General features: G+C 42.6%; 38 protein-coding genes and 1 pseudogene (1 of these 39 running past the window's edge). 10 read left to right on the forward strand and 29 right to left on the reverse strand.

All coding sequences use genetic code 11. The features are described from left to right. Positions 1-598: 598 nt before the first annotated feature. Positions 599-1,557 (forward strand): annotated as a pseudogene (locus tag BFS30_RS02720) (PDDEXK nuclease domain-containing protein). 61 nt (positions 1,558-1,618) lie between these two features. On the opposite strand, the gene BFS30_RS02725 reads toward BFS30_RS02720, so the two are convergent. The 5 genes from BFS30_RS02725 to BFS30_RS02745 all read right to left on the reverse strand — a co-directional run bounded on the left by BFS30_RS02725 (position 1,619) and on the right by BFS30_RS02745 (position 4,999). Next, a complete protein-coding gene (locus BFS30_RS02725; RefSeq protein WP_069377869.1) occupies positions 1,619-2,050 on the reverse strand; it encodes a DoxX family protein in 432 nt (143 codons plus the stop codon). 62 nt (positions 2,051-2,112) lie between these two features. Beyond that, complete coding sequence (locus BFS30_RS02730) at positions 2,113-2,718, reverse strand: TetR/AcrR family transcriptional regulator (protein WP_069377870.1); 606 nt, start codon at positions 2,716-2,718, stop codon at positions 2,113-2,115. Between the two features lie 134 nt (positions 2,719-2,852). Further along, positions 2,853-3,446, reverse strand: coding sequence for an alpha-ketoglutarate-dependent dioxygenase AlkB family protein (locus BFS30_RS02735; RefSeq protein WP_069377871.1), 594 nt, complete (start codon positions 3,444-3,446; stop codon positions 2,853-2,855). A gap of 159 nt (positions 3,447-3,605) precedes the next feature. Continuing rightward, positions 3,606-4,196, reverse strand: a complete 591-nt coding sequence (locus BFS30_RS02740; protein WP_167353119.1) for an insulinase family protein — start codon at positions 4,194-4,196, stop codon at positions 3,606-3,608. 347 nt (positions 4,197-4,543) lie between these two features. Continuing rightward, positions 4,544-4,999 (reverse strand): hypothetical protein, encoded by a 456-nt coding sequence (locus tag BFS30_RS02745; protein ID WP_069377873.1) that lies wholly within the window; start codon positions 4,997-4,999, stop codon positions 4,544-4,546. 183 nt (positions 5,000-5,182) lie between these two features. Between BFS30_RS02745 and BFS30_RS02750 the strand changes: the two genes are divergently transcribed. Together BFS30_RS02750 and BFS30_RS02755 are read left to right on the forward strand one after the other, a co-directional pair. Continuing rightward, on the forward strand, positions 5,183-5,878 hold the full coding sequence (locus tag BFS30_RS02750; RefSeq protein WP_069377874.1) for a LytR/AlgR family response regulator transcription factor: 696 nt from the start codon (positions 5,183-5,185) through the stop codon (positions 5,876-5,878). An 83-nt stretch (positions 5,879-5,961) separates the two neighbouring features. Further along, a complete protein-coding gene (locus BFS30_RS02755) occupies positions 5,962-6,333 on the forward strand; it encodes an Hpt domain-containing protein (RefSeq protein ID WP_069377875.1) in 372 nt (123 codons plus the stop codon). Between the two features lie 4 nt (positions 6,334-6,337). On the opposite strand, the gene BFS30_RS02760 is transcribed toward BFS30_RS02755, so the two are convergent. Together BFS30_RS02760 and BFS30_RS02765 are read right to left on the reverse strand one after the other, a co-directional pair. Next, positions 6,338-6,871, reverse strand: a complete 534-nt coding sequence (locus BFS30_RS02760) for a DinB family protein (protein WP_069377876.1) — start codon at positions 6,869-6,871, stop codon at positions 6,338-6,340. A 101-nt stretch (positions 6,872-6,972) separates the two neighbouring features. Then, positions 6,973-10,407, reverse strand: coding sequence for a pyruvate carboxylase (locus tag BFS30_RS02765; RefSeq protein WP_069382256.1), 3,435 nt, complete (start codon positions 10,405-10,407; stop codon positions 6,973-6,975). Between the two features lie 189 nt (positions 10,408-10,596). On the opposite strand from BFS30_RS02765, the gene BFS30_RS02770 reads away from it, so the two are divergent. Next, entirely contained in the window at positions 10,597-11,727 is a 1,131-nt protein-coding gene (locus BFS30_RS02770; RefSeq protein ID WP_157262864.1) for a M23 family metallopeptidase, read from the forward strand. 45 nt (positions 11,728-11,772) lie between these two features. Here BFS30_RS02770 and BFS30_RS02775 read toward each other — a convergent pair whose 3' ends face one another. The 4 genes from BFS30_RS02775 to BFS30_RS02790 are packed head-to-tail and all read right to left on the reverse strand — an operon-like array spanning position 11,773 to position 17,545. Further along, positions 11,773-12,471 (reverse strand): ABC transporter ATP-binding protein, encoded by a 699-nt coding sequence (locus tag BFS30_RS02775; protein ID WP_069377878.1) that lies wholly within the window; start codon positions 12,469-12,471, stop codon positions 11,773-11,775. Positions 12,472-12,480: 9 nt separating this feature from the next. Beyond that, positions 12,481-14,661 (reverse strand): TonB-dependent siderophore receptor, encoded by a 2,181-nt coding sequence (locus tag BFS30_RS02780; protein WP_069377879.1) that lies wholly within the window; start codon positions 14,659-14,661, stop codon positions 12,481-12,483. 16 nt (positions 14,662-14,677) lie between these two features. Then, positions 14,678-16,114 carry a DUF3526 domain-containing protein gene (locus BFS30_RS02785; protein WP_069377880.1) on the reverse strand — a complete coding sequence of 479 codons (1,437 nt, stop codon included), beginning with the start codon at positions 16,112-16,114 and terminating at the stop codon, positions 14,678-14,680. Between the two features lie 3 nt (positions 16,115-16,117). Next, complete coding sequence (locus tag BFS30_RS02790) at positions 16,118-17,545, reverse strand: DUF3526 domain-containing protein (protein ID WP_069377881.1); 1,428 nt, start codon at positions 17,543-17,545, stop codon at positions 16,118-16,120. 79 nt (positions 17,546-17,624) lie between these two features. On the opposite strand from BFS30_RS02790, the gene BFS30_RS02795 reads away from it, so the two are divergent. Genes BFS30_RS02795 through BFS30_RS02810 form a run of 4 tightly spaced genes read left to right on the forward strand, consistent with a single transcriptional unit; the run spans position 17,625 to position 25,532 of the window. Next, on the forward strand, positions 17,625-19,826 hold the full coding sequence (locus tag BFS30_RS02795) for a peptidase domain-containing ABC transporter (protein WP_069377882.1): 2,202 nt from the start codon (positions 17,625-17,627) through the stop codon (positions 19,824-19,826). Positions 19,827-19,853: 27 nt separating this feature from the next. Continuing rightward, complete coding sequence (locus BFS30_RS02800) at positions 19,854-22,625, forward strand: lantibiotic dehydratase (RefSeq protein ID WP_069377883.1); 2,772 nt, start codon at positions 19,854-19,856, stop codon at positions 22,623-22,625. 40 nt (positions 22,626-22,665) lie between these two features. Continuing rightward, positions 22,666-23,562, forward strand: coding sequence for a thiopeptide-type bacteriocin biosynthesis protein (locus BFS30_RS02805; RefSeq protein ID WP_167353120.1), 897 nt, complete (start codon positions 22,666-22,668; stop codon positions 23,560-23,562). After that, positions 23,559-25,532, forward strand: a complete 1,974-nt coding sequence (locus BFS30_RS02810) for a lanthionine synthetase LanC family protein (protein ID WP_069377885.1) — start codon at positions 23,559-23,561, stop codon at positions 25,530-25,532. Before BFS30_RS02805 ends, BFS30_RS02810 begins: the two co-directional genes overlap by 4 nt. A 102-nt stretch (positions 25,533-25,634) precedes the next feature. Here BFS30_RS02810 and BFS30_RS28015 read toward each other — a convergent pair whose 3' ends face one another. The 5 genes from BFS30_RS28015 to BFS30_RS02835 form a co-directional block, all read right to left on the reverse strand. Next, positions 25,635-26,945 carry a hypothetical protein gene (locus BFS30_RS28015; RefSeq protein ID WP_069377886.1) on the reverse strand — a complete coding sequence of 437 codons (1,311 nt, stop codon included), beginning with the start codon at positions 26,943-26,945 and terminating at the stop codon, positions 25,635-25,637. A 107-nt stretch (positions 26,946-27,052) separates the two neighbouring features. After that, entirely contained in the window at positions 27,053-27,652 is a 600-nt protein-coding gene (locus BFS30_RS02820) for a hypothetical protein (protein WP_083251922.1), read from the reverse strand. Between the two features lie 5 nt (positions 27,653-27,657). Next, positions 27,658-30,378: a GH116 family glycosyl hydrolase gene (locus tag BFS30_RS02825; protein ID WP_069377887.1), complete on the reverse strand. Its 2,721-nt coding sequence runs from the start codon at positions 30,376-30,378 to the stop codon at positions 27,658-27,660. 445 nt (positions 30,379-30,823) lie between these two features. Continuing rightward, a complete protein-coding gene (locus BFS30_RS02830; RefSeq protein ID WP_069377888.1) occupies positions 30,824-31,015 on the reverse strand; it encodes a pinensin family lanthipeptide in 192 nt (63 codons plus the stop codon). A 200-nt stretch (positions 31,016-31,215) separates the two neighbouring features. Beyond that, positions 31,216-32,331 carry a glycoside hydrolase family protein gene (locus BFS30_RS02835; protein ID WP_208603023.1) on the reverse strand — a complete coding sequence of 372 codons (1,116 nt, stop codon included), beginning with the start codon at positions 32,329-32,331 and terminating at the stop codon, positions 31,216-31,218. 336 nt (positions 32,332-32,667) lie between these two features. On the opposite strand from BFS30_RS02835, the gene BFS30_RS02840 reads away from it, so the two are divergent. Continuing rightward, positions 32,668-33,510: a DUF6266 family protein gene (locus tag BFS30_RS02840; protein WP_069377889.1), complete on the forward strand. Its 843-nt coding sequence runs from the start codon at positions 32,668-32,670 to the stop codon at positions 33,508-33,510. On the opposite strand, the gene BFS30_RS02845 is transcribed toward BFS30_RS02840, so the two are convergent. The 10 genes from BFS30_RS02845 to BFS30_RS02890 all read right to left on the reverse strand — a co-directional run bounded on the left by BFS30_RS02845 (position 33,488) and on the right by BFS30_RS02890 (position 52,816). Further along, positions 33,488-34,420: an MBL fold metallo-hydrolase gene (locus tag BFS30_RS02845; protein ID WP_069377890.1), complete on the reverse strand. Its 933-nt coding sequence runs from the start codon at positions 34,418-34,420 to the stop codon at positions 33,488-33,490. The genes BFS30_RS02840 and BFS30_RS02845 overlap by 23 nt on opposite strands. An 8-nt stretch (positions 34,421-34,428) precedes the next feature. After that, the gene (locus tag BFS30_RS02850) at positions 34,429-36,567 is read right to left on the reverse strand and encodes a carboxy terminal-processing peptidase (protein ID WP_083252275.1); all 2,139 of its coding nucleotides are present in this window, start codon (positions 36,565-36,567) and stop codon (positions 34,429-34,431) included. A 224-nt stretch (positions 36,568-36,791) separates the two neighbouring features. After that, complete coding sequence (locus BFS30_RS02855) at positions 36,792-38,522, reverse strand: hypothetical protein (RefSeq protein ID WP_208603024.1); 1,731 nt, start codon at positions 38,520-38,522, stop codon at positions 36,792-36,794. Between the two features lie 53 nt (positions 38,523-38,575). Beyond that, positions 38,576-39,865 (reverse strand): MFS transporter, encoded by a 1,290-nt coding sequence (locus tag BFS30_RS02860; RefSeq protein ID WP_069377892.1) that lies wholly within the window; start codon positions 39,863-39,865, stop codon positions 38,576-38,578. Next, positions 39,858-40,913, reverse strand: a complete 1,056-nt coding sequence (locus BFS30_RS02865) for a glycoside hydrolase family 130 protein (RefSeq protein ID WP_069377893.1) — start codon at positions 40,911-40,913, stop codon at positions 39,858-39,860. The genes BFS30_RS02860 and BFS30_RS02865 overlap by 8 nt, the downstream gene beginning before the upstream one ends. 5 nt (positions 40,914-40,918) lie before the next feature. Beyond that, the gene (locus tag BFS30_RS02870) at positions 40,919-42,406 is read right to left on the reverse strand and encodes a RagB/SusD family nutrient uptake outer membrane protein (RefSeq protein WP_069377894.1); all 1,488 of its coding nucleotides are present in this window, start codon (positions 42,404-42,406) and stop codon (positions 40,919-40,921) included. A gap of 11 nt (positions 42,407-42,417) precedes the next feature. Then, a complete protein-coding gene (locus BFS30_RS02875; RefSeq protein ID WP_069377895.1) occupies positions 42,418-45,495 on the reverse strand; it encodes a SusC/RagA family TonB-linked outer membrane protein in 3,078 nt (1,025 codons plus the stop codon). A gap of 108 nt (positions 45,496-45,603) precedes the next feature. Next, positions 45,604-47,187 (reverse strand): membrane dipeptidase, encoded by a 1,584-nt coding sequence (locus BFS30_RS02880; protein WP_069377896.1) that lies wholly within the window; start codon positions 47,185-47,187, stop codon positions 45,604-45,606. Between the two features lie 98 nt (positions 47,188-47,285). Beyond that, the gene (locus tag BFS30_RS02885) at positions 47,286-51,392 is read right to left on the reverse strand and encodes a two-component regulator propeller domain-containing protein (RefSeq protein ID WP_069377897.1); all 4,107 of its coding nucleotides are present in this window, start codon (positions 51,390-51,392) and stop codon (positions 47,286-47,288) included. Positions 51,393-51,589: 197 nt separating this feature from the next. Next, entirely contained in the window at positions 51,590-52,816 is a 1,227-nt protein-coding gene (locus tag BFS30_RS02890) for a thioredoxin family protein (RefSeq protein ID WP_069377898.1), read from the reverse strand. A 208-nt stretch (positions 52,817-53,024) separates the two neighbouring features. Between BFS30_RS02890 and BFS30_RS02895 the strand changes: the two genes are divergently transcribed. Next, positions 53,025-54,104 (forward strand): PDDEXK nuclease domain-containing protein, encoded by a 1,080-nt coding sequence (locus BFS30_RS02895; protein WP_069377899.1) that lies wholly within the window; start codon positions 53,025-53,027, stop codon positions 54,102-54,104. A gap of 2 nt (positions 54,105-54,106) precedes the next feature. Here the strand turns inward: BFS30_RS02895 and BFS30_RS02900 are convergent, their stop codons facing one another. The 3 genes in view from BFS30_RS02900 to BFS30_RS02910 are tightly spaced (at most 29 nt apart) and all read right to left on the reverse strand, a layout consistent with a single transcriptional unit that may run on beyond the window. Continuing rightward, positions 54,107-55,714, reverse strand: a complete 1,608-nt coding sequence (locus BFS30_RS02900) for an endonuclease/exonuclease/phosphatase family protein (protein WP_167353121.1) — start codon at positions 55,712-55,714, stop codon at positions 54,107-54,109. Between the two features lie 29 nt (positions 55,715-55,743). Further along, positions 55,744-56,829 (reverse strand): alkaline phosphatase family protein, encoded by a 1,086-nt coding sequence (locus BFS30_RS02905; RefSeq protein WP_069377901.1) that lies wholly within the window; start codon positions 56,827-56,829, stop codon positions 55,744-55,746. Positions 56,830-56,832: 3 nt separating this feature from the next. After that, on the reverse strand, positions 56,833-57,671 hold the 3' portion of the coding sequence (locus BFS30_RS02910; protein WP_069377902.1) for a DUF5690 family protein. Its footprint extends 472 nt past the window's final position; 839 of the gene's 1,311 nt are visible here — the last part of the coding sequence; the start codon falls outside the window, past its right edge; its stop codon occupies positions 56,833-56,835.

Here is a 57,671-nt window from a genome sequence, read left to right on the forward strand (position 1 = left end):
GGTTAATTAATCAAATCATGCTGATTAGGCAATGCAAGTTTAGTCCTAAAACACCTCCCGGTGGTTAAAAAGATCTACTCACATCTACTCAAATGCAATAATTAAGCACTTTCCTACGATTCGGGAAACTAAAGTCCCCTGATAAACTCCGGTTTTATAAAACATCCTGTTGAAAGGCTACAGGTTTGAAGCTCCTCCACAGACAAACAAGCGTAATAAGAGTCATAGTCAGGTCAATAGCTGCACTGCCCCAGTACACACTGCCAATACCGAAAAACAGAGGCAACAGCTACATCAGAGGAAGATAAAATATGGCCTGACGGGAAATAAGATAAGTCCATCACAATGACCGGTAAGAATGGCAATACCGACATATAAACCTGCAGCTGATCTGAAATGACGATATTAGACATGATTACCCTCAGCACCTGATGCGGAAATCCGATGCCAATCAACCAGCCGGCCCTAAAAACCGTAATTGTTATTATTAAAGTATAATTAATTTAAAAACTATTAAGATAATTTAAACTATTATAAAGAAATTAGGCAAGAGGATTTATAAGATATTAAAGGAATCCCTAAACCTAATTCAGTAAAAATGAAAGATCCGGAAAAACAAAATCAGCTTTACTCAGAAATTTTCACAGTGGTCAGTCAGGCTAAGCAAAGGGTTTACCAGAGTAGCAATAAGATCTTATTACAAATGTACTGGCAGATTGGAAAACTGATTGTAGAAGATGAACAGAAAGGTAACGTCAAGGCAATGTATGGTAAAGCAACCTTAAAAAATCTTGCTAAATTACTCACTATTGAATTTGGAAAGGGTTTTGATGAAAGTAATCTTCGAAATATCCGGCAGTTTTACCTTTCTTTCCAGAAACGTGACTCACTGCGTCACGAATTAAGCTGGACACATTATCGAATATTAAGCAGATTAGAGACAGAACCTTTAAGGAACAGGTATACCCAACATTGTATCGAAGGCAATTGGGATACCCGTACCCTGCAAAGAAACATCAAGACCCAATACATCGGAAGGATACTCGAAGAAGAGCAACCCGAGATACCTGCAGCAAAACAGCTCATCAAAGATCCTTACATTTTCGAGTTCCTTGGGATTACCAAGGATTTTCCTGCTTCTGAGAATAATATTGAAACGGCTTTAATTAATCACATTCAGCATTTTTTAATGGAATTGGGAAAGGGTTTTGCTTTTGTAGCCAGACAACAACACATCGTAACCGATACTTCCGATTTCTTTATAGACCTGGTATTCTACAACTATTATCTGAAGTGTTTCATTCTGATTGATCTCAAAACCAGGAAACTCAGCCATGAAGCCATTGGTCAGATGGATATGTATGTAAGGATCAACCTACCCTGGGTATGATCCTATGTACAGAAAAGGATGAAACGCTGGTTAAATATTCTGTATTGGCCGAAAACGAAAAACTATTTGCCAGTAAATACCGGTTATACCTTCCTGGTGAATTGGAACTGAAACAATTGATTGAGCAGGACCGGCTGAGACTGGAGCTGGATCAGCTGAATGAATAAATAAAAACACGCTTTACAGTATTAAATTTAATACTGTAAAGCGTGTTTTTCGAAATGCAGATTAACGTCTGCGTTTGCTCAGGTTGTTACTGATGATCTGATCAACACTATACTTACCACTTCCGGAAACAAAAAGGAAAGCATAAACAACCAGATAATGTAAAGCCAGTTCTTTTTTATCAAAACCATCAGGCCCATGGATGACAACAATCGCAACCAGCATCGTAATGATTAAAGGAATTACTGCCAATCGCGTACCCAATCCGATCAGGACTAAAATCGAACAAAGAAACTCTGCAAAAACAGCTAATGCCAAAGATGCCGGTTCTCCAACACCGATCGGATCTCCAAACTGTATTGGTTCTCCTGAAGTCAGCATTTGTAACTTTCCGTAACCATGAACCAACATAAAAACAGCAATACTAATGCGTAGGACAAGCAGCATAAAGTGTATGCCTTCATGGTTAAAATTGGTGTTGAATATTTTTTTCATTGATGTAGATTGGGGTGAATTTTAATAGTTTATGATTATTGATGTAAATTAAATTTAAGAAATTATTTGCTGGTAATGGAAATAATAAAACCTGAAATCGCATCCTGAAGAATCATTTTCTTTGATGCATCCGGCTTCCCTTCTTTCTGAATCATCTGAATGGAGACCAATCCATGGAGAATAGACAGGTAAGTGTGGTACTTGAGGAAATAATCAGCTTCCGGCCTGGGGCTTCTTGCAATTGCTTCCTTAATGGTAGAGATCATGATGCCAGTGGCTGTCTTCATTTCTATCACCTGACTTACCCGGTCACATGCCGGAATTCCCAGACCAAACATGAGCTGGTAATATTCATTATGATCAAAGGCAAAATCCCAGTAAGCATGTGCCATAGCCTCCAATTGTTCTGCCGGCTCCTCATACTGATCCTTAACCTCCTGCAGTGTCTCTGAAAGCTTCTGAAATCCTTCTTTTGTAAACTCTAACAAAATCGCTTCCTTATTTTCAAAGTGGTTGTAAATAACCGGAATGCTGTATTCTATCGCATCTGCAATTTTGCGGATCGACAAGGATTGCCAGCCATCAGAAATGACCTGCTGCCAGGCTGCCTCAAGAATACTCGCCCTAAATTCCTCCCTCTGCCTTATTTTTCGTTCTGCAATTCCCATGTACTATGAATTTTTGTTAACACCGTTAACAAAAGTAATGGGTAAATTATATTTTAAAAACTCTTTGCGGAATTCTGACTTAAATACAACAAATAAGCGGGCTTATCTCACTTTTTATCAAAAAAACCAGACATTTAATCAATAATCAAACGAAAGGTCAGGTTAATTCTGACAGAACTGGCCTTTACCGTTTTTGGTAAACGGTGTTCCCAATAATGCTGTGTCTCTCCTTTCATCACCAGTACGCTCCCATGGCTCAGGTCAACGGAGATAATAGGAATCTTTTCTACATATCGCCTGAACTGGAAAATCCGGTGTGCACCAAAACTTACAGAGGCAATCAATGGGTATTTACCAAGATTCTTTTCGTTGTCCCTATGCCAGCCCATACTGTCAGCCCCATCCCGGTAATGGTTCAGCAGACATGCATTAAACCGGGCATTGTACTTCTGTTCGATCCTGGTCTTAATTTGCATCATCGTATCTGTCCAGGGCAGTGCCTTCATCGTAATCCCGGAATAGCTATAACTGATTTTCTCATCTCCATAAAAGGCGGTGAGCCTGGGCTGCATCACTGTCTTGCCAAAAATTTTTATCGGTTCCTGCTTCCAGACCGTTGCTGTTGTCAGCTCCTTTAAATATTCATCGCTTTCCTCCGGATTAAAAAATCCGGGAAGGAATAAGGCCTCTCCCTGAACCGGAAGAAGATTTACATGGTCTCCGTACATCGAATGACTATTAAAATAGTTTTGTATAAAGATAAATCAATTTTCAGTATTAAACCGCTTATCCTTTATCATCTGACATAAAACAAAAAAGCAGATGGAAATTCTTCCATCTGCCATCATCCCCCTACGTCTCCCCTGTTATTTATTCTGTGCTATTGCTTATTTTGCAATGGCTGTCTCCTGGTTTTCTTTCCATTCACCAAATGCTTTCTTAGTCAGCGCTTTTGCCTCTGCAAGAGTGATGTCACCCGCAATGGTAATGTAAGTCCTGGATGGTTTAATCTGTTGGTTATAAAATGTTTTTAATTCATCGAATGAGATGGAATGTTCCGCATTTTTATTTGCCTTATCCACTGCTTCTTTATCCATTTCCGGCTTTTGTATGGCGGATGACAAGACTAAAAATGCGTTTTCAAAATCTTCAGCATCTGCTGCCACGTTCCCCTCTTCAGCGTTAATATTAACTTTAGGCGCGATATCTTTTCCGTTATTAGCAAAAGCAACTTTACTTTTATGAATAGCCCCTTCTGTCAGAAGGTTGGTTAACACGTCAGATACAGCAGCATTGGTTGATACAGGTTCCCCATCGATTTTAACGGATGCAAATACTTTGCCCATTCCACTATTTTCAGCCACGACAACTTCTATCCCGTTTTTCAGTTTAAAACTTACCGGATCTTTCATTGTTCCCTGCGCCTGAATATTGTTAAAAGCGAATACACCTATAATCATTATTAATATTTTTTTCATTGTTATCATTTTAATTTTTTTCTTCAAGTTGATAGATTGGATTGATTTATTGAGTCAAAGGTAGACCGGTTTTAAAGCCTGAAAAAGACAGGATCGACAGAAAGGCAAAAATGCTCGGTGAAAGGATATAGTATAGATGCACATCACCCAAAGGGTTATATGTGTTATTGGGCAACTTTTCCAAGTGGTGGCAGTTGTTGGAGATGTGTTGTCCCTGAACTAAAGTAAGCTGGGGAATGCGGTTAACTAAATACCCCGAAAACAAAAAAGCAGATGGAAATTCTTCCATCTGCAATCCTCCCCCTACTTATCTCTGTTTCTTTTATGTCTTGGGCTGCGGGTATTACTTACTTCGCAAGCTCAGTATCCGTATTTTCTTTCCATTCGCCAAATGCTTTCTTTACCAGTGCTTTTGCCTGTGCAAGCGTAATGTCGCCGGCAATGGTAATGTATGATGGTGTTGAATTTCCTGCATTCACTGCCGGTTTTAAGGTAGCAGCCATTGTTAAAAAGGTTTTTTCGAAATCTGCTATATCCGCAGCTACATTCACCTCATCAGCACTGTAGTTTACTTTAGGACCAAAATCTTCTCCATTATCTGCACTAGCTACACTGCTTTTTGCATCCAGTTGTGCACCTTCGATTTTCACTGAAGCCAATACTTTTCCCATTCCAGCATTCTCAGCAACGATAATCTCTACCCCATTTTTTAGTTTAAAGCTCACAGGATCTTTCATAATCCCTTGTGCCTGAATGTTGCTGAAAGTGAATAAACCGATGATAATGAATAATAAGTTTTTCATAATGTTTTTTTAATTTATGTTTTCTAGGTTGTTTTTTAATTGATGGCTCAAAGGTATACCCCTTCTAACAGGTCAGAAAGAAGGAATAGACAGAAAGGATAAAATGAACGGTGAACAAGGCTTTTCACTCTTTCATTTTTTAATCTATTATGATTACTTTAGGATAGGTTAACGAACATCCCGATGAATTGCTTAATTGTTGACGACAATAAAATTGCCCGTACTACGCTCAAACAACTAATTGGCCTCGATTCCTCTTTAGTATTGGTTGATGAATGCACAAATGCAACCGAGGCTTATGTTAAAATCCTTGAACATTCTATCGAGCTGTTGTTTCTGGACATTGAGATGCCTGGGATGACCGGAATGGAATTGGCCAAAAGCCTGGGACAAAAACGGCCACTCATTATTTTTACCACGTCAAATAGAGATTATGCTGCAGATGCCTTTGACTTAGACGTCATTGATTTTATTATCAAGCCGGTTACGCCCGTCAGGTTTTTGCAGTCCATGGAACGGGTAAGGGAATTTATTAAGAATAAAACCCAGGTTACGGATAATAAGGAACAGGATTTTATATTCATTAGGGATTCCAATACAGTCAGAAGATTAAAACTGGATCAAATTCTATACATGGAGGCGCAAGGAGACTACGTAAAAATCTATATTCTAAATCATTCCTATAATATCCACTCAACCTTAAAGTCTGTGGAAGACAAGCTCCCGGCCAGCATTTTTCTTAGAGTTCATCGTTCTTTTATTATCAATGTAAGCAAGATTGATACATTGGAAGGAGGAACACTGATCATTAATAATAGTCTTGTACCCGTTTCTGATGCTTACCGTGCTACCCTCAATAAAAGAATGCAGATTCTCTGACCAGAAAATTACTTAATTTAAACAATACATTTAATAAATGGCTTATTTTTTGCAGTTTATCAACATATTTCATTTCTTAGAAAATGCCAGCCATATCCTCTGTTGCACCTGGAAACAATCAGCTCATTGACCTCAGTTATATACAACAGCTGAGCAATGGTGACAAATCTTTTGAAAAGGAGATTGTCCAGATTTTTATTGAGCAGATTCCTCAGGACCTGGCCGTATTAAAGAAGCATTTTGCTGCAGGCGATTTCCCTCAGGTGAAACAAAGCGCACACTATATGTTGCCTAGCATTTCAATTCTGGGCCTGGAAACAAAATTAAAAGTAGAACTCGAAGCATTAGAAACACTGGATGCGGCCTACAAAGTACTTGAACGACATGTGGAAACGATCGAAACAGTATGTGACAGGGCAAGAACCGAAGCCATCGCCCTGCTCCATTCTTATTAATTAACTATCCTTTTTTACCATAGATATTATAATAATTATAGTCTGTCATCGGAGCTCCGGTCAGGCCAAGATGGTGCGTAATCGTAGTAATTTGACCGCGATGATACGTACTGTGATTCATCACTTGCTGAATGTATTCAAAATTGGCAAAGTCGCATTTGAACCATGGATTCTCTACCAATGTACATGCTTCAATATCCGCTTCGGTCATTTGATTTACCACATCTGCAAATTCTTCAGACTGCTTAATCAGCATATCAAAGGCCTCTCCTATGGTGCCCGTATAGGAACGCTCCCAATCAAAAGCCTCCTTTTTAATCAATGATAACCAATATACCTGTGTCTGACAGATATGAAAAATGGTTGGTTTGATCCCCGAGAAACTGGAGGAAATTTCTTTTTCCAGTACCTCTTCAGGATGAGTTCGCAGCCAATTGATCAATGTCGTATTTGCCCATGCATTATAAGCTGCATAATTCTTCATTAAATAGGCAATTGCGGTACCGGCCGACGCCGTATTAAGGTTGTCAGTTGTCATATCTGTTTTTATTTGATTTGTACTACAAAATAAATATACGACACTGACAACCTTATGGCAGTGTAATTTTTAAAGTTTTTAAAAAATTTTCTTACATCCCTTTATACTTCTAAAACCAGGTCATCGGTATTGACAATCGTCCCTTCCGTTAAAACAATGTTCTTCACCACACAGTCTGCTATAGCCGTAATATTGGATTCCATTTTCATCGCCTCAATCATAAATAGCGGCTGGTTTTTCTTCACCACATCTCCCGCTTTCACAAAAACTTTAGACAGCAGTCCTTGTAATGGAGAACCAATATGGGCCACATTTGACTTGTCTACCTTCCGGTTTTCGAGCCTGGTTACCTGTACGGTCTTATCGAGAATTTCAATATTTCGCGTCTGTCCGTTGAGTTTAAAAAATACGGTACGCATCCCTTTATCATCAGCCGGGCCAATAGAAAGTAAACGGATCAATAAGGTCTTTCCTTTGGCAATTTCAATCGTAGTTTCTTCACCAGGTTTCATTCCATAGAAGAAATACTGGGTTGGAATAACCGAGACATCGCCATATAACCTGAAGGCACGGATGGCTTCGGCCGTTACCTTCGGATAGAACTTATAAGCCAGGTACATCGTATAGCTCAGGTCATCTCCAAACTCACGCTTAAAATCTTCAAATTCCGCAGCTAAATGCAGCGGCTCCAGATGTTTATTAGGCCGGTCAGTAAAAGGGGTTTTCCCTTTCAGCAGAATGCGTTGCAAGGCTTCGGGGAAACCTCCTGCAGGTTGTCCGATCTCGCCCATAAAAAAGGAAACAACAGATTCAGGAAAAGCAAGCTGCTCTCCTCTGGTAAAAACATCTTCCGGACTGATGTCATTTGCCACCATAAACTGGGCCATATCGCCCACCACTTTTGAACTCGGCGTAACTTTTACGATGTCACCAAACAACTCATTCACATCTGCATAACGTTGCTTGATCAGCTCAAACTTATCGCCCAATCCCAGTGCAATTGCCTGAGGCTTTAAATTGGAATACTGTCCGCCGGGAATCTCATGTTCAAAAACTTCGGCAGAGCTGGCCTTTAACCCGGATTCAAAAGGATAATAATATTCCCTCACCGCCTCCCAGTAATTAGAATAAGCATTTAGGGATTTGATATCGTAAGGATTTTCACGTTCATGAAAACGCATCATTTCTACGATCGCATTAAAATTAGGCTGTGCGGTACTGCCTGATAAAGCACCTAGAGCACAATCTATCACGTCTACTCCTGCCTCAATCGCCATCAGATAAGTAGCCGGCTGTAAAGAAGAGGTATCATGGGTATGTAAATGAATCGGTATTTTGACCGTGTCTTTAAGGGCTTCAATTAAAATTTTAGCGGCATAAGGTTTTAGCAGACCAGACATATCCTTCACCCCCAGAATATGACTTCCTGCATTTTCCAGATCTTTGGCCATCCTTAAATAATAATCCAGATTATATTTGCTCCGTTTAGGATCCAGGATATCTCCGGTATAACAAAGCGCTCCTTCCGCAAGGCCTTTGGTTTTCTTACGAACCATCTCAATGCAGGGTGCAATATTTTCCATCCAGTTCAGGGAATCAAATATCCTGAAAATGTCTACCCCCTTTTCCCAGCTTTTCTCTACAAAAGATTCAATCAGGTTATCAGGGTAAGCAGCATATCCTACGCCATTACAACCACGGATCAGCATCTGAATCAAAATATTAGGCATAGCTGCACGCAATTTCTCCAGTCGCCTCCAGGGATCTTCATGCAAAAAACGCAGGCAAACATCAAAGGTTGCCCCGCCCCAGGCTTCCATACTGAAGGTCTGAGGATGATTTTTTGCAAAACCTTCTGCCACTTTAAGCATATCGTAAGTGCGCATCCTCGTGGCCAGCAAGGACTGATGGGCATCCCGGAAGGTAGTATCGGTATAATGTATTTTCTTTTCCGCTTTCAGCCAGGCAGAAAACCCTTCCGGTCCGAGTTCAGTTAACAGATCTTTGGTTCCTTTTGGATAAGTCTGTTGCTCCACTGCCGGAACAACCGGTTTTTCCAGGCGCTTATTTTGATCTACTTCACGCACGTCAGGATTTCCGTTCACAGAGACCTCGCCCAGATAAGTAAGGATACGCGTTCCCCGGTCCAGTCTCTTTTTGGATTCAAAAAGTTCGGGATGTTCCTGTATAAAATTCACCGTTGCCTTTCCCTGCACAAAGGTGGGATGGCTGATCAGGCTTTCCAGAAACTGCACATTATTTTTTACCCCACGGATCCTGAATTCCCTCAGCGCCCGGTGCATTTTTCTGGCCGCATCGTCCAAAGTATGGCCGCTTGTGCTCACTTTCACCAGCATAGAGTCAAAAAACGGACTGATTTTCATGCCCGGATAAGTGCTCCCCTCGTCCAGCCTGATCCCAAATCCAGTTGCATTTCTATAAGTAATTAAGGTGCCGTAATCCGGCTTGAAATCATCGGCAGGATCTTCAGTGGTAATGCGGCATTGCATCGCAAATCCATTACACTGAATAGATTCCTGGTTTTTAATTCCGATTTCCGCATCTTCAAGGCGATAACCATCCGCAATAAACAACTGTGTCTTGATCAGGTCAATCCCGGTTACCATCTCGGTAACCGTATGCTCTACCTGAATCCTGGGATTTACTTCAATAAAATAAATATTTTCCTGTTCATCGATCAGGAATTCCACTGTCCCTACATTATTATATTTCACTGCTTTTGCGATCGAGGTCGCATAATGATAAAGCTGATTCCGGGTCTGCTGACTTAAGTTTAAGGAAGGTGCAACCTCGACTACCTTTTGAAAACGACGTTGAACAGAGCAATCGCGTTCGTAAAGGTGTACTACTTTCCCGTGGTTATCAGCTACAATCTGTACTTCGATATGCCTCGGGCGATTGATAAACTTTTCCAGGAATACCGTATCGTCACCAAAAGCGTTCTTCGCTTCACTACGGGCTTCAAAAAATCCTTTCTCCAGCTGCTCATCATTATGTACGATACGCATTCCACGCCCACCACCACCAGAGGCAGCCTTAATCATTAAAGGATAACCAATTCGCTTCGCTTCAGTCAAAGCCAAAGCAATGCCGGTCAGCTCCACTTCATTGCTCTCGATAATGGGCAGATCTGCAAATTTAGCCACTTTTTTTGCCGTCACTTTATCTCCCAGCGAACGCATTACGTCGGGCCTGGGGCCAATGAAAATGATTCCGTTCTCCGCACATTGTGCAGCAAATTCTTCATTTTCCGATAAAAACCCATATCCGGGATGAATGGCATCTGCCCCACAGTATTTGGCCATTCCGATCATCCCCTGAATGTCGAGGTAGGGTTTTAGTGGTTCATGATCTGCGCCAATCTGGTAAGCTTCATCGGCTTTATACCTGTGCAGAGAATACCTGTCTTCATAAGTATAAACTGCTACGGTCTGGATGTTCAGTTCACTGCATGCCCGTTCAATACGGATTGCGATTTCGCCCCGGTTGGCAATCAATACTTTTTTAATGTTCATAATTTGGTTGTAGATTGAACCAAAAATATTACATTCCATTTAAACCAACACTATCAAAATCAATTTAAAATCAAGAGGTTAGCTTGTATAAAATACACTATCCATACTTACGAAGTGCCTTTCAGCCCCGCTCTGAAATAAAAGATTAAAAGGCTATCTTGTAGAAAATTCAATCCGCATATAGAATAAGTGTTACTTTATAATTTTCTTCTCTTTGCAGCTCTTTGCACCTGGTCCGGACAATTACAGGCCCAGGAAACACCAGCCGCTATTTCGGTCCGGCTTTTTCATGCGCCGAAAGTTATTCCTATGGCAGGAAAACCAACCTTGTGGTATGAACTGCAGGTATTCAATCTGAGCAAGCATAAGGTCAACATTAAAGAACTGAACATCATAGACCCACAGGACTCCACATTAACAGAATCCTATAACGGAACGGAACTTTTAAAGAAGTCAGATCAGGCAAACCCTGGACTGAAAAAAGAAGGGATTCTTCTTTTGCCTCATGATTCCTGTATGATCTATGTAGAGCTCATCCTAAAACCTTCAAAGACAAACTGGAAGCTCCGGCATCTGATCCGCTATGAAGATCCAGAGCAGTCCATCAGACAAACATCCCATCACCTGTCCGATCCTTTTACAGTTAAAAATGAAAGTCCCTTAGTTCTGGCAGCACCACTCCGCGCCGGGCCCTGGACGGCGGTATTTTCTGCTGAGTGGCCCCGTGGACATAGAAGGGTACGCAATACTAACCGGAGTAAATCTTTTATTCCCGGACGTTTCGCTATTGATTTCATCAAAATGGACAACAATGGCAAATATGCTTCCGCTGAAGAAGATTTGACCAGCAATTGGTTTGGATACGGAAGGGAAGTACTCGCGGTTGCGGATGGCGTGATTGCTTCCGTCAGAACAGATATCCCGGAAAGCAGCAGATTGTCGGAAAGCAAATCAGTTTCGGGGGAACAAGCTGCAGGCAATTACATTTCCCTTAAAATCGGAGCAAATCAATATGTCTTTTATGAGCATCTTCAACCCAACAGCATTCGGGTTAAAGCCGGACAAAAAGTAAAAAAAGGAGACGTTATTGCCTCCCTTGGATTTACCGGACAGTCTACCGGGCCTCATCTTCATTTCCATGTTGCAGACCGCAATGCGACGCTATATGCAGAAGGAATTCCTTTTACTTTTGAAAAATTCACTTTGCTGGGCGGTTATCCTGAATTTGAAAAATTTGGCAAAGAGAAATGGCATGCCGAAGAAAGGGCTATATACAAAAACGAACACCCGGCCGCCAATCAGGTGGTGCTGTTTCCTTAATAAATTAACCCTGCCGGAAGAAAACTCCCGGCAGGGCTTCTGATCTTATATCGTTTCCAGATACAATTTCTGCAGGTCACCGGCAGAAATATCTTTTGCATTGAGCGTATGAACCAGGGAGCCCTGACGCATAATTCCGATCCTTGTTCCCACATTTACGGCATTAAAAATATCATGGGTAGCCATAAAAATAGTTTTTCCTGCAGCCGAAAGTTGTTTTACAATTTCACTAAACTCATGAGTGGCTTTAGGGTCCAATCCGCTCGTCGGCTCATCCATTAAGATCGCTGCAGCATTTTTGGCCACGGCAATGGCTATTCCGACTTTCTGTCGCATCCCTTTGCTATAGTTCCCAACCGGTTTATGAAAAGCTTCAGGCTGTAAGCCTGCCTGAAGTAAATACTGTTCAAGTGCTGTCCTTTCATAGGCAAAACCGGCAATACGGCTAAAGAAATCCAGATTTTCCAGACTGGTCAGGTTGGCATACAACATCACCACCTCGGGAATGTAAGCCAGAAACTGTTTTGTCTTTGCTTCATCCGGCGACACCAGTATTCCATTTACCAGGGCCTGGCCGGAGCTTGCCCCCGTAAAGCCTAAAAACAGATTGATGGTGGTGGTCTTTCCGGCACCATTCTGCCCCAGCAAACAGAATACCTCGCCAGGCTCAACACTTAGGTTTAAACCGTTTAAGGCCACCTGGTCACCATATTTTTTTGTCAGTTCTATCGCTTGTAACCTCATCAGAATAGATTAAAATTTTATGCCCACAGAAATTTTCACGTTAAAAGGCTCTCCGTCGATGTAATAGAAATTACGGCCATCATAAGGATAGTCGAAAATGACATCACCCGACGACATGTACCGCTTTCCGCTCAGGTTGTCTGCAATAACCCGGAAGAAATACTTATCCTGTACATAACTGATCCCTGCATCGAATTTGGTAAAATCAGGAATGAACACTCCCTTTTCTGAAGTACTTCTCCTGACTATTGTCGTCTGTCCCACGCTCAGGTTCAGACTGGCCCTGTTTTTCAACGGAAACTTATATTGTATCCAGGTATTAAAGATTTGTTGCGGAGTCTGAGGTAATTCTTTACCTATTTGTTCAGGAAGGATATCCTTGGTAACCGTTGCTTTAACAAAAGTATAATTGGCGACCAGGGAAAGCTGGTCAGTAATGCTTCCAATGATATCCAGCTCAATTCCATTACTCGTGACTTGCCCCAGCTGTTTTAAAAAGCCGGGATTCGCCTGATCTCCAACCAGCACATTGGTCTTAACGGTATGGAAACCAGTCAGGGTGGTATACAAGCGCGAACCGAACCAGTTTCTTTTCAGCCCGACTTCCAGATCTCTCCCTTTTTGAGGATCTACCGCCTCTGATCCGATAAGCTCATTTGTAGCACTGACAATTGCTTTCTGGCCACTTTGAGGAACAAAAGACTGGTCATACAAGAAGAAAACCGTCGTAGCACTATCCACCAGATAAGTTAACGCAGCACGTGGAGAAAGGGCTTTTTGCTTGTAATTATTAATTTTAACTACCCCTTTAGCATTAGTTGTCGCCTTTTCATTGGTATACCAGGTATATCTGGCACCCAGTGTCAACGATAATTTTTTATGCAGCTGAATATTGTCGTAAGCAAAAGCCGATTTTAAAAAGGTATTGTTATTGATCCTGGTCTGACGTGTTGTTTGTCGAATCAGGTTCGGATCCACTTCGTTTACAGGATCGGCTTTAAAATAAGGAAATTCGATCTTTCCATTGTTCAGCGAGAGGGAGTCCCTGCTATTGGTATAATCGGCCCCAAACAATAACTGATGACTAATCCCTCCGGTTTTGATTTTACCATTGGCAAATAGTTGGGAAGAAAAGGTCTTCCCCGCTCCCATACCTAAGTATGATCTTCTTTTAGTCATCACTCCATCAGGCCTGAAATTCACCATACTTCCGGCCGAAGTCATGTTCCAGTTCGAATAAGGTGACCATAAATAAGACGATTGTGAAGTCAGCTGCCAATCCTCACTGAATTTATGGACAGCATAAATTCTGCCGGTTTGATTTTGCGTATAACTGCCGGGCAGTCCCCTTCCGGCACTATAGTTCAGGTCGATCGGCCCCTTCAGCTTGTCGGCATCATTGCGGACTTTAACCAGCACAGATCCGTTCTGGCTTTCCCCTCTGATCAGGTCATATTCCGCTAGCACAAAGGTATTCGGGCTAAAATTATACTGCAATACCGGCGCAAGCACATACTTCTCTGTCCGCAAATCGGTCAGATAAGAATCCCTGTGCTGATATGCCGCATTAAAACGGTAGGAAAAACCCTTTTTCTGCACTGCCGAACCAATATCCACCGATGTCCTGAAAAAGTTAAAACTACCTCCGTTAACCATCACATTCAATAATTTCTGCCCCGGGGTTTTCGTTGCAATGTTGATCGAGCCACCAGGTTCACCAACGGAGTTTAAAAATCCTGCCGGGCCTTTCACAAATTCTATGCTTTCAATTAATGCTTCATCATCGATGGAGGAACCATAACTAAAGCGCCTTGACATTCCATTTAAGGTAGTATATGCACTAAATCCCCGGATTTGCGCCGTAGCAGAATTATCAAAAGGAGTACTATTGTATCCAAAATACACACCACTAGCATTCCGGGCAGCATCCCTCAATTCCAAACCACCTTGTTGCTGCAATAAAGCAGAGGAAATCCGGATGATGTTTTGTGGCGTCTGTAATAAAGGCAGTTGCAGTTTCATGGTATTCGAGAGCGTCTCTGCACTGAGTTTCACTAGTCTTTGTCTGACTACACTGACCTCCTTTAGTTTATTGATTTTCTGTGGACGGGCAGCAGTATCAGTCCTTTGTCCATAAGTTAATGGCTGATAGAGAAAATAGAGGAAACTGAAGTAAATTATTCTTTTCATTTATGTGTGGGTTATTTTAACTGTTCTTTGTTTTAATGAGCTTTCTTTTGCTGCTGATCCACAAAATCAGGATAAGCGCTAACCAGATCGACAACGCATTACCGAAGATCCGGGCAGCTCTGTGTTCCTCCTTTTCAGGTTTAAAAGCCGGAAGGTTCAGCACCTCTGTCCTGCTCAGTTTCTTATTGACCAGCAGGTAGCTGTTCATGAGCTTCGACCATTGGTTCTGAAAAAGGCCGGCCTGGCTTTGATAAAACAGGTAATCATTTAAGCCTGTCCCGGCGCTTGCATTAAGGAGGCTTTGCATTTGTGCAACCGGATTTAACCAGGCGGTCTTACTTAACCATGCATTGTGTTTCTGAGCAGCAGCCTGATAGGCTTTAACATTTTCATTCATACGCCTGCCCAGCAGGTCGTAATACGCCACAAACCTTTTATTTCCATACTGAGCAGTATCATCAGTCCGGCGGAGGGACCGGTATTCCGGATGATTGCGGTAAAACTCAATGAGCAATTCTTTGATCGGCATTTCCCAGGTGTCCAGCATCGTTTCCCGCTGATGAGCTACCAGTTCTGTCCGTAAAGGCATAGGATATTTCAGAGCGGCCAGCTTATTCATTAAAGCGGGTAATACCAGGGTCAGCAGCAGCCAGATTCCAAGCAGGATCAAAGCGTTAATACGGGAGGATTTCCTGAACACCACCACCAGCCAGCAAATGGAAAACCAGAACAGCAGGTAAGCATTCAGCACAAAAAACCACAATACCACATCAATAACAGATAAAGCAGTAGCTGCTGGTCGTATTAAAACACCTATAGCACTCAATATCCAGCTCAGACCAGACACCAGAAGCAGCCGGAACAACAGCTTATAACGCAGGATCTGATTCAGGTCTCCGCTTTGTACATTTAAGAGTCGGTCGGTCTGCTGTTCCTTTTCTTTGGCAAAAAGGTCGTAACAAAGGATAATGATCAGCAACGGAAACAGATAGATCAGCACAAAAGAAAAGTCAAAATTTCCCGAAGCCAGTTTCTCCGGATTGGCGATCTCGGTGTTGGGCGGGGTCAGGACATCCCTTTTGCTGTTGATGATGTCAAAATAAGGAAGAATATCCCGTTGCCCAATGGCCATTACCGCCAGTCCATGAGGAGGGTTTGTAGCCAGTGGAGATGCCCTGTATTCTATAACCTGGGGCAGTCCGGCCTGTTCAGCCAGCATCTTACCTTTAGCGGTACTGGTATCTGCATTAAACCGATCGGTCAGCTCCCGCAGATTCAGCTGCTGGTTTTTCTGAAGCGTATCCAGGCCCTCCAGCTGCCGGCCAACAAACCGATGGCCGATACTCAGGCTATAAAAACCCATTAATAAGAAGAAAATAAGGATCAGGAGTTGTGCAGGCTGACGAACAAATTGCCGCCATTCAAAGCTGAAAATTAATTTAATTAAGGACATACGCTAAAGCAATGAGGATTTTGAGACGAAGTGTAAAGTCAGAGAAAGCAGTAATAACCAGCAAAAAATGGAAATTATCGCCGTTTGCTGCATTCCGATAACCCGTGATAAAGGGGGAAGTTCATATTGAAAATCTTTCAGCTGGGCGAAAAACTCCGGGTTGGCAACATAGGCTTGCTGACCATTTACCGGGTGTTTAGCCAATTCCAGGTTGAGCTGGCGAATCAGGTCGTTCCGGTATTTCCTGGCTTCAATGAAAAATCGCTGATGGTGATAAAAATCTGTCCCTGACATGGCCATAGATAGGCGTTTCAGACTTAAAAAGGGGTTCCACAATCCGGCAATAGTCAGGAAAGACTGCTGCTGATTAAAGGTATTTTCCAACCTGGAATAATAGTAATCAAATACCTTGTTCTGGTAATCTTCGTGGTATTGCAGCATCAGGCCATCTATGTTTACCGGCAACTGCGCCGCGCGGTTAACCTGGTATTTCCGGAGTAAGAGCTCCATATATTTTTCGCCCCTTTCCTGCAAAGTCCCTTCTCCTTTGATCCCTTTTAAATAACCTGTCCTGACTTCATTTTTAAAAGCTGCCCTGGACACAAGCGGGTAGCGTTCATCGGCCATACCAGTTGCTATTTTAGGCAGCAGAATACAACAGAATAACCACAGGTTTAACACCATCATGATGGCTGTTCCCGAACGTTTGCTGCATACAGAAATCAGCACGCCAGCCAGGGTCACCAGCAGATAAAACAATAAGTATCCGCCAATGAGGATCAGCAATCTTCCGATCAGTAAGCCCCCTGAAGGAGCAAACCATAAGAAAATCAACATCAGGAGAAAAATGGGCAATACCAAAAGGATCACAAAAAGATAATGGGCTAAGACTTTCCCCCAGACCAGTTGTACAGGCTTTATTCCCTGTGCCATCAACATTTTGAAAGTACCGGACTCTTTTTCGAAAGTCAGCGAAGAAGAACTGATGAACAACAACAGCAATGGGATCAGCAACTGCATAATCAGGGCCAGTGTAAACGAACCGAACCGCATCAGGGCATCATTACTTTCCGCATTGCTGTAATCCACCTCATGCTGTACATGGGCTTCCACCCGGTAAGTCGTGCCGAAATAATCATTTAATCCGGGATCAAACGCACTGATCAGGTTTAAAGGTTTAAAAAGGTAGGTACCAAAATGGGCTGCATCATGCGGATTGGTATGCTGTGCCTTCCATTGATCCCTGAATTTAGCGTTGGATTCTTCCCGGCTTTGCTGGTCCTGCTGATATTGAAAGACGGTCAGCAGACTACTGGTCAAAAACAAGGTGTAGATGATGATCGCCAATGTACTCATGATTCGGTCACGGTAAGCCAATCGAAATTCTTTGCAGACCAAACTGCGTAAAAGCGGGTATAAGTGAGCAGACATTTATAGAATTTAATTGCATCAAAGTTGCATTATATTTATCATATTTGCAACAGTGTTGTATTTAACTCAATCAGTGCATATGTTTAATTTTTTCTCTTTCCGCAGCAAGTTCCCCTTTTACAAACAGCCAGATGCAATGGATTGCGGACCGGTTTGTCTGAAGATAGTTGCAGAATACCATGGAAAAGTTTTCCCCTTATCACACTTCAGAAAATTGTGCAATATCGGAAAGCAGGGCACTACACTGGGCAGCATGATAGAAGCTGGAAAAGCATTGGGTTTCAAAACACTGGCCGCGGAATTACCTTATGAGCAGCTTCATAAAGTTCCCCTACCCTGCATCCTGCATTGGGAAAAAGAACACTATGTCGTGCTCTACCGGATAACTAGCAAATATGCTTATTTATCCGACCCGGCACTCTCCGGAAAACTGAGGATCAAAATCCGGGATTTTATCAATTCCTGGCAGATTAAAGAAGGAAAACACATCGGAAGGGCCTTATTTTTAGAACCAACTCCTGTTTTTGACCATAAACAAAGTATTCCTGATCATGAGGCTTCTTTATGGTCCCTGCTTCCCTACCTGAAGCTACACCGCAAAAGCTTAATCCCTATTGGACTGAGCTTAATTCTGGCCAGTGTTTTTTCATTAATCATCCCTTTTCTGACCCAGCTGATTGTAGATAAAGGCATCAATGCAAAGAATACCAACCTCCTTTTTCTGATCTGTATCGGACAGCTGATGTTATTTTCCGGACGTATGCTGATGGACTTTCTACGTGCCCGGTTATTGTTCAGATTGGGGGCCAGGACAAGCATCACCCTCTTAAAAGAATTCCTGGCAAAACTGATGCAATTGCCCTTTTCCTTTTTTGACAACCGGCAGGCGGGCGACAACATGCAAAGAGTGAACGACAACCAGCGTGTGGAAGAATTTCTGACCAACTCATTAATCAGTTTTATCCTTTCTCTGATCACATTGGTGGTATTGGGTGGGGTGCTGTGTTTCTACAATTGGAAGATTTTCTTAATCTTTCTTTGTGGTGCCTTTCTCAGTGTCTTCTGGTCCAATTCTTTTAAACAAAAGAGAAAAATCATTGATCAGAAGAAGTTCAAAGTACTCTCTGCCAATCAGCAGCTCCTGCTGGAGATATTTTATGCCATGCAGGAAATTAAACTTACCGGCAGCGAAAAAGAAAAACAGGAATTATGGGAAGGCCTGCAGGACCGTTCTTACGGACTAAAACTGGAAGCCCTGCAACTCGACCAGCTGATGCAGGGTATTGGTTATTTCATTAATGAAATCAAAAATGTATTGATTACTTACGCTGCGGCCATGCTTGTCATCAATGATCAGGTTACTTTAGGCGGGATGCTCGCTATTACTTATATCTGCGGACAACTCAATACCCCGATCACTCAGTTGGTAGAATTCGCCAGGGTATCCCAGAATACAAAGTTCAGCTTACAGCGAATGGCAGAAGTACACCAGGAAGCTGCTGAAGATTTTGAACTGACAGATCAGGTGATGAACTCCGGTCCCGAAGACATCCGGCTAAAGGACCTCAGTTTTCAATATGGAAACCGACTCTCTCCTTTTGTTTTAAAAGATATAGACCTGCTGATTCCCGCGGGAAAAGTGACCGCTATTGTAGGCATGAGCGGCAGTGGTAAAACCACGCTGATCAAACTTTTACTCAAATTCTATCAGCTTAGTAAAGGTACCATCACCGTTGGCAACCGCTCCATAGACCAGATACATGCGAGGTCATGGCGCACCGCCTGTGGCGTGGTGATGCAGGACGGCTATATTTTTATGGACACCATCGCAAATAATATCTATGCCGGCTCTATAATCAAAGATGAAAAACGGCTTCATGAAGTTGCCGCACTGGCAAATATGCATGAGTTCTTTGAATCTATGCCTTTTGGCTACCAGACGGTAGTTGGAAAAGATGGTTATGGCTTAAGTGAAGGACAGAAACAAAGGCTCCTAATTGCCAGGCTGATCTATAGAAATCCTCCATATATTTTCCTTGATGAAGCAACCAATTCCCTGGACGCACATAATGAATTGTCTATTGTCAATAACCTGAACGAATTCTTTACCGGCAAAACTGTATTGATTGTGGCACACCGGCTGAGTACAGTAAAAAATGCAGACCAGATTGTGGTGCTCCATCAGGGTGCAGTTGTAGAACGTGGTACACACCAGGAGCTGACCGAACTTCAGGGAAGTTATTATCAACTCATTAAGAATCAACTTGAACTCAGTAAATAATCCATTTAAGACAAAAAACAATAACAAATGGGCATTAAAATATTTCCATATTCCTTAGTCAGATATGCTGGTATGGACCACCGGACTTTCGAAGCCTTTAAGCTGAAAGGATCAACAGAGTTGCTGCAAAAAAATCAGCATATCATCCGCGAAAAAGCAAGATTGAAACTGTTGCTCTGTGATGGCTTATACGATTTGATTACGACGCAGACAGACGATAGGTTCAGACAAAGGCTGATTAACCTGAAAAGACAGGTCTATAATGACAAAAAAATATCCAGCCAGGATCTCGAAGGCACGACTCCCCTGTTTCCCGTTGAACTGGCCTTGCAATTAAAGAGTTACCTGTTTCTGGAACAGTCTATCGCCAATTTCCACATGGCAAACCAATCAGATTTTCAACATCAGCTCCTCGGACAATATCGAAAATTACAGGAACTGGCCTCCGATCCCTCACTACAAAATGGGTTGCTGCTTTCCAGTCCGGTTTTATTGGAACAATTATCAGGGTATTTGAAAAAAGAGCCAGACAGCTTCCGTCAGAAAGAACATAGAATTGGTTTCAGCCTGCTCCGCTACCTGACCCGCATGTGCTTCAAGACTTCTCCCTTCAGCACTTTTACCTATACCGGGATCATGCAATTGTCGGCAGAACAGCAAGCGGGTTCAAAGATCGGGGTCCAGACCATTCCAAAAACTCCGTTCAAAACCATAAAGAACAGCGTAAGGCTCAATAACGGACTCTTTGAATACCTGAAAACCATACTCATCCACCACCCCCGGATTAATGAACTCATGCTCATCAGGCTCAACAAAACAGCTATCATAAAGGAGGATAAAATTCATTTCCTCATCAATGCCAACAATATTGAATCTCTCCAGCAATTGCCTGCAAAAGGGTTACAGCTCTTGGTTTTTCAGCTTCTGGAAGGTAACCGCGCATCGATACGCCTCCGGCAACTGCTGGATCAGCTCGTTGAATCTGTAGCTGAAGTCGATCTTCCTGCCATAAAAACCTATCTCTTCAAACTCATCGCATCGGGATTGCTGGAAACCGGAATGAAAACCTCGGGGATTAATCCCAAATGGGATGATGAGCTGTTGCAATATTTTCGGGAAATGGACAGTACAGATCCTGATATCAGTCGATTGATTGACCTCTTTGAACAATTGCAGCAATACAAATCCAGTTATCCGGCCGAAAGTGCTGTAAAAAGACGCCTGATTCTGGAAGATGCAGAACAACTGGTTAACGAAGTTTTATCTCAATTGCAGGCTTCAGCAGGATTAACACCGCCTTCAACTACAACAGAAATCGCACTTCCCGCAGATACAGCCGATATTGCAGTGCCCACAGATGTACAGCCTCTGTCACAGGAACCCGGGAGCCCGCAGGCCTTTGAAACCATCAACTTCAAAGCCCATCGTTTTTCCGGCAGACAACTCTTTTATGAAGATTGTTATACCCCGGAAGAAGAACTCTTACAGGAAGCCCCGATCAAAGAATTCACAAAGAAAATAGATCAATTACTCAATCATTTGATTCCCCTGGATCTGTATCAGAATGAACGCCGGAAAATGACCCTCTTCTTTCGGGAGCATTATCCGGAACAGGCGCAAGTAAAAGCCGTCGATTTCTATCATGCGTATTACCTGAATGTAAAAAAACCGGAAAAGGAAAAAGCAGCAACAGCGCCCCCATCCACAGCACTACAAACCGATTGGGAAAAAGCAGTTGGCCTCAAATTAGCTGCTTTGACAACCGATAAACCTAATTTCATAAACCTGGATCACCATTTTTTTGAACCACTCTCCGGCCCGGCTGTAGAACATCACTATTCAAGAGGATTATTTGTCCAGTTTTATCATCAAAAAGAAACTCCCAGTCAGGTTGGCCAGAAAAGTGTTGTCGGCGTAATCAATTCCGTTCTGCCGGGAATGGGTAAGGTAAGTGGCAGGTTCCTCTCCTTATTCCCGGCAAAAGTTAGCACTGCTTTCCTTTCCCATAATGCCCGGCTTCATCCGGAAATTATCAAAGCAGAACTCAATGATGCCTCCAGTTTCAATGCCAATATTCATCCCCCCCTGCTTGAATATGAACTTGCCTTACCCGGAGGAAATAACAGTTATCCTGAAAATCAGCAAATCCAAATCGCAGATCTGACAGTCAGTTTTGATCAGAAAACTGATTTTCTGAAACTTAACTACGGAGAAAAGCAGGTTTATACTTATGATTTATCCCTTGAATCTTTTTATAACCGCTCCAATTTATACCAGTTGCTGGCCCATTTTAATGAGGAAGAAAAGCTCTTTTTACCTCCATTGATTCACCTGGTGGATCTTCAATACCTGAATCCTGAAAAAGAGCAGGAAGAGGAAATCTGCTCCTTACCCAGAATCACTTATGAAAACACTGTGATCATCCGAAGAAAAACATGGCGGGTAAAGACCGGTTCCATTCCCCTTCAGCAGGCATCCGAATCAGATTATGATTACTTCGTCCGGATCAACGAATGGCGTTTTATGCATGGACTTCCGGTCAATATATTTCTGTTTCTGAGAAAGCGGTCATTCGTTGTCAAAGCTGATGTGCAGAAGAAAGGAAAAAAAGAAGGACTTGGTGACGACTATAAACCCCAGTTCATTTCCTTTGAACAGCCTCTGCTGATCGATTTGTTCAAGCGTCTGCTGAGCCGGGCCGGCGATTATCTGATCCTTGAAGAAACGCTCCCTGAACTCCCCTCAACAAAAACAGAAGAACCCATAAAAGAATACCTGTTACAATGGTACAACGATTAGGAAGCCTACAATACAATACAATACAATACAATACATGCCGATGAGAACTAAGTGGTTTGCGATATACCTGTTTTATCCGGGAGACCTGGACCTGATGCTCAATCAGCTCGTCCAGCCCTTTATTAATGAATTTTTCAATACGGAAGCTGATGGCATTTATTTCTTTATCCGGTACTGGAAAGATGGGAACCACATCAGGTTAAGAATGAATACTGATCCCGTCAGACAGGAAATGCTATCCGTTGAGTTAAAAAAAAGAGCAGATGACTTTTTCAGAAATTATCCGGATATCCTGGTACATTCAGACCTCACATCAAGGTCTGCTTACCCGGGACATAAAGTGGTTTATGCCAGTTATGAACCAGAAATCAAACGTTATGGAAACCTGCAAAGCATGCCATGGGCGGAGACACATTTCTTTAGCTCTTCTGCTTTTATTCTAGACTGGATCAGCTCCAGAAAAACTGGAGCCTCGGTTTTGATTCAGGCCTTAAGTATTCACCTGATCCTTTTGCGCGCAAGTCGCTGGGAATTCCCCCGCATGATTCAGCTCTGCGATTCCTTCATGAATGGCTGGCTGCCGCGATTGTATGATCCGGCAAAAGATCCGGCCGCTGAAAAAGAAATCTGGATCAAACAATTTGAATCCTCTTTTAGCCGCAGTAAGGAACAGGTCTTACCCACTTTCCGGTTATATTGGGAATCTCTGATTAATGGTTCTGCAGCAAAAAAAAACAATCGCTTTTTACGCGCAAATGCCGAAGTGATGGAAAACTACCTCTCGGCAGGTTTTCAGGAAACAAAGCTGACCGAAATCACCTGCAGTCTAATGCACATGAACAACAATCGTCTGGGTATTTCCAATTACGAAGAAGCTTATGGCGCCTATTGCCTGCGTCAGGTGCTTGACTTTATTTCAAATTCCCAAACGATATGACATCATTTAACCCGATCCTGACTCTAACTGAAATTCAGACTCAAAAGATCAATGCCCAGCTCGATCAGATCCACAGAGAGTTGCTTTCTGCAGCGGTACGTGACGACACCGGGCTGTACTGGCCGGTTCCATATTATGAAAATCCAGACGAGTTCTCCTTTAAAACGACTATAGATCTTTTTAATGGCAGCGCCGGGATAGCCATTTATTTTATTGCCCGTTTCGAATTTTACGGCAGAGATGAAGATTTGAAAACGGCCGAAGAAATCATGGGTAAAGCCTTAGCAGCTGAAGAAGTACTCCAGCCAACATCCTTTGGCTTTTATACCGGATTAACAGGACTGGTTTATACCTGTATCCGTTTGTATGAATTGAATCAGCAGAAAAAATACCTGGATACCGCCACCCGGCTCATCATTAGGAATCAGGAAAATATGGTAAAAAACACTGTTAAAGCAGATTTTTTAAGCGGATATTCAGGAAGCCTGTTCGTGATTACCTTGCTCTACCATCACCTGAAAACAGCAGCATTATTGGCAATCATCCGGCAGCTAGCGGACAGACTGGTCCGGGAAGCCCGAATTTCGGAAACCGGATTAAAATGGGATTACAACCGATCAAAATCCGCCTTCGATAGTCTGGCAGGTTTTTCTCATGGCGCATCCGGAATCGCCTACTCCGTGATGCAGGTAGGTCAGTATTTTAAGAATGAGGCCTTGCTCTATCTTGCAGAACAGGCTTTACAATATGAGATGCAGTATTTCCATCCCGAATCGGAAAACTGGCTGGACCTGCGGCTGGGAAGTTACCGCTTAAGTTTACCCAATGCCCATAAATGGGACCTGAACCTGTTTTTACCCGAAATGAAGGAGGTCAATTCCTGGGCACATGGCGCAACGGGAATCGGATTGTCCAGATTATATGCCTGGCAGATTACAGGAAATCAGGACTATTGGGACCAGTGTAAAGTCATCCTGAACAGGTGTGCTACAGACCTGAAAGTCATGAAAAGAACTGATTTCACGTTGTGCAGCGGTTATTTCGGCATGGTGCCTTTTCTGCTGAAATTCCAGGAACTTAGCGGAGAAAACCATCAGGATTTATTGTGGTCTATTGCCGAAGCTGCGGGTCAGCAATATGAACGGGAAAGAAGTTACAATACCTATATTTCCGCAGGGACTTCTGATTATGGCTTGCTGTCCGGCAAAACAGGGGTAGCTTACATGCTTTTACAGTTGTTAAACCCAAAAATGACAAATGTGGTTTATCCGGTTTTACCGCCCGCTCCTGATGGTACTAAAGACCTGCTTAACCTTCCTAAACCAGATTTACAACAGGTCATATTTTCTACCTATTATCCAAAAACCATTCAATTGTTAAATCATCATGAACTTGATTTTATAGCAGGGATTCAGGCGGAAGATATCCAGGAATTTGAAAAAGAATTACATCGAAAGATCAATCTGTTGCCGGCTGCTAAAGGTTGGGAAATCATGGAAGTTTTTAATTTCGAAAGCAAAATGACCAATTGCTGGAAAACACACAAGGGGCATTTGTGCTATGCCAGGAAAAATGAATTCATCAGAAATAGAAATCAGCAATTGTCCTTACTTACTGAGGAGGATTTTTTAAACTTATACCTGGAATTATCTGATCACGTCAGGTTCTATCCACTAAACTCCGGCCTCAGGAACATCATGAGCTTAAAACAAAGCGATCAGGCAGCCTTATTTATCCAGGAAGAATCAGGTCTAAGCACCTTTTTTATTGGCCGGCTTCCCGGGTTGATCGTTAATCAGTTGTGCAAAGAAGCCATTAAAGGAACAGCACTGATTGATGCTCTGCTAAATGCATTTCCTGAACAGGAACAAGGGGCCCCGGAACATCGCGTATTAAAAGAAAGAATCGTCCTTCAAATCAAGGCATTGGTCCGCAGCGGAATCATCGGCCCGGCAAATACTTCCTTTTAAAGCAAACACTTCCATTTAAAACAATGGTTATTAAAGTAATGATTAGGCCGACAGGACCAGTTACTGATCTTGCCGGCTAATCTATCGAAGGAACGAGAAATTTTATTGAATTTTCACAGAACTCACCAAATCATTGGCACTTGGACTCAGCGCCAAAAAGTTTGAATTGCTGGAATTAAGTACCCAGGATGTACCCGAAAAATCATTAGCATACATGGTAATCGTCCAGCCGGTAGGTATCTTAACGGAGGAAGCCCAGTCGTTCACGAAACCATAGGCTTGCAGTTGCGAAAGGGTATAATTGCCTTTAGGGATCGCCGAGGTGGCAACTCCGCCAAAAGCGGTATGCTGATAGAAAACAACACCGCCACCAGCGGCTGCAGGATTCATAATTCTGGCTAAATCATTGGTGACTTTAAAATCAGGATGGATGATGGTATTGTCATATTGAGTGGTCAGGTTCGCATCCCGGTCGATCGCATAAGAAAATACACCGCCTTTTTTTCCGGTCGTAGGTTCCCATCTGGCATAATCATAAGCACGGCCAGTACCATTCCTTGGATAGAAAACATCATTCCAGTAATTCCCGGCGGCATATCCATTTTCTTCATAAAATGAAAATCCAGGTACAAACTGATTGGATTGAATATAGGGAGAGAAGGTATTCCAGGTACTCTGCAGGGTCGAAGCCCCTCTTCCGTAAGCTTGTAACCAAACATAGCTCACCATGGTGTATACCTTCTTGAACAAGCTATTGGATCCTGTCTTATTGGTATCAAAAGTAAGTAACTTGCTGGTTCCGGATTTGGGCCCCATATAGGCAGAAAGCGCGGTATATACACCCGTCATATCAGTCAGCGTAGTACCTGAAGGCTCACTTTCGATATCGATATCATAACCGTCTAATCCGTATTTATTGACTACACTGTCCATAATCAATTTGGCTGTTGTGGCATAACCGGCAGTTGTATGGGGTACACCGGAAGGAATGGTCAGGTCGCCGGTAATGATCACTTTAGTTCCCCTGCTATGCAGATAAGGAACATATACGTCTTTTACCTTTTTCCAAAACGCAGAAGTATTGTCTGGTTTTCCACCAAAGAGAATGGCAATATCCAGACTATCCGGTAAATCGGTCATGATCGGATCATTCGGGTTATTACTCATTTCCCGGTCGCGCCATATCCGGTAAAAGCCGACAGACAGCTCGTGACTACTTGCTTTATAGGCCAGCAGGTTCTCCAGGCTTGTTGCATTGGTTCCTGCTACCGAAGTTCTTTGATCTGAAGGGATAGCCGAACCGGGGTTAACCGCCTGATCTTTCTTACAGCTTGTGCCGAACAACAGGATAAAGGAAAAGAGTAAAATCCCTTTAAATAAAGTTTTGAGTGGGTTGATTTGGTTTGTTTTCATTTTGATTTAATAAATGGTTAGATGTATTTAAACAAAGGATCCATTTATTAAAAAAAATGCCTACAAGACTTTCATTTTTAACGAGATACAGAAGATTAGACACAAAATTACAGAGGTAATTTCATCCGGTTTCTCAATTCTTTTTCTTTATCTCCATTCCAGTAGTCACAATCCAGCTGCAGAAAAATCGAAGTATAGGGAATTACCTGATTTGTTTTGATCACCAGCACTTTAAACAATTTGGCTTCTGAGTCAAGTTTTTTAAATACAGAATCGTGAAGCATGGTTTGTACATTTTGCCCATTAAACAAAGTGCTCAGCTCCTGTCTGAATTGCTGCACCCCTTTTGCCTGGCTTTCCGTAATAAATCCAAGTTCCTTATCCTGATAAATAATGGGTTTCACATGACCAGACTTTCTTACTTTTTCCAATACTGATTTTAATACCGGTAACAGGTCCTCATCCGCATATAAGTACTCCATTCCAGGGGCATTCTGTTCCGGAAATGCTTTATCTACTACCAGAATCCAGTTTCTATGTCCTAAAAAAGGCAGTTTCTCTTCAAACTGCTTTTTCCAGGTGTTTCCAGTCACTTTCTGCTCAATATTTTCTAACCTGTCCGGCGAATAACATCCGTTAAACAATAAGGTCGTACCAATTATTCCTAATAACAGGAGCAGATTTAATCTATTTTCGAATACGTTCATTGGTTTTAAGAAATGGAAAGGGTTAAAAATTCATTTTCTTTAATGGTCATACTTCTGGCAGATGCGATAAAAATGGCATTTCCTTCCTGTTTAAAAGTTACAGGAATGTGCTGTGAACCTATCATCGCGGAAAGGGATTTAACAGCAGCTCCATCTACCTTCTCCAGAGTTATCTTCTCCAATTTCAATTCACCATATTTCAATTCCAGACGATGAACCTGCTTTTGGCCAGTCTTCTTCTGACTATAGGTTCCCCATCCTGCAGCTGAAGTAAAAGGGGCTTTGAAATCAGCTTTATTCCATTTCGGCGCAAAGCGAATATAGCCCTTCGGGCCATGGTATTCAAAGCCACAGGCAGAGATAAAAGTACCATAACTTGCCATTGCTCTGGCATAATGGTCACTGCATTCGATTTCGTTAAAAGGATTTCGTTTTGAGGCATGATACCGGTCCTGAATCACGCGGGTGAGGATTAAGCTCTCTTCAACCATACCTTCTGCCATCAGATGGGCTGCAACCTGATGTTCAAAACCACTCATACATTCATGAAAATAGCCCAGCTGCCAGGTCACATCTTCTCCGAATGGTTTAGGTTCGTTGTGAGGATTGGTATTCATGACCATTCCACCTTCTCCGGCAAGGGCATATGGCCGTCCGCCGGTATGGGTTTTAATATATGGCCCAACATCCATGGTAAAATTGTATTTCCAAAGGGCTTTTAATGCAGCTACCGTTTTTTCTTTCCCGATTACTCTGGGTAAGCCGACCTGAAAGGCCCAGCTCTGACCATACACCTGATCGATGTGGCAGGTATTGTAGGAACCCAGTTTTTTGCGTCCTTCCTTCGCATCCGGACGGTGAATAAAGTACTCTCCATTGAAGAGTTCTTTTTCCATATTTCGACTTCCATCCTTCACATATTTCTCGCAAACCGCAGCAAAAGAACGGTCTCCTACCTCTTCTGCCATTTGTTGAGCAGCACTTGCTGCAGCAATACATAAGCCTACAATCCAGGCAATTTCACCCTCCCATACCGCATCCAGGGTATTCTCCATCGGGGTATCGGTCATCCCGTCTCCATTCTTATCCTGATCCAGCATAAACTGCACTGCCTTTTTTATTTTTGGCCAGTTGTGGTTCAGAAAAGCAGCATCTTTACTCATCTGGTGCTCCCGGTAAAAACGCAATACGGTCCCTGCCTGTCCATCTATTGCCGGCCGGCTTTCATTCTCAGCCCGGAATATGATTGCTCCGCTATCTTCTTTAAAACCAACGCCAAGATCTACCCGCTGCCTAAGGTCTCTTTCCAGTTCCGGAAAAATCCTGGCTACCGAATGTGCGTATTGCCAGACGTGTGTACAGGTTCCGGCACAAGCGCCGACCCCCTCCCAGCTCCAGAATCTTCCATCCGCAAAACGGTAAGTATTGGCGGTAGCCAGTGTTCCGATATTCAGGAAAGTACGTTCCAGAAACCAGTGCGGCAAAGTGGAATTGTTCCAGGTTTCTGACCATAATTCTGTTTGTATAGTCAATTTTTTAAAGTTGCTGTTCAGATAACTACTTACTGCTGCTGCATCTTTAAACCTTCTCGCGTAATGAAAACCTTCTTCCGCGTCTTTGACGATTTTCTTCAGGTTAGGATTTGCATTATTGAAATGCCAGCTGACCGAATAGTCTGCCTTCAAAGATTTACCGGGGGCAAGATCCTGAGATAAACGAATACCTGCAACCAGCTTTTCCGGAGCCCCGGCATTTGCCTCCGCCAGTTCTTTTCCCTCAAAATGTTTTTCTTTTACCGGCCAGGGGTCGATGCGACATTGAGTCAATCCACTGGTACCTTGCAGGGAAAAACACATGGTTCCATAATCCAGCGCCTCTTTAAGTTTTTCCTCTGCTGGTTCAAAAGAGGAAAAGATGCTTACCGCCGCGCTATCAGCACTGGCTTTATTGATCCTTTTTCCTGTCTTTTCCAGTCCTGTCAGTTTATTCACCCCATTTTCCATCCATCCCAGGACGGAAACCTTCATCGGACTTGCGGTCGTATTCCTGATATCCAGCCGTAGAATGGTTGCCGGAAGCGCAGAATTTTCTGCATCCAGGGGAATAAACGGGGAGTATACTTTCAGGTTTACAGTCACCGGAAAATCCTTGCTGCGGTATTGAATATAAGCAATGGGATAAGCCGGTTTAAAGCTGATGTCCTCCCAGTGTTCTTCCGACAGTTCTTTAATGAAAGTTTTACCGTTCAGTACCACTTTTACGGCAAAGCCTTGTTCCAATACCCTTCGGTTATCCGCAATTGCAGGCTCCACATAGGCAGAACCATCTCTTGCCCTTATTTTACGAACGGTAGTCCCGTCATTCCAGCTTACAGTTTTAGGATCGATTCCTTCCTGAGCCCCCTCAAAAGTCTCATTGTAAATCTGCCATAACCAAAGGCGCCCGTCGCCTCCAACATATACGGTTCCTGCATGTAAGCCCCCTACTGGCATCCCGATATACCGGAATTCATTTCTCTGTTTGTAATAAGTGGTCGCTTCCCCCCGCTGGTATAGGGACCTTGCCCATGAAGGGTCAATTTTTTTATCCTCCGGAATATTATGGAGGGGATAATCCAGCGCAAAAATACTTTTACCCCATACCGGAAATTGCAGGGCAGCAAGGCTGCCGGTTAGCAATCCGGCTTTTCTAAGGAAATCTCTTCTGTCTATTGTTTTGTTCAGCATCTTAATTTTTGTGGTTCAGATTTGTGTTATTATTTTAAATGCCATATTCATTTCTGATATTCCTGGCAGTTTTTACCAATTCTTTATCATTCAATAGCCGCACCTGCAGGTGTAATCCCGAGGTTTCTCCCAGGGATAAATAGCGTTCTTTTTAATAGGAAAAACATAGTGATACCTTACTAAATCTAAACGGTTTAACTGAGATAATTCAGAATATGCCAAAATCGCTTAATACTATGTTTATATCATTAAATAGTAAAGCACTGTGTTCAGGTTTCAGAAAAAAGATAAAAAGGAAAAGAGACAGGAAAATGAGCATTCCCCCGGAAAAATCAGACCAATGTTGCGCAAGGGGGGATAAGTGAGCACAATCAGGTCATTAATCAGCATGGAAGTATGGGAGACCGGAAAAACCGGCCTCCCATGATTTATTTATTGTTTTGGACTAGCAAACAACAGTAGTACATTTCACCGGAGGGGTATGGTGATCATCTGTTGGTTCTGTATGAGTAGGTTCTGAAACGTTACCTAAACCACCTGATAAGCGGTTAGCCACTTCACTGTCAATACTGGTTACAAAGCTCTCTAATTGCAGGTCTTCAAGATTCAACTTGATTTTATCTAATGAATTGTTCATATGTAATAATTTTAAGAATGATGCCTACTGTGGTAACGGGTTTTTGGCTTGTCCCCGGTTGCAACAGGACTAAGGTAGCTATTTGCAACATAGTTGCAAAAATTATCTTACATTTTTTTTTCATTCTTTTTACAGCTTAAAAAAAAAGACATCAAGATACATTAATATCTTGATGTCAATACATATATAATCTCTATACCTTATTTCAAGGGGATCACCATATTCCAGGAGCGGTCCAGTTGATAAGGTTTATCCCCGCTTCCCGTTGCTGCAAACAGATGAGTAGCTTTCCCCTCTTCAAAAAGCAGAAAAGGACGTTCAAAATTCCCCTGCCTGGTTTGGATGCCATTGTCCCATAATACGGTTCTGGAATATGCCTTTACCGGTTTGGCCAGTTCCCAGGTTATTCCGTCTTTTGACAAGGCATGAATGCCTCCTCCCTCTTCGCCGCAAATATGCCCGAACCGGTCTTTCATAATGAGTTCGTAATGATCTTTTGACCACCAGACAAAAGGGTCTTCCACATCATTGTCCATTTTTCCTGCAGTATGAAACTGAAATAAAGGCCGGTCAGACAGTCTTTCATATGGGCCCCGGAAGAAATCCGCATGTGCAGCACCGAGTAACAGTGGCGGGTTATGGTCCTTTTCGGAAGATTTATACATCAGATAGACCTTGCCATCGGGCAGCACAACCGGTGAAGGGTTCGAAGTAATAGAAGCATCCCAATGACCAGCCCTTGGTGTTAAGATTGGTTTATCAGCTCTGGTCCAGGGGCCATAAACCGAAGTAGACCAGGCCATTCCTATTCGCTTGTTCATCCATGATTTCTGGCCAAGTCCATCGCCCCAGACATCTGCTCCAGGTTTTGGAGCAGGATCTTTATAATGAGTTCCAAAGTAATAGAGGACATAATACTTTCCGCTTTTTACAATCCGGGCATTGTGTGTGGCGCATCCATCAAAAAAGGTATTTCCCCTTGCCGGCAAGACGACCTCTTCAAAGGTATAGGGTCCGGCTGGTGTTTTTGATACTGCCCTCACAATTTCGGAGTTGGTCACCCAGTTTCCAAAACCGTATTCTTTGGACCATCTGGACGCAAACATATGGTACAGGCCATCTTCTCCTTTGACTACAGAGGGATCCCAAACCCAATAATCATTCATGGCAAAGCCCCCCTTAACCGGAGCAGGAAGCATTCGTTCCGGCAGCGATAACTCATTGGTTTGCCCGAACACCTCCCGCTCATTTAAGAATAATCCGGCAGTACCCGCTGCTGCACATTTAAGAAATGTCCTTCTTGTAAAATTGATCATATCTTCCTATTTCCATCTAAAATAAAAATACCTCCGGTTTATTCGGATATCTATTCTGTATTAATAGCAGTATACTTCACATCAGGATAAATGTTTTAAATTAAAATACTGATAAAATGAGATGTATTTCTTTCGCATCTGCGTTTTATTTCCACTGGTTATTACCTGATTGTTATTAGGGGGTTGATAGGTCAATCATTGGTCTGTCAGACCTTTTAACAACGTTTTTACAACTCAGCAACAATTAACTTTAGTTAAGTGCATATTAATAGTATATGCTAAACATTTCGTAACTTACTATAAAATAAACTAAATAAGTTAACTAAAAACATAAAAATGGGAAAATTAATAAACGGGCTATTTGGCGGATTTCATGGCAGAATCGGCAATCTGGTAGGTTATACCTTAAAAGGTAAACACATCATCAGAAAAATAGGTATCAGCACTAAACCGCTTACCCCCGCAAGAAAAGCCAATTGCCAAAAAATGAAGGTGGTCAATGAAATACTGAGTCCTTCACTTCCTGTTATCCGGGCTGGATTCCGTCTGGCGGTTTCCGGAACGGACAAAAACGAGTATAATGAAGCCGTTTCTTATAATAAATTGAATGCCCTTCAGGGAGAATATCCGAACATCAGCCTGGATTATACTAAGGTATTGGTCAGCATGGGAGATCTTCCTGTGGCGGTTAATCCTGCAATCAGTCAGAATGCCGATGGTAATGAGATCGAATTTAGCTGGGAAGTACCGGCTGATTTATCCTATCAATATGATAACGACCGTGCCATGCTGATGATCTATTTTCCGACGTTAAAAGTAAGCTGTTATCATTTGATCGGGTCAAAAAGAGCGGAAGGGAAAGATACCATCCGTATCGATGCAGCCCATGCAGGAGAACGTATGGAAGCTTATATCTCTTTTATCAAAGACAATGGAAAACAAGTATCCAATAGTGTTTATGCCGGTTCTTTGAATACTTCAGCAAAGATTTCGGATGAAATAAAGTCTGGGAAAGAAGTTAAGGTTTCAGATCAGGAGCGCAATAAAAATGAAAAAGCCCCGGACATGGGTGCAAAGAGGGCAGATAAAGCATCCGACCGGCTTTTTTGCCGGAATTCCGCTATTGATCTCAGGCTATTAAATTTTGTTTTAAGATTTACAGCTCCAGCACCTGGTTAAACCTGGCAATATGAAAACCCTTCTTAAGCACTTCTTTTGTTTGCGGACTTTTTGCATCCAGCAGGGGATTGGTATGGTTCAGGTGAATAAAATAGATTTTATCTTTTTCCGATTTAGAAAGCGATTCAAACAGTTTCATACTTTCCACCACAAAAGGGTGCGGAATTTCTGAAACCGGTCTGTTGTTGATCTCTTTTGCATCATAAAAAGTCGCATCAATCAGTGCATAGTCTACTTTTTTTATTTCATCAACTATGTTTTTATCCCATTTGGACCATTTGTCAATATCCGGAATAAACAAGGCTTTTTTATGTGGCCCTTCGATCAGATACCCTACAGTTTCTGAATATTCATCCCTATGGGGCACCTTAAATGCGGTCACTTTAATATTGGAAGAAAGGATGACTGACTGCGCTTCTTCAAGGGGCCTAATCTGAATATTATTTAAGCTGACCAATTGGCTCCAGGGCCCGTTACTTTCCAAAAAATGTTTCATTTTCGGCATCGCATAAACCGGAACATTAGCGGCGTTAAGTGCCTCCCTGCCCAGATACATCAGTCCGGCGTAATGGCCAATATGTGCATGAGTAATAAAAATCCCATCCGGAACTTCTTTATTGCTAAATAAAGAAAGTTTTTTTAGGATTTTAGTCTGACGTGAAAAATCTGGTGTCGGATCAAATAACCAGTTCAGCTTGTTTTCAGGATCAATAACTCCGAGAGCGGAAACCATACGGGTTTTATCGGGATTTTGAAACAAAGACTTACAGCAGGATTTGGTACAACCAATATGGGGAGAACCTCCATCCTGAACATTCCCCAATACCACCAACGAAGGTCCTTTTTCCTGTCCCTTTATCTGAAAACAAGTCATCAGGATCAACAAAAATAAGCTATTTATCAGCTTCATAAAGAGAGTTATACTTTTTTATTTCCCAAAGAAAGCCCCATAAAATCAGCCATTACTTTAACAGATTCATCTTCAATAAAATCAAAAGAATCATCCTTAGTCGCTTTATCTCCCTTTTTTAATACGGGAAGACCTCTGTAAACCCTTAATTCATTTCGTCGGTTGAAGTTCTCGGCTTCCTGATCGTCACGTTCCTTTTTAATCTTTGCCTCGTTTAAAGTGACAGAACGTTCATTGCTACGCTTCTTAGCTTCCGCAAGGTTTTGTTTAAAGAATTTAAAATATAAAGACTCAGCCATGCGTTTTTCACTTCTTTTGATCAATTCTGCTTTTATTGTCGAAAGGTTGGCAAGCGGCTGGAAGGGAGCACCATTGATCACATCCCAGGATAGCGCTGAAGGCTGACTGCTCTCACCGATCTTATCCATCTGATATCTGGAAGGAAAACTGATATCCGGACTCACCCCTTTATGCTGTGTACTGCTCCCGGTTATCCGGTAGTATTTGTCCATGGTCAGGTTGATCTGTCCTAAATTAATTTCCGAAGGATTAGCTCCCTTTTCACGTGTAGAATCACCTTGATTAATTAAGGCAGCCATTTTTTTAAGCACTTCCGGGTTCACCAGTCTGTTTAAGCTGATTACAGATTGAACCGTTCCTTTACCATAAGTCTGACTTCCCATCACAATCCCCCGGTCATAATCCTGAATTACTCCCGTAAAGATCTCTGAAGAGGAGGCGCTCGAACGGTCTACGATTACTCCCAATGGACCTGTCCAGGAAAGCTCCTCTCCTGTTAAGCCTTCAACTCTGGTTTTACCGCTTATATTTTTTACCTGAACTACCGGTCCTTTGTCAATAAATAATCCGGCCAGTGAAACCGCTTCCAATAAAGCACCTCCACCATTTCCACGTAAATCCATCACAATTCCATCTACCTTATCTTGATTTTTCAAAGTATCAATCAGCATTTTAACATCACGTGTGGTGCTTTTAAAATTCTTATCTCCGGCTCTTGCTGCTTCAAAATCAAGATAAAATGCCGGAACATAGATCACCCCAACTTTATAATCTCTACCATTACTATTAACGGTCTTTACACTTTTCTGGGCTGATTGTGCCTGTTGAATGACTTTATCACGGATCAATTCCACAATCACCGGTTCAGAAGACAATTCTTTGCCATCAGGGATGACTTTCAAGCGAACCTTTGTGCCTTTAGCGCCCTTGATCTTGGAAATACTCACCTCCAGTCTCCAGCCAACGATACTTACAAAAGGACCATCTCCCTGAGCTACTGCTACAATCCGGTCGCCCGCACTCAATTGCTTTCCCTTGGCCGCAGGTCCACCAGGTACTACATTGACAATTTTAGGCACCTCATTTTCGATCATCAGCAAAGCACCGATTCCCACAATCGAACGCGACATTTCTTCATTAAATGCAGTCGCATTAGAAGCATTGAAATAATTTGTATGTGGATCCAGTGACGCTGTAAAAGCATCCATCAACATCTGAAAAACATCCTGATTATTGACCTTTGCAACCTGAATTTTTAAATCCTGATAGTTTTTGCTTACCGTCTCCATGCTTTTGGCTGGTGCGGAACCGGCAAGGTTTAAATTGATCAGTTCATATTTAACCCGTCTTTTCCAGGTATCATTTAATTCGGCCACGGAAGCAGGCCAGGGCATTTTTGAACGGTCATAAACATAAGTATCATTCTGTCCGAAATTCATCTCTTTTTTAACTTGTGCAACTGCATAGTCCAGACGTTCATTCAGTCTTTTCAGATAAGTATTATACATGTAAAAAGGCACACTTAAATCCCCGTTCTTAAAATCATTATCCAGCTCGTACCTGTATTTCTCAAAGTCCCTGATATCGGAACTCAGAAAATAGTTTTTCCCCTGATCTAAAGATTTCAGGTATTGATCAAAAATGATGGAAGAGATAGAATCATTGATTTTGACCTTTTTATAGTTGTAGTTTTCAATCAATCCAACCACTTCTTTCATCACAAATTGTTGCTGTATATCTGGTTTTATATTCTTCACTCCCTCTACAACAGGTTGCGTTTTCGGTGCAGCAGCCTGACAAGCAAGCACAGCTGTGGTAAAAAACACAAATGATAACCTTCCTAACATATGTTTAAATAATTTAAAATTTATTGCTGATTCCATTGCATCATCTTTTGCTGTACCTATCAAAATCGATTCTACAGCCTATTGATGTCCAATATAATCAGTTTTTAGGCGCTTTCAAACCATTACTGCCCATAATTTAACTATTTTACATTCCTGGCATAGGCAGGATTCAGGATCAAGGACAGTCCTCGAGCTTTGAAAACTTCTCCTGGTACATCTTAAGGTTACTTTTTAATATACCTGTTTTGCACATAATTGTAGTCTACCACTATCCCTCCAACGGATAGCTGTTTATTTTTAACGCGGATTTTTTTTCCAGCAGGGATACAGACCAGAACTACCGATTGCATAGCCGGAATACGCAGCTTCGTCACTACCTGTACATTTCTGGCCATAAAACGTTGGCTCACCAAATCATATACATCTGATTTCCCTGTAGCCGGCACTTTAAAGCCGATGGTTTTGGAGGTCGGGTAAGGGTTATAAAACAACCAGGTTGGATAAGCAGACTGGCGGTAAAAGTCTGTTGCCAGTAAATCCAGTCCTAATATACCCTTGACCACTGTTTCTTTGACAATTCCGCCAAAAATCCCGGCATGTCCGCTTCCGTAAACACTGAACTGAGATACTTCCGGATTCTGTCCCGGCATCCATTTAGGACCATCCCCCTGTGCTACCGGTGCTTTTAAGGACTGATACAAGGTGTCAAAAGTAGAGGCTTTTGCAAAGCCTTCATAAGCAATCACTCCCTTAGTTACTGCCGCGAGGTCAGGTAAAGTCTGGTGTTCTTTGGGCATATACTGAGGGTAAAAGAATCTGGATGCATTGACTGCATTTAACATCCATTTCCCAATCGCATTTGCATATTGTGGCTGGTACCTCACCAAAGGGACCAATGGCCATGCGGCATCAAAAGTGTTCATCAGAAAAGCATAACCACCATGATCAACCGTACATCCAACAGTTCCCGAAATATCAAAACCATTCCAGTTACCTACTAAAAAACCCCAGCCTTCTCTGCAGACAGCAGTTCCGTCGAAGGTCCAGTTTAACATTTTCTGAATATCAAAAGCAGTCCCCTGCTCCGCATTCATCCTTGCCGCCAGATAAGCACCGAAAGGCATTAACAGTTCATAAGTAGGATTGATTTTCTGACTTTCCAGTGCTTTCATCGCCGATATTGCCCCTTTGAGGTAACGGGGATCACCAAACCTTTTATAAGCTGCATACAAGACGTAAGCATGTCCGGCCGCAGCATCCGGCTGCGCGCAGATTTGCGTGGTCATGGGTTTCATCTTCCCATAATCAAAATAAGAATAATTGTAATTGCCATTTAAAATGGAATCCGCCTGATAGAATTTCTCTGCGATGCTTCTGGCCATCATTTCAAAATCCGGAGCTGAAGGATATTGATCATAAATCGCATAGAACAATACATTCGGGTATACATCATACCACCAGTCCCTGCCATAACCTCCTCCTAGCAAGGCCACTTCCGGGGCCGTATTGTTCATCATGATGTCCCATCCGGTGTCTTTATTGAAATAGTTTTTCAGCATACCTACATAATTCAATCCCTGCTGATTGCTTTTATCAAGCCCAACCAATGTGGCCCCCAGAACAGCCCCCATATTGGCCAGGGCCTCATGAAACATGCCTTTATTATGTTGCGAACCCTGCCTCACATCCCCCACTGCAGTATACATTCCCATCACCGGCTGCTTAAAATTCTTGCCCGTACTGTCCATCCAAACCATCGGCCAGTATTTGCCTTTGGCATTAAAATCGTAAATCGTCCGGTCAAAGTTAAGGGCCATTGCTTTCCAATCGATGATCTGAAGCGGCCGGGGCAGGTCGGCCATCTGGTTTACGCGGTCAATTTTAACCTGTTTAACCTGAGCATGGCAAAGGGTAACTATAAATAAAGAAAGGAGGGTCAGTTTAAGTTTCATCATTGGGGTTCATCTAAAGGTATCAAAAAATAGTTTTCAGGTAGTTCCGGCTCCGGTTAAACCGCAGCCGGAACCATCACTTTGGCCTGGCTTTCTTCTTCCAGCTGTAGTTCTTCATTCATTATTTTTCCCTTTTTCAGGATCCCTTTTGCTACCCAGTAAGAACTCAGCTGCAAAACGGCAACAATAATAATGGCATAGCGAAGGGCTATTTCATTGGAAAAATAATAGGCCAGCAGCAGAAATGTTCCGGCACCGGTAAGGCGGCCAATATATAGTCCGGCTTCATGGTTTAAAATATAGGCGAATTCGCTTCTCTTTTCTTTTTTAGTCAGGATATCGATCACACTAAACTGGATGGGAAAATAGGCCAGGTCCAGCAGCGGCTTAGCCAGCAGAAGGAACAACATAAACAGGATGACTCCGGTTTCATTAAACAGGATTCCGTTAATGAGCGCAGCAACGGTAAATAAAACAAGGCCTGTTCCGAACACATAAATCCGGTGTTCCGGTCCGGTTTTACGGCCGATGATGTACATCAGCACCGCAGCAAATACTGCTCCTACCGACTGAGCTGTTCCCAATGCCCCTTCTTTTCCAAGCAGCAGCATGATCAGCATTGCCGGAGCGGTCACCAAAAACCCCTGTACCAGGCCTTTTAAAACTGCCAGCGACATCAGCCGGTACCAGTAAGTATGAAACTTAAAATAGATAAACTTCTTGTTAACCGGATTGCTGAACTTTCCGGTAAAGCACATCACTGAAGCTGCAATGGTAATGACAAATACGACACCCGTTACAATTTTATAAGCCATTTTTGCATCACCGGCAGTGGCAGAAAACTCAATGAACCAGCCAATGATCACCGGAATGACAACCGCGATGATGGTATAGAAAAATGTTTCCAGGCCATAATAGTAATTGCGGTTGCTGTCGTTGGTCGTGGCCAGGGCCAGGAAATCCCGGTTCGCCCAGTAAAAGCCAAAAGACATCCCCATCACAATACCTGCGATTCCGATTCCGGTAATGTCAAGTGTTTTCAGCGACATCATGATCATCATCGAGATGGCACTGAGCACCATTCCAAAGGAATAAAGTACTTTAATCGGAAAACGGTTTAACAACCAGCCATTGATCAGAAAAGTTAATGGAATTCCGGTATAGATGGTCAGCTGATACACCACCACCTTTACCGGATCGTTTGAACTTCGCATCACGTAAGCTGCCACAAAAATATCGATCACCGGCAAAACAATGCTATAGATCAGATTGGTTAAAGTCAGCACTTTAAAATTATGAGACTGGGTCTTGAAATGCGCGATTTCGGACTTTAGTTTATTAATCATGCTCGTAGGATAAGGAGTTTAAGATTTCAGCTATAGAAAATTTAGCCCCGCAAACAAATTCGTCGGCAGCACCATAATAAATTGTGAGTTCATCCCCTTTAACCACATGGCCATTGGTGAATACAACATGCCCGAAGAAACCACTCAGCTCGTAAGTAGTTGTGGGCATCATAATTGGTTTTTCTGATCTTGCAATCACGATGGAAGGGTCGAGCAGATCGAGTAAAAAGGCACCTAAACAATACTGATGAGCTGAATTGGCACCATGGTAAATTTCCAGCCAGCCCTTTTCCGTTTTGATTGGTGCTGCCCCTCCACCTACCCTGGCACTATCCCAGCTATTTTTTCGGGTAGTGACGAGACATTTATGTTTCCCCCAGTGTATGCCGTCCGGAGATTCTGCAAGCCAGATGTAATTCCCGCCAATGTCCACGCTGCTTGGGCGGTGCAAGGCATAAAATTTCCCATTGATCTTTTCTTCAAAAATGGCGCAATCCTTATTGTGAGGAGGAATGATCATCCCTTCAGATTCAAAATTTTTCCAGTCTTTCGTTGTACGCAACCCCACACCTACCCCTTGTTCTGAAACGGCAGTATAAGTCAGGTAGTAAGTACCATTCAGCAGGCTTACCCTGCAGTCCTCTATTCCAAAAGCTTCCTGCATATTTTCTCCCTGCAGGAACGGATAGCCTTCAGGTTCATAAAAGCGGATCCCATCTTCACTGCAGAGCAGGCGCAAATGAGAAAGGGTAGTCAGATAATCTACGCCTTTGTACCTGATCACTCTTGGATCCTCCGCATTCAGCTCCGGATCATCAGTAGGGATTTCTATAATTTCAATTCCATCCTCCTTTAATACCGGAAAAGAAATGACCCCTTCCTGCTGAGCCGGTCTTTCTGCCACGCGGACCAGCAGCCAGGTCTTTCCTTCAAAAGTAAAGACACCTGGGTTTAAGAGACAGCTGATTTCCAGTCCGGCTCTGCTTGGCTTTAAATCGGCGGGCGACAATAATGGATTTTCTGTAAATCTTTGTGCCTGATCTTTCATAACTATTAATAACCTGGGTTTTGTACGATTGCTTTTCCTGATTTATCCACTTCACCCTGTGGTACGGGATACAGGTAATTGTGGTCCTGGAAATTCTTGCCCAGGGCAGTCAACACTGTTTTTGCTGTTTTCCAGCGCTTAAGATCATTCAACCGTTGCCCTTCGAAGCCAAGTTCCACCCTTCGCTCCTGCATCAGCCAGCTTTTGATCTGCGCTTTATTGGTCACCGCCACTGAACGGTCCGGTAATGTACCGATCGGGGCAATGCCTCCTGCAGCTGTTGGCGAAGTTCTTGCGCGCCTTCGGATGTTGTTGATGATGGTTATTGCATTGACATAAGCGTTGTTTTCGTTATAGGCTTCAGCTTTCCAAAGCAACACATCCGCCATCCGGATCATGATTTTATTACTTGGTCCATCATCATTGCCTTTATTTGCACCGTTAAGCGATCCCAATAGCTTATTTACATTTTTATCCGTCACATTAACTGTGTAAGCTAATCTCGGATCATTGGTTTCGAAAGCATTCAGAAAATCAGCGCTGGGTGCAAAGAAGCCCCAGTCTAACAAAGCACTGATCCCATTTCCTTTACGGACAGTCTGTCCGGAGATGTGGTCATAGGCAAAGATGACTTCATTGTCGTTAAACTCTTTCGACACATTGAAATTGTCAAAGTAATTGGCATTCAAGGTATACATGCCCATTCCTTCCAGCTCCGTCACCAGTGCAATCACTTCCGTCCATTTCTGGTTATACAGGGCTACCTTCGCCTGCAATGCCACAACAGCTCCTTTTGATACCCGCCATTTCTCTGCCGTACTCGAAAATTTCGTAGCCGGAAGTGCCGCTTTAGCTTTACTCAGGTCATCATTGATTAATGCCCAGGCTTGTGATTGCGGAACCGTTCTCGCCACTTCATAAGCCTCATTAAAGGTTTTTAGAGGTTTGGTGATGATCGGGACATCCCCGAAATTATTAACCAGGTCAAAATAATAATACGCCCTTAAAAAGTAGGCTTCTCCAAGCAACCGACTCCTCAGTGTTGCCTCCATCCCGATCTTCGCAATCAGCGCTTCGTCTGTCAGATAGCTGAGTGCCAGGTTGGCTTTGGAGATTCCCTGATAGTTAAAAGCCCAGACCCCATTAAAACCTCCGTTTTCTGAGGTGAACCTGAAACCGGCAATATCATCCATCCAGGGTTGATCCCCATCCGGGTTCCATTTCTTTAACACATCCCCTCCGGCGATATCCTGCAGGATGACATCCGGGCGAATCACTTTACCACCAGACCAATCCCAGTTTCCCATCAGGTTTAAGGTATAGGACAACATTCTATAGGAAGCATCAACCGAAGAGACCACTGTATTTAAGGTCGGGTCTGTGCTCACCTGTTCCGGGGTAATTAACCCAATCGGATCTTTATACAGCTCTTTCTTACAACCCGCAGTAAACATTAAGCCTACGGCGAATAAGGATATATATAATTGTTTCATCTGAATATCTTTTAAAATTTAACATTTACACCAAACAGGAATGCGCGTGATTGCGGGTAGGTCCCCATATCCACCTGATCGATAGATTCCGGATCCAGGCCACTGTACTTCGTGCTTGTATACAGGTTCTGACCAGAAACATAAAGTCTGACATCCTTTACTCCCAGTTTTGTTTTCTTCATCAGATCACCGAAAGAATAACCGAGTTCCACATTTTTAATCCTGAAATAAGACGCGTCTTCAACAAACAGACTGGACACCCGGCTTACTCCCGTATCGGTGGTACTCACCCGCGGCATGGTATTCGATGTTCCCGGGCCATTCCAGCTTTGAAGAACCGCTATTGAAGAGTTAAATGGCCTGCTGTCAAAATCGGTAATCTTCTTCGCATCATTGTATTTGTCTATCCCCTGAACTCCTTGCATGAATACCGAAAAGTCAAAACCTTTATAACCACCAGACAGGTTGATGCCATAGGAAAATTTAGGAATCGGGTTCCCAAGGAAAGTCCGGTCATTATCATTGATCTGGCCATTTCCATCCAGGTCAGCAAATTTGATATCTCCGGGTACCTGTGATGGATTACTTGTTCCGGACAGGTGTTGTGTTACCTCGGCCTGGGTTTGGTAAATTCCTTCCATTTTATAACCATAGAATGCATTTAGTGGTTGGCCGGGAACCGTTCTTGTGAATGGTCCGCTCAGCGTCGGCACATTCGGATGTAGCTGTATGACTTTGTTATTTAAGGTTGCCATATTTCCGCTTAGGGAATAGTTAAAATCACCGATGGCATTGCGATAACTGGCAGAAAATTCAAATCCTTTATTTCTTACTTTACCTGCATTTACATACGTCGGGCTCACTGAACCCACCATTTCAGGCAAACTCAGTTGCAAAAGGATATCAGAAGTAGTTTTCACAAAATAATCGGCCGAGAGGGCCAGTTTGTTACTGAACAGGTTAAAATCCAGTCCGATATTCTGTTGTGAAGTCGTTTCCCATTTCAGGTCGGGATTGCCATAACGGTTCAGTGAATATCCTTCCCCATCTTTAATCATGGTACTCAGGTAGGCATAATTAGGAATCTGCTGATTTCCCAGTTTTCCTGTACTTGCCCTTAGTTTTAAGTTTGAAATCCATTTGACCTCCTTCATGAAAGATTCTTCGGAGATCGCCCATCCGGCAGATACAGAAGGAAAATATCCCCATTGTTTATTCTCTCCAAATCTGGAAGAAGCATCTCCCCTGAGATTTGCCGTTAACATATAGCGCGAATCATACACATAAGTTCCGGAAGCAAAAACAGAGAACAGCGCCCATTCACTCGCATTTCCACCATTCCAAAGGTCTCTGGCAGAAGAGCCAAAATCGATGTACTGAAAACTGTTAGTGGTATAATCATAACGTTTTCTGGAAGCAGAAAGCCCTGATGCTTTATTTTTAATATATTCTGTTCCTACCAATCCGTTGATGGCATGTTTATCAATCGTTTTGACATAATTCAGGGTATTGTTCCAGGTCAGGTTCAGTTCCTCGCCTCTTTCCTCGTTCAATCCGTTTGGCCGGTTTTGTCTGCCTGCCCCCGGATCCACCTCATTGGGATCATTGTTGTCGTCATCTCCAAAGTTTTGCAGGAATGCCTTATTGTGCAGAAAATTCAGGTCGACACCCAGGTTTGTTCTTAACGTCAGGGATTTATCGCCCAGGAATGCATATTCCGCATAGGCATTTCCAAAAGTTTTCACATTATTTCTTTTGTCGTTGGCAAAATAAGCGAGTGCGATCGGGTTGGAAGTTCTCTCAAAATTCTGGTCCCATCCGCCATTGCTGCTATTGAATTTATAAAAAGGCAGGTCCGTAAAAGGATTGTCGGTTTTATAAGTTGGGTCTGAAGGGTCCTTGAAAACCGACAATACCGGCGGTCTTAACAGGGCGTGGCGAATAATCCCTGGTGCGTCACCTTTTGAAGATAACCAGTCCTGTTTTGCCGTTGACATCTGGAGATTGGTTCCGATTTTAAAGCGGTCCGTCAGTTTTGCGTTAATATTTGCCCTGAAATTAAAGCGTTCATACTGATCGTGGTTATAGACCACAATTCCATTTTGTTTGTAATAAGCACCAGACAAAAGGTATTGAACCTGATCGCTGCCACCACTTGCCGTTAACTGTGCATTTTGGGACCTTCCCGTTTCAAAAAGTTCATTCAGCCAATCGGTATCTGCCAGATCCGTTCTTCCCTTCGCTGCGGTAAAAGGATTTGGATCCGGTTTCCCCCCATTTTTCCAGGCCTGTTCCTGTTTGCTCAGGTATTGAGCCGTATTTAGGAGTGTGGGCAGATTGGTCACCTTCTGAATTCCGTTATAATAGCTCAGTTCCAGTGTAGAGCGGTTGGCTACCCCTTGTTTAGTGGTGATCTGAACCACCCCACCAGCCGCACGTGCACCATAGATCGCAGCAGAAGCGGCATCTTTCATGACTGATAAGCTTTTAATATCTGAAGGATTTAAAAAAGAAATGTCCAGCGTTGGTGTTCCATCTACAATAAATAAAGGGCTGTTGAATCCAATGGTATTCTCTCCGCGAATGCGGATATTGATCGGGTCACCTGGTGCGCCGGTACTTTGCGTTACCTGTACTCCAGACACCTGACCTTGCAGCATTTGTGCCACATCAGGAACCCTTCGTTTCTCTCCATCACCAACATTCAGGTTTCCCATCGCTCCGGAAATGGTATTTTTACGTAAGCTCGTATACCCCACTACGATGACCTCATTCAAATCTGAAACACTGGGTTTCATCGATAGGTTCAATAGTGCATTTCCGGTATAAGGAAGCGTTACCGGAAGATAACCAACATAATTAAACACGAGTGATTTCGGGCCGTCCGGAAGTAGCGTAATCACATATGCTCCATTTGCATCCGTAGCCGTTTTGTTTGGTGTATTCAGTTGCTGAACAACAACCCCCGGAAAGGGTTGCTGATTTTCATCAGTCACTTTTCCACTTAGTTTTACCTGGGCCAGAGCACTAAGCCCTGATAGCACGATTAACAGTGACAAACCCAGTGAGAAGAGTAGATTTCTTTTCATCTGTGATATATTTGGTTATCACAAATTTATAGGAGTAGCCACCTGAAGGAGTGTACTATAGTTACATTTTAGTTCACTATAGTTACAAAGGGACGTATTCTTGCACTATTAAAAATGTTTTTCCAGAAAAGCCTTCGCATTTCGAAACATCAAACGATCTACAATTTCGCCGGCGGTAAGATGGATATCCGGGTAATGCGGTAGTTCAAGCTCCAGTTCAGTTTTTAGTGACAGGGCAAAAGTTGCCGCCTCTGTTGAATTCCGAAAACAAGCTACTGCTGCAATCATCCCGTCGAAGTCAGAGCCGATACATAAATGATCCCATGGTGCAGGCATCCCGTACCAGTCTGTAATTTCCCAGATCCGGATGATATGGTTAAGTACCAAGCGCACATGGTACCTGTAATCCGCAGACAGGTCCGTTTTCTTTTTTGAAGCAAAGATCTGCTGGAGTTCTGCATCGGCTTCATTCAGATCCCCTATGTCCTGAGGCTCGGGATGAACCAGGTTGAGCGTGGTATTGCCGTTGTCGATTTGCCCCATATCAAACTGTTCGGATAAGGCCTGTATTTGTTGATCTGCATCCGGAGCAGTGAGCAATTCATATTCTTCATGGCTGTAAAAATCACTTTGCAAAGCTCCGGTTTTATCTTTACCACCAAGTATTCTCAGGTCCAGAGAGATGCCGATAAGGCCTTTACTACCCAGGATTTCAGTAATGTCTTCATTATATAAATTTATGGAGAGCGGATAGAAGTCTGTTCCTTCCAGTTTACCCCTGTTTTTAAGCCAGGTCAATTTATAGCCATAGCTCTTCCTGACCGGGTTGATGACCATATTTCTATCTTTCCGAAATACCGTCCAGCTCTCTCCTGTCAAACCAATATGGCTGGCGATGATGGGCATATCCGGAAAATGTTTCTTTCTGAACAGATAGAAAATCCGCCGGGAAACAAGGCTCATGTGTTTGACGTCGATGAAGACCTTTTTAGCATAGGCATTTTCAATCATTCGCTTCCCAAATGCAGTGATCCCTATTCCCTTGGGCAGCAGCGGTCCTTTTGTAAGCAGTTTATTCCCGTAGGCATGGGTAATAAATTCATTTGGTGTTAAATGCGCCAGTGTGAAATATAAGACCCTAAAACCTTTACTTATAAAAGAATTGAAATTACCGACCACCTGTTCTATATCCTTCACCCTATTGTTAAGGTCGTAAAAGGTATGCGCTCCTTCGATGTTAAATAAGATATGCAGGGTATTGAAATCGGTAGCCTGATATTCGTTCCAGTTTTTGAGGAATTTAATCTTCTTTCCCGCTTCTATCTGATCTTCAGGTCTTGGAGCTGCACTGATGTTTGCAAATTCCTGTGCAAAAGTCTGCTGGTATGAGCTGGTTAAGGTGATCATCTCATTTAACCGGTCCCTGCTCAGGAATTTTTTATAGACCGTTGCAGCACCTATTTTTAGCAGAAATTGGTCAATCATTCCGATTTCCGGTGGATGCAGGGTCAGACAAACCAGGTTCATATCCCCCTGCTGCATTAGCATTTTTAGGGAACATTGAGATTCCAGAATGTCGCCAATCAGGTGATCCTTAGGATTTAGGTTGCTCCAGGCAGAAAATTGCCTTCCATCTTGTGGGAGGAATAGGGTTTTTAGTCCGGGGTGACAATGAAGATCAAAGAATGCCATACCAATTGATTGAGATTTGAGGGGGCGTTTTCATAGTAAAGAAGTTGAGCGTTAGTACTTTCTAAATTACAAATACAAAGCACAAAAAGCAAAAATACCTATAGAAGATGTGTATGCTCTTCGTATTGTTGCTGACGATATTCATTTGGTGCACAATGATAGATCTTTTTAAACTCCCTGAAAAAGTAAGATTTGTTATTAAATCCGGTTCGGTAAAATATTTCAGATACCGTATACTGCGAAGCAATCAGCATATCCGCGGCATGTTTCAACCGGATTCTTTTGATAAACTCAGCGGGAGTCATTCCGGCGAGGGATTTCAGCCTTCTATACAATTGCATTTTGCTGATGGAAAGTGCATCTTCCAATGTTGCTGCATTCAGTTCAGGTTCATTCAGATTTGTCTCAATTACCTTCAGCAGCTCCTCCAGAAACTTCTTATCTGTATCGGCGATATCCACATCCATGAACTGATTAGTAATGTGCTGATCTTTAATCAGGTGTTCCATCCGGCGCTGGTCGTCCAGCAGTTTACGAATCCGTGCATGGAGGTAATTGATCTGGAACGGTTTCGGGATATAGGCATCCGCTCCCAGCTCATATCCTTCCGCTTTATGGTCTTCTGATCCTCTGGCAGATAAAATAACAAAGGGGATTCTGGCCATGGCGGGTGTTTGTTTTACGGTCCGGCATAATTCCAGTCCGTTCATATCAGGCATCATCACATCGCTGATGATCATACCTGGAATGGTTTTATGCAAGAAGGCCAATGCTTCCAGCCCCGTTCCCGCTTCATAGACCACGTAATGCTCTTTTAAGACATTCCTGATCAGGAAACGAAGTTCAGGTTCATCCTCGACCAATAAGATGCTTAACTTTTCTCCCTGCTGAAGGTCATCAATGAGGCTGCTTTTATTCCCCTCTTCAGCAGAAACCATATCCGGCTGTTCATGTACCTGCAGCAGGGATTCATACAGCGCAGAGGGTGCAGAGGTAATCACCTGGGTTTCTTCCGCAGCCCTGACTTCCGTCAGCGGTATGTTTATCCTGAAATCTATCCAGTCATTTTGTAGGCTCACCTGAATATCAGCGCCCATCAGGCTGATCAGTTCTTTTGTAAAGGCCAGACCAATTCCCGTACTGAATTTTTCCGTTTGCTGTTCATTGCTGACATAAAACCTGTTAAAGATCTGTTCCAGGTGTTCTGTTTTCAGGCTACAGCCTGAATTGGACACACTCAGTTCCAACATCCGTTCCTGAGGATGGTACCAGACTTTGAAAGCCACCGTTTCCCCGGTTCCGGAATGTTTAAAAGCATTCGACAACAGGTTGTACAATACCTTTTCAAATTTATCCTTATCTATGGAGCCTGCAATTCCTTCAGGGATAGTCCTAAGGTATTGCTGGTTATTTTTTTCACTCGCCGGAATAAACAGTTCGGAGAGGCTGTCCAGCATTTTACTGATGTCGACATAATCCTCCTGTTTTTTCAGGTACCCCGCTTCTGCCTTCCTGAATTCCAGCAATTGCTGTACTAAATAGGTTAACCTTGCAGTATGCTGATGGACCATAGAAACGAAATAGTTATTTTCTTTCTTTCTGAGGTGTTCTACAGAGCCCATGATCATCGTTAATGGCGTCTGAATTTCGTGTGCAATATTGGTAAAGAAATTCAGGCGTTTCTGATGCTCCTCTTCCTCTTTTTGTCGCAACAGATGCTCCATCTGCAACTGGTACTTCATCTGGAGTTTATTTTTGCGGTATACGTGAAAAGCATAACCAGATGCAATCAGCAGGAGCACATAGGCGAACAATGCATAATAAGTGAGCCAAAAGTATTGCTCCACATGCAGTCTGAATACGCTGATCCCTTCCGTCCACACGCCCTCTCCATTGCTCCATCTTACTTTTAGGATATAGTTGCCGGGAGGGACATTGTTATAAATGATATTTCCTATTGAGCCGGCATAATTCCAGTTCTGGTCCAATCCTTCCAGTTTATAGGCAAATTCGTTCTTGGCTTCATTTAAAAAGCTCATGGATTTCAGACTTACCTGGAAGAAATTATTTTTGCGCGCTAAAGTATATTCCGGAACTATAGATTGAACGGACTTCAGGACCTGCACCCTGTTTTCATCCAGGTTCTGCCCACCCATCTGTATATTGGAAACCAATACATTAGGCTGTAGCTTATTACCGGTAATGCGCTCCGGAACAAAATAATTAAATCCGTAAATCCCTCCAAAATACAACCTGCCATCCGCAGACTTCCATACTGCACCATCGCTAAATTCATTGCTTTGAAGTCCATCGCCAGCTCTGAAATTAGCGATGGCACCATTTTCAGGATTCAACCTGGCCAGACCTTTATTGGTACTCAGCCAGATACTTCCTGAATTGGCCCCTTCGATGGCATGGATGGTATTGTTGGGCAGCCCCTCATTCATCGTATATTTTTTGAAGGAAGGCTTATCCTTCAGAGACTCCTGATGGCTGAGCATATTCAGTCCATAACTCGTCCCGATCCATAACCTTTTTTTGGCGTCCAGGTAGAGAGAAAGCACATCATTGTTCGAAAGGTTGTCCGGAGCAGAAAAAGCTTTAAAAGTTCTGAATTTCCCTGTTTTTTTATTCAATACACTCAGGCCTCCATAACGGCAGGCGATCCAAAGCCGGTCGTCCTGATCATGACTCAACGCATAGATGATGTCATTGGCGGGCCCATTCGTTCCGCCAGACAAGTATTGTTTAAAATAGCTGATACTTAAACTGCCTGCGGCAGTTTTGCCAAGCTTTAAATGAATCAGTCCGCTACCACTTGTTCCCAGCCATAATGAGCTGTCTTTATCCTGCAGAATAGCATAAACAGAACCAAAAGCAGGTAATTTCTCCACTCCGGCAAGTTCATTCCAGGGGATTGTCCTTTTTTTATTCAGGTCGTAGATTCCAAGCCCTTTTCCATCTGTCCCGATATAGATGTAGGGGGATACTCCCTTTTTCAGGGCATACACTGAATTGTTTTCCAGGCCATTGCCGGTATTAAGCCCGGTTTTTAAGGAATTGCCCGGAGACCTGGACCAGAAATCATTTAAGATCACAATTCCTCTTCCTTTAGTACCTACCCATAAATTTCCATCTACCTCCGCAAAAGCCCGGACCGGTTTATCCAGATCAGCAAAACTGCTTTTATTGACCAGTCCGAAATAGTTAATTTTTGGATAGATCTTGATCAGGCCATCTCCATCCGTTCCGATCCACAAAACGTTGTCTTTCGCTACTTCAATATTGGTTACCCTGATATTGGCCAGCTGGCGTACCTCTTGCTGCAGGAAAGAAGAAGGCTTAAACTCCTGATCGAACACCGCTATTCCCTGTCCGTCCCGGACCAGGATATAATACGACTGGTAATAGCTGATGGATTTAACGCTACCTCCAATATTGCTTATTTTTTGGGGAATAAACTGTGAATCAACAGCCCATAAATCTTTCTGGTTATCTGTAAAAAAAATCCGGTTATTGGCCAGGAAGAAATTATTGATCTGTTTTTGAGGCTTTAAAATTCTGACCTGGCTTAAGCCTGACCGGCCTACTTTACCGTTCAGCAAGGTCCCATCATTTTGGAGAAACCACATCAAACCATTCCCGGCACATTCCATTTTCAGGATTTTCTTAATTCCTGCAGGAAAAGGAATCGGCTTAAACTGATTAAGCTTTGAATCAAACCATTTTAAACCATAGGTTTTGCTATAGCAGAAAACGGTACCATCAGTTCCTATTGCCAGTTCATATTCTTTTTCAGTTACACTTCTTTTTGTAGCCTGATTATAAAAATAATGATAAAACTTTCCCTGAGGTTTTTCAAACCTGGTGATTCCGCCAATCGTACTGATCCAGATATTGGCCTTCCCATCTTCCCTGATATCCTGAATGACATTGTTTCCTATGCTTCCACTTTTGTTTTCACTGTTGTAATTAAAAACCTTGAAATCGGTACCGTCATATCTGTTTAATCCATCCCATGTACCCACCCATAGCAATTGATCTTTATCCTGAAAAACAACATTAACCGCGCTGTTTGACAAGCCATTCCGGTTATCAAACTGCTGAAAATAAAACTGACCAGGATCCTGATTTATGGCTGCAGCAGCAAATCTGGCCACAGCAATCAGCACCACCGTGAAATAAAATTTAAAGAAACCCCTCATTGATAAAATATATCCCAATCCAATATACAATAAATCACAAGGATTCAAGCAGAGGCAGATTGGACTTAAAGGAACAATTCTGATACAAACTACACCCGGATATTATGATATAAAGATATCATGACATATAATCATGAAAAAGCCCTGGATATAAATCCAGGGCTTTTTCATGATCATATTGGTATGTTCTTATTCTTTTACCAGGTTTTCTCTCCCTTTTGCATTTTATCAAGAGTAGTCTGATAGTTTGCTTTTTCCGTTGCAGGAACCAGTTCAATCGCCTTCTTCTGCATAGCAATCGCTTCCTCTTTCTTTCCCATTTTATAAAGCAGGTTAGCATAGGTATCCAGGAAAGCAGGTTCTTTACTCTGGGTATCCTCGACACTGCGTTTACTCCAGGCCATGGCAGAGGCCACACACTCCGCATCTTCGCAATTTTCAAATACCGTCCAGGCAAAGCTATTTAACATCGAACCTTCTACTTCAGTTCCGTATTTTTTCATATAAGCCAATACAGACGATTGAAATTTGGGCCAGTTCTTCGTGTTTTGATAAAACTGAACCTGCAAAAGTTCTGTTGATTTGCTCAGGTCTACAGTAGGATATTTTGATTTTGCCAGCGCAATCAGTGAATCCAGATTAGCAGAAGGCTTTCTCAAATGAGGATAAATTTCCTCCTGAAGGATCACCCCACTCAAGATTTTATTAGACTTTCCTTTACCTAATACGGCATCTACTTTCCCTGGCTCTTTCAGCATCAGCTGAAATCCTTTACTCTTGCTGTTTTGGGTAAACTTCCCTAAAAACTCCAGGTTATCTTTAGTGTATAAATCTGTTTGTGTTGCCAGATAAGCAGCAGACAACTTCGCTGCATTTCCCTGATCATAAGCTTCTTCAGCAATAAAAGCCAATTGTTTTAAGGTTTGCGGGCTGGCATTACCTGCTTCATATTTTTTTAGCAGGGTATAGTACTGTGTTTCCGGGTTCAATGCCTTTTCTGCTTTGGCAATAAAAGCATCAGCCTCTCCACCACCAACAATCCGGTGCACCAATTCACCATTTGGTGAAAAGATCAGAAATGTAGGATAAGCCTGAATTTTATAGGCTGCATTAATCGCATCTGCATCCGCATACCAGCTTTTTATTTCTTCACTGTCTTCTTTGGTCTTATCGAACTGAACTTTTACATTGACAAAATTTTTATTGAAAAAGGCGCCTACTTTCTCCTGTGGGAAAATGGTACTGGCCATGTATTTACAAGGTCCGCACCAGGTGGTAAAGCAATCCACAAAAAGATATTTGTTTTCCTTCTTTGCTTTTTCCTGAACCTGTTTCCAATTGAGTCCATGTTCAAAATGTGTTCCTTTATCCTGTGCAATTCCCAGAAAAGGGATCAGGAGAAATAATAAAATTAACTTCTTCATTTGATTGTTTTTTTATGATTATGCCAGATTATGTTTTTTATCACCTACAAGATAATAACTCTCTATCACATAACGACATCGATCAATATCATTTAACATAAATTAACATTAAGAACACATAATTAACAATTATTAAAATAAAAACATCCTGTTTCGTGGAATTTCAAAATATATTACTCAAGATTGCCTATACAAAACAGCAAAGTAAATGAAGCACCCTGCCGGACCGACAAAAGACAAATCCTTAAAAAACAATGACTTTCCTCTTTTTGAAAGTATAAAAACAATCCTATGTGAAACTCAGGCCCATGTTGTCCGGAGCATTAATTCGGCTATGATCCTGGCTTATTTCCAAATAGGCAAAATGATCGTCGAGGATGAACAATTGGGAATACAACGTGCAGCATATGCAAAAGAAACCATTCCCCGTCTAAGTAAGGAATTAACAAAGGAGTTTGGAAAAGGTTATTCAGCTGATAACCTTGAACGGTTCCGGAAATTTTACTTGATTTATCAACACAGGATTTCCGCATCAGTGATGCGGAAATCTTCAAATTGCCAGAAATCTATATCAGTGATTCAGGACAAAGGGGAATTCCCATTCCGTTTAAGCTGGACTCATTACATTCAATTACTAAAAATGAAAGATGATAATGAACGCAGTTTTTATGAAATTGAAGCTTCAGCAAACAACTGGTCAGTAAGAGAGTTACAACGACAGTATAATGCCGCATTGTTCGAACGCCTGAGCTTAAGCAAAGACAAAGAAAGTGTACATAAGCTCGCTAAAAAAGGTCAGATAATTGATCAGCCGGCTGATGCGCTAAAAAGTCATTACGTACTGGAATTTCTCGGGTTAAAAGAAGATGCCAAATATTCGGAAAACGATCTGGAAACCGCGATTATCGATAAACTGGAACATTTCATGTCGGAATTAGGAAAAGGTTTTCTATTTGAAGGCAGACAGCGCAGATTTACATTTGAAGGAGACAGTTTCTTTGTTGACCTGGTTTTCTACAACAGACTGTTAAAATGTTTCGTTCTTTTCGATCTGAAAATAGGCAAGCTCACACATCAGGATATCGGCCAAATGCAGATGTATGTAAATTACTATGATAGAAAAATAAAGACCGCTCAGGAGAATCCGACTATAGGGATCATTTTATGTAAAGAAGAGAACAGAACAATTGTAGAGTTTACCCTGCCCGAAGATAATAAACAGATCTTTGCAAAAGAGTATAAAGCGGTGTTACCAAGTAAGGAAGAGCTGCATAAACAATTAGAATAAGTTTAACGTGTCTTTAATTGAAACACCGTCATTAATGCAGCATGATCAGAAGGAAACATCACCGGATGATAGTCAATCACTCTTGATTCAATAGGGTTAAGTTCTTTCCCCTTATAGTAAATAAAATCAATTCTGTCCCGTAAGCCATATAAATTTGTTGTTGGTGCAGCCCTTAGGCCCCAGGTTAGTCCGGGATCAGATAAAGGGTTGACATGTAGTTTCCGGTAACTGTCCGTAAACCCTGCCTCTAGCATTTCGAGGCTTTCCGGCCATTCCACTGCCAGTCCATAATGAATGGCTTTAGTTTCTTCAATCCAGTCCAGATGAGATCCCATATTGAAATCACCAGCCATAACCACTGGCAAATGATCTGTATTTTTAAGATAGGGACTAATCTTTTTTAGAATTTCCTTAATTTCGGCATGTCGCGTTGGTGCTTCCTCCCTGATCAACTCAGGAGCACTTTTATGCTGTTGTCTGATGCTTGCATCAACGTCAGGTAAATAATTCAGCCAGGTATTAAAATAAATCAGCTTTTTATCCGGACTCAGTTTTAATTTCAATCCGCCAAAATTAGAGGGCTGGAATTCTCTGATGGTTTCCAGAATGGGATAACGGCTCATGACAGAGAGGTTAGCACTAATCAGGTAAAAATAATAGCCTAATGAATCTGCAATAATTGCTCCTGAACCATAGGTTTCCACAAGCCCTACGATGTCGGCATTGGTTGATTTGATGGTTTCGATCACACGTTCCAAACCTACGGTCTGTCCGTACCGATGTCCACCATGCCAGATATTCCAGGTTAAAACCTTTAAATGTGCCGGATCGTATGTTTCTTCTGTTTTCACCTGATCAGGAAAAAACTGTACATACTGCTTTTGAACTTCGGAGGCAGAAATGGCAAGATTCCAGACCTTTACTTCATCCACAAAACCATTGAAAGCATTCCATTGTGCATTAGACCCGTACTCCCATTTTTCATCAGATCCGCCGATAACAGTGGAAAGCTTATTTTCAAAACCACCAAGCCCTGGTGTATTGTAAATTGCGGTATTTTTCCCATCCAGATAGATCCATACTTCCTGTCGGTCTCTTTGCACGGTAAAGACAATCTGATGCCAGTTGCCATCATTGATCCGCTGCCTTTGGGCCGTTGGCTTATACTCATAACGCTGTTTTCCATCATTTAAAACCAGGGCCCATGCTCCATTTTCCTGTGTATAAATCTGCCATCCAATGGTAGAAAGGTCCTCAGCAATTTTATTTCCCATAACCGGACTCCCCATACTTGCATTCGCGATGGTTTTCACCCAGATCTGGACAGAAAAGGATGTCTTTTCAGTGAGTTCAGGCAAGGTCCCTTTATTCAGTTTAACAGGTCTTCTCAAAATTGCCTGAGCGGAAAGATCCAATGCTTTTCCGCTCAGGCCTTTGGCATATTGTGATTGCTGCAGATCAACCGCATAATAGGCACTGTCTATAGGGGTAATACGTTCCTTAAAACCGAAATCATCAAAATTCAACTGATACACCGGTTGTTGTGCATTTACATTATTCTGTCCAAGCATTATTAGGATCAGAATTAGCCCCATCTTTAATTTCATCATGCAATTCATCATTTCAGTACCCGCTTTTATTATTTCAGGATGCTTTCAATTGCTGCCCCAATCGGATGAACAGAGCTGAATTCAAATCCCAATAACTTCACCATTGTTTTTGCCAGTTGATCCTGATAAATTTGTCCTTCAATTTTCAGTTCCCCCAAAGGCTTAATCCCAGGTCCCATTGCAATTAACCAGGTATCATTGGCATGAGGAATCCGGGCTCCATGGCTCGTCCACTGATTACCTTCACCCCTGCCATGATCTGGCATAATCATTAAGGTTGTTTTGCCCTTGTAAAAGGGATCGCTCTGCAGGTAATTCCATAAGTTACCAATCATGGCATCAACATTTCTGGTGGCATCAAGGTAAAAATCATATTTATCTTCATGCCCATACTCATCGGTATCAGCAAGATCGAGATAAAGTACTTTAGGATGTCTGGCCCTGAGGTAAGATTTTGCCAGTGCATAAGTTGTCGCATCCAGGCGCTCTTCATTGCCCCAAATTTTGGGTTCGTAATGCTGAATTTCATTTGCCAAAGCTTCTCCCTCACTAAGGTTTCTCCCAATGATATTTTCTCCCGGAATATTCACCAGTAAGCCATTACGTTTTCTATTGATGATCCTTCCAACTGCTGCCCAGGAAGCAAAACTCACCACCTTTCCTTTATATCCTTTCTGCTGATCCAGAAATTCCAGGATGTTTTTGTTTTCATTATCGGGATGCCCGTTCGACTTTACTTTAGGATCTGCATAGCCGGTCAGGTTTTCACTACGGCCCGGATAGGAAATCCAGTAAGGGTTTTTAACATTTACCTTATTCCCCAAATCCCGGTTTCCATAAATCTGTCCGTGCTTTACAATTGTAGTCCAAAGGAATGGCATCAAGCTGAGCCTTCTTTGCTGTAGATCCTCAGACCAATATTTTTTAAATCGTTCGGTAGAATCCTGGGAGTTGAATTTTTTATCGAGCAGTAATTCTCTCTCCGCTCCTTTAAACACTTCGCCCCATCTCAATCCATCTACGGAGATGATGATCAGGTTTCCATCAGAAATTTTAGTTTGTGCAAAAGCTCCCTGTGCGAATATCAATAACAGGAAGAATAGTTTATTTTTCATATCTTATTTATTTAATGGCATCCGGTCCAATATTCCGGTAATAGGCCCTTTAACACCAATTTTACGGTTAAAAAAAAGTGCAGACAAAATGAGCAGCAACAGGCAAATGACGGTGAGCAGGTAACTGAATTGCATCAACACCTTTGCCCAGCTTAAATCCTTCATAAAAAACTCCTTATAAAGTAAGAGACCAACACTCCCCAGGTATCCTGCAGAGTCACACATGTATACAAAGAAACCCGCATTAGCTTTGATTTTAAATAGTGCGATCATTCGTTCAAATAAAACCACCTGAATGGGCGTATAAGCCAAAAACAGCCCCATTCCAACCAACAGCATCCAGAAAAAGGGACTTAATAGCTGAAGGTGAAAGAGCAAAGTACTTCCTCCGCTAATCAGCAGCCCCAGCGCCACCAGGTATTGTGTTCCCCAGAAACCTTTGATGTTATTTCGAATCAGCGACAGACAGCCTATGGCCATCAATACAATCACTCCCGTAATGGCTTCTGTTAGTGAAAAGACCGTTTTATCCCAATGGGGTGCAATTTCGTTCCAGATTTCTACCGAGAAATTGTCCCGAAAATCCCTCATCGTAGTGAGCATGGTATAGATCAACCCAATTCCAAGAATCGCCGGCCCATATTCTTTTAAAGCCTGCCGTTTATCTTCAGCGGTCATAGGCAGGCGCTCCACCCTCAATAATTTATCCGTATCATCCGGTTCGGGAATCACTGATAACATCCACACAAACAAGAGGAAGGCTGGTAAAAAGAGCAGGCCCATGATACAGGGCATCCAGAATTCATTGATAAAAGGAAACCATTCCTGCACCATAAAGTAAA

It is taken from the genome of Pedobacter steynii, assembly GCF_001721645.1.
In the GTDB taxonomy this organism is placed as follows: Bacteria; Bacteroidota; Bacteroidia; order Sphingobacteriales; family Sphingobacteriaceae; genus Pedobacter; species Pedobacter steynii_A.

Excerpts from the sequence above, each read along its gene's own strand:
- BFS30_RS02825 (WP_069377887.1), bottom strand. The coding sequence starts at position 30,378 with ATGCTGAACAAAACAATAGACAGAAGAGATTTCCTTAGAAAAGCCGGA.
- BFS30_RS02805 (WP_167353120.1), top strand. The coding sequence starts at position 22,666 with ATGAGAACTAAGTGGTTTGCGATATACCTGTTTTATCCGGGAGACCTG.
- BFS30_RS02785 (WP_069377880.1), bottom strand. The coding sequence starts at position 16,114 with ATGTCCTTAATTAAATTAATTTTCAGCTTTGAATGGCGGCAATTTGTT.
- BFS30_RS02765 (WP_069382256.1), bottom strand. The coding sequence starts at position 10,407 with ATGAACATTAAAAAAGTATTGATTGCCAACCGGGGCGAAATCGCAATC.
- BFS30_RS02835 (WP_208603023.1), bottom strand. The coding sequence starts at position 32,331 with ATGATCAATTTTACAAGAAGGACATTTCTTAAATGTGCAGCAGCGGGT.
- BFS30_RS02725 (WP_069377869.1), bottom strand. The coding sequence starts at position 2,050 with ATGAAAAAAATATTCAACACCAATTTTAACCATGAAGGCATACACTTT.
- BFS30_RS02875 (WP_069377895.1), bottom strand. The coding sequence starts at position 45,495 with ATGAAAAGAAATCTACTCTTCTCACTGGGTTTGTCACTGTTAATCGTG.
- BFS30_RS02740 (WP_167353119.1), bottom strand. The coding sequence starts at position 4,196 with ATGAAAAAAATATTAATAATGATTATAGGTGTATTCGCTTTTAACAAT.
- BFS30_RS02900 (WP_167353121.1), bottom strand. The coding sequence starts at position 55,714 with ATGATGAAATTAAAGATGGGGCTAATTCTGATCCTAATAATGCTTGGA.
- BFS30_RS02860 (WP_069377892.1), bottom strand. The coding sequence starts at position 39,865 with ATGATTAATAAACTAAAGTCCGAAATCGCGCATTTCAAGACCCAGTCT.
- BFS30_RS02730 (WP_069377870.1), bottom strand. The coding sequence starts at position 2,718 with ATGGGAATTGCAGAACGAAAAATAAGGCAGAGGGAGGAATTTAGGGCG.
- BFS30_RS02895 (WP_069377899.1), top strand. The coding sequence starts at position 53,025 with ATGAAGCACCCTGCCGGACCGACAAAAGACAAATCCTTAAAAAACAAT.
- BFS30_RS02885 (WP_069377897.1), bottom strand. The coding sequence starts at position 51,392 with ATGAGGGGTTTCTTTAAATTTTATTTCACGGTGGTGCTGATTGCTGTG.
- BFS30_RS28015 (WP_069377886.1), bottom strand. The coding sequence starts at position 26,945 with ATGAAAACAAACCAAATCAACCCACTCAAAACTTTATTTAAAGGGATT.
- BFS30_RS02750 (WP_069377874.1), top strand. The coding sequence starts at position 5,183 with ATGAATTGCTTAATTGTTGACGACAATAAAATTGCCCGTACTACGCTC.
- BFS30_RS02850 (WP_083252275.1), bottom strand. The coding sequence starts at position 36,567 with ATGTTAGGAAGGTTATCATTTGTGTTTTTTACCACAGCTGTGCTTGCT.
- BFS30_RS02810 (WP_069377885.1), top strand. The coding sequence starts at position 23,559 with ATGACATCATTTAACCCGATCCTGACTCTAACTGAAATTCAGACTCAA.
- BFS30_RS02735 (WP_069377871.1), bottom strand. The coding sequence starts at position 3,446 with ATGTACGGAGACCATGTAAATCTTCTTCCGGTTCAGGGAGAGGCCTTA.
- BFS30_RS02830 (WP_069377888.1), bottom strand. The coding sequence starts at position 31,015 with ATGAACAATTCATTAGATAAAATCAAGTTGAATCTTGAAGACCTGCAA.
- BFS30_RS02840 (WP_069377889.1), top strand. The coding sequence starts at position 32,668 with ATGGGAAAATTAATAAACGGGCTATTTGGCGGATTTCATGGCAGAATC.
- BFS30_RS02745 (WP_069377873.1), bottom strand. The coding sequence starts at position 4,999 with ATGAAAAACTTATTATTCATTATCATCGGTTTATTCACTTTCAGCAAC.
- BFS30_RS02870 (WP_069377894.1), bottom strand. The coding sequence starts at position 42,406 with ATGAAACAATTATATATATCCTTATTCGCCGTAGGCTTAATGTTTACT.
- BFS30_RS02845 (WP_069377890.1), bottom strand. The coding sequence starts at position 34,420 with ATGAAGCTGATAAATAGCTTATTTTTGTTGATCCTGATGACTTGTTTT.
- BFS30_RS02820 (WP_083251922.1), bottom strand. The coding sequence starts at position 27,652 with ATGAACGTATTCGAAAATAGATTAAATCTGCTCCTGTTATTAGGAATA.
- BFS30_RS02795 (WP_069377882.1), top strand. The coding sequence starts at position 17,625 with ATGTTTAATTTTTTCTCTTTCCGCAGCAAGTTCCCCTTTTACAAACAG.
- BFS30_RS02880 (WP_069377896.1), bottom strand. The coding sequence starts at position 47,187 with ATGGCATTCTTTGATCTTCATTGTCACCCCGGACTAAAAACCCTATTC.
- BFS30_RS02755 (WP_069377875.1), top strand. The coding sequence starts at position 5,962 with ATGCCAGCCATATCCTCTGTTGCACCTGGAAACAATCAGCTCATTGAC.
- BFS30_RS02780 (WP_069377879.1), bottom strand. The coding sequence starts at position 14,661 with ATGAAAAGAATAATTTACTTCAGTTTCCTCTATTTTCTCTATCAGCCA.
- BFS30_RS02800 (WP_069377883.1), top strand. The coding sequence starts at position 19,854 with ATGGGCATTAAAATATTTCCATATTCCTTAGTCAGATATGCTGGTATG.
- BFS30_RS02855 (WP_208603024.1), bottom strand. The coding sequence starts at position 38,522 with ATGATGAAACTTAAACTGACCCTCCTTTCTTTATTTATAGTTACCCTT.
- BFS30_RS02790 (WP_069377881.1), bottom strand. The coding sequence starts at position 17,545 with ATGTCTGCTCACTTATACCCGCTTTTACGCAGTTTGGTCTGCAAAGAA.
- BFS30_RS02775 (WP_069377878.1), bottom strand. The coding sequence starts at position 12,471 with ATGAGGTTACAAGCGATAGAACTGACAAAAAAATATGGTGACCAGGTG.
- BFS30_RS02865 (WP_069377893.1), bottom strand. The coding sequence starts at position 40,913 with ATGAAAGATCAGGCACAAAGATTTACAGAAAATCCATTATTGTCGCCC.
- BFS30_RS02890 (WP_069377898.1), bottom strand. The coding sequence starts at position 52,816 with ATGAAGAAGTTAATTTTATTATTTCTCCTGATCCCTTTTCTGGGAATT.
- BFS30_RS02760 (WP_069377876.1), bottom strand. The coding sequence starts at position 6,871 with ATGACAACTGACAACCTTAATACGGCGTCGGCCGGTACCGCAATTGCC.
- BFS30_RS02905 (WP_069377901.1), bottom strand. The coding sequence starts at position 56,829 with ATGAAAAATAAACTATTCTTCCTGTTATTGATATTCGCACAGGGAGCT.